At 71.2% G+C, this 57,671-nt stretch carries 27 protein-coding genes; 18 read left to right on the forward strand and 9 right to left on the reverse strand.

The window, feature by feature from the left end; all coding sequences use genetic code 11:
• The 3 genes from ABTY61_RS32250 to ABTY61_RS32260 all read left to right on the forward strand — a co-directional run.
• The coding region (locus tag ABTY61_RS32250) for a glycoside hydrolase family 15 protein (RefSeq protein WP_350508672.1) at window positions 1–402 on the forward strand (402 nt) is incomplete at its 5' end.
• 168 nt (window positions 403–570) lie between these two features.
• Window positions 571–1,200, forward strand: a complete 630-nt coding sequence (locus tag ABTY61_RS32255) for a DEAD/DEAH box helicase family protein (RefSeq protein ID WP_350508673.1) — start codon at window positions 571–573, stop codon at window positions 1,198–1,200.
• Between the two features lie 119 nt (window positions 1,201–1,319).
• Complete coding sequence (locus ABTY61_RS32260) at window positions 1,320–2,063, forward strand: aminoglycoside phosphotransferase family protein (protein ID WP_350508674.1); 744 nt, start codon at window positions 1,320–1,322, stop codon at window positions 2,061–2,063.
• Between the two features lie 44 nt (window positions 2,064–2,107).
• Here ABTY61_RS32260 and ABTY61_RS32265 read toward each other — a convergent pair whose 3' ends face one another.
• The 3 genes from ABTY61_RS32265 to ABTY61_RS32275 all read right to left on the reverse strand — a co-directional run bounded on the left by ABTY61_RS32265 (window position 2,108) and on the right by ABTY61_RS32275 (window position 4,643).
• Window positions 2,108–2,416: a hypothetical protein gene (locus ABTY61_RS32265; RefSeq protein WP_350508675.1), complete on the reverse strand. Its 309-nt coding sequence runs from the start codon at window positions 2,414–2,416 to the stop codon at window positions 2,108–2,110.
• Between the two features lie 126 nt (window positions 2,417–2,542).
• The gene (locus ABTY61_RS32270; protein ID WP_350508676.1) at window positions 2,543–3,163 is read right to left on the reverse strand and encodes a 2'-5' RNA ligase family protein; all 621 of its coding nucleotides are present in this window, start codon (window positions 3,161–3,163) and stop codon (window positions 2,543–2,545) included.
• Window positions 3,156–4,643, reverse strand: a complete 1,488-nt coding sequence (locus ABTY61_RS32275; RefSeq protein ID WP_350508677.1) for an NsdA family TPR-like regulatory protein — start codon at window positions 4,641–4,643, stop codon at window positions 3,156–3,158. Before ABTY61_RS32275 ends, ABTY61_RS32270 begins: the two co-directional genes overlap by 8 nt.
• A gap of 250 nt (window positions 4,644–4,893) precedes the next feature.
• Between ABTY61_RS32275 and ABTY61_RS32280 the strand changes: the two genes are divergently transcribed.
• The 8 genes from ABTY61_RS32280 (at window position 4,894) to ABTY61_RS32315 (ending at window position 10,678) form a co-directional block, all read left to right on the forward strand.
• Entirely contained in the window at window positions 4,894–5,412 is a 519-nt protein-coding gene (locus ABTY61_RS32280) for a hypothetical protein (RefSeq protein ID WP_350508678.1), read from the forward strand.
• Between the two features lie 305 nt (window positions 5,413–5,717).
• Window positions 5,718–6,653: a hypothetical protein gene (locus ABTY61_RS32285; RefSeq protein ID WP_350508679.1), complete on the forward strand. Its 936-nt coding sequence runs from the start codon at window positions 5,718–5,720 to the stop codon at window positions 6,651–6,653.
• A complete protein-coding gene (locus tag ABTY61_RS32290) occupies window positions 6,650–7,201 on the forward strand; it encodes a hypothetical protein (protein ID WP_350508680.1) in 552 nt (183 codons plus the stop codon). Before ABTY61_RS32285 ends, ABTY61_RS32290 begins: the two co-directional genes overlap by 4 nt.
• The gene (locus ABTY61_RS32295) at window positions 7,198–7,782 is read left to right on the forward strand and encodes a LuxR C-terminal-related transcriptional regulator (protein WP_350508681.1); all 585 of its coding nucleotides are present in this window, start codon (window positions 7,198–7,200) and stop codon (window positions 7,780–7,782) included. The genes ABTY61_RS32290 and ABTY61_RS32295 overlap by 4 nt, the downstream gene beginning before the upstream one ends.
• On the forward strand, window positions 7,779–8,888 hold the full coding sequence (locus tag ABTY61_RS32300) for a helix-turn-helix domain-containing protein (RefSeq protein ID WP_350508682.1): 1,110 nt from the start codon (window positions 7,779–7,781) through the stop codon (window positions 8,886–8,888). Before ABTY61_RS32295 ends, ABTY61_RS32300 begins: the two co-directional genes overlap by 4 nt.
• The gene (locus ABTY61_RS32305; RefSeq protein ID WP_350508683.1) at window positions 8,885–9,244 is read left to right on the forward strand and encodes a hypothetical protein; all 360 of its coding nucleotides are present in this window, start codon (window positions 8,885–8,887) and stop codon (window positions 9,242–9,244) included. Before ABTY61_RS32300 ends, ABTY61_RS32305 begins: the two co-directional genes overlap by 4 nt.
• The gene (locus ABTY61_RS32310) at window positions 9,241–9,765 is read left to right on the forward strand and encodes an NUDIX hydrolase (RefSeq protein WP_350508684.1); all 525 of its coding nucleotides are present in this window, start codon (window positions 9,241–9,243) and stop codon (window positions 9,763–9,765) included. The genes ABTY61_RS32305 and ABTY61_RS32310 overlap by 4 nt, the downstream gene beginning before the upstream one ends.
• An 82-nt stretch (window positions 9,766–9,847) precedes the next feature.
• On the forward strand, window positions 9,848–10,678 hold the full coding sequence (locus ABTY61_RS32315; protein ID WP_350508685.1) for a zinc-dependent metalloprotease: 831 nt from the start codon (window positions 9,848–9,850) through the stop codon (window positions 10,676–10,678).
• Window positions 10,679–10,758: 80 nt separating this feature from the next.
• Here the strand turns inward: ABTY61_RS32315 and ABTY61_RS32320 are convergent, their stop codons facing one another.
• Complete coding sequence (locus ABTY61_RS32320; protein ID WP_350508686.1) at window positions 10,759–11,553, reverse strand: GntR family transcriptional regulator; 795 nt, start codon at window positions 11,551–11,553, stop codon at window positions 10,759–10,761.
• A 204-nt stretch (window positions 11,554–11,757) separates the two neighbouring features.
• On the opposite strand from ABTY61_RS32320, the gene ABTY61_RS32325 reads away from it, so the two are divergent.
• The 5 genes from ABTY61_RS32325 (at window position 11,758) to ABTY61_RS32345 (ending at window position 16,249) form a co-directional block, all read left to right on the forward strand.
• Complete coding sequence (locus ABTY61_RS32325) at window positions 11,758–12,342, forward strand: type 2 periplasmic-binding domain-containing protein (RefSeq protein ID WP_350508687.1); 585 nt, start codon at window positions 11,758–11,760, stop codon at window positions 12,340–12,342.
• A gap of 87 nt (window positions 12,343–12,429) precedes the next feature.
• On the forward strand, window positions 12,430–13,425 hold the full coding sequence (galE, locus tag ABTY61_RS32330) for a UDP-glucose 4-epimerase GalE (protein WP_350508688.1): 996 nt from the start codon (window positions 12,430–12,432) through the stop codon (window positions 13,423–13,425).
• Window positions 13,425–14,309: an NAD(P)-binding domain-containing protein gene (locus ABTY61_RS32335; protein ID WP_350508689.1), complete on the forward strand. Its 885-nt coding sequence runs from the start codon at window positions 13,425–13,427 to the stop codon at window positions 14,307–14,309. Before galE ends, ABTY61_RS32335 begins: the two co-directional genes overlap by 1 nt.
• Complete coding sequence (locus ABTY61_RS32340; RefSeq protein WP_350508690.1) at window positions 14,306–15,034, forward strand: hypothetical protein; 729 nt, start codon at window positions 14,306–14,308, stop codon at window positions 15,032–15,034. Before ABTY61_RS32335 ends, ABTY61_RS32340 begins: the two co-directional genes overlap by 4 nt.
• Window positions 15,035–15,049: 15 nt before the next feature.
• A complete protein-coding gene (locus tag ABTY61_RS32345; protein WP_350508691.1) occupies window positions 15,050–16,249 on the forward strand; it encodes a radical SAM protein in 1,200 nt (399 codons plus the stop codon).
• Window positions 16,250–16,443: 194 nt separating this feature from the next.
• On the opposite strand, the gene ABTY61_RS32350 is transcribed toward ABTY61_RS32345, so the two are convergent.
• From ABTY61_RS32350 to ABTY61_RS32365, 4 genes are all read right to left on the reverse strand, one after another.
• The gene (locus ABTY61_RS32350; RefSeq protein ID WP_350508692.1) at window positions 16,444–16,785 is read right to left on the reverse strand and encodes a hypothetical protein; all 342 of its coding nucleotides are present in this window, start codon (window positions 16,783–16,785) and stop codon (window positions 16,444–16,446) included.
• A 23-nt stretch (window positions 16,786–16,808) separates the two neighbouring features.
• Window positions 16,809–51,707: a DUF6349 family protein gene (locus tag ABTY61_RS32355; protein ID WP_350508693.1), complete on the reverse strand. Its 34,899-nt coding sequence runs from the start codon at window positions 51,705–51,707 to the stop codon at window positions 16,809–16,811.
• Between the two features lie 49 nt (window positions 51,708–51,756).
• Window positions 51,757–52,278 (reverse strand): hypothetical protein, encoded by a 522-nt coding sequence (locus ABTY61_RS32360; protein WP_350508694.1) that lies wholly within the window; start codon window positions 52,276–52,278, stop codon window positions 51,757–51,759.
• Between the two features lie 402 nt (window positions 52,279–52,680).
• Window positions 52,681–52,938, reverse strand: coding sequence for a hypothetical protein (locus tag ABTY61_RS32365; protein ID WP_350508695.1), 258 nt, complete (start codon window positions 52,936–52,938; stop codon window positions 52,681–52,683).
• Between the two features lie 823 nt (window positions 52,939–53,761).
• Between ABTY61_RS32365 and ABTY61_RS32370 the strand changes: the two genes are divergently transcribed.
• Window positions 53,762–54,724 (forward strand): ATP-grasp domain-containing protein, encoded by a 963-nt coding sequence (locus ABTY61_RS32370; RefSeq protein ID WP_350508696.1) that lies wholly within the window; start codon window positions 53,762–53,764, stop codon window positions 54,722–54,724.
• 122 nt (window positions 54,725–54,846) lie between these two features.
• Here the strand turns inward: ABTY61_RS32370 and ABTY61_RS32375 are convergent, their stop codons facing one another.
• A complete protein-coding gene (locus ABTY61_RS32375; protein ID WP_350508697.1) occupies window positions 54,847–55,860 on the reverse strand; it encodes an MmyB family transcriptional regulator in 1,014 nt (337 codons plus the stop codon).
• Between the two features lie 468 nt (window positions 55,861–56,328).
• On the opposite strand from ABTY61_RS32375, the gene ABTY61_RS32380 reads away from it, so the two are divergent.
• Window positions 56,329–57,141: a helix-turn-helix domain-containing protein gene (locus tag ABTY61_RS32380; RefSeq protein ID WP_350508698.1), complete on the forward strand. Its 813-nt coding sequence runs from the start codon at window positions 56,329–56,331 to the stop codon at window positions 57,139–57,141.
• The last annotated feature ends 530 nt before the right edge of the window (window positions 57,142–57,671 follow it).

Genomic DNA, 57,671 nt, shown 5'->3' on the forward strand with positions numbered 1-57,671 from the left:
GAGGACGGCTTCGTGCTGCGCTACCCGACCCACGACGAGTCCGGCAACAACGTGGACGGGCTGTCCGGCCACGAAGGGGCCTTCCTGGCCTGCTCCTTCTGGCTGGCCGACGACCTCGCCATGATCGGCCGGGTGCAGGAGGCCCGGGACCTGTTCGACAGGCTGCTGTCGCTGCGCAACGACCTCGGGCTGCTCGCCGAGGAGTGGGACCCGCGGCTCAAGCGCCAGGTCGGCAACTTCCCGCAGGCGTTCAGCCACGTCCCGCTGATCGACACCGCGCTGCGGCTGACCGCCTGCGGCGCCGCCTACCTGTCGGCCCAGCCGGCCCAGCCTGCGCTGACGATCCTCGGCCAGCGCGTTCTCGCCGAACCCGCCGCCGTGCCTGGACTCAGCCGCCCGTGACCGCCGTCGGCAACCGATCGGCGTGCTGACCAGGCCATGGTAGCCACCGCCCACGAGCGCTGGCCGGCCTTCAGCATCTCCCACGGCCGCCGTCTGGCCGACTGGATCCCGCCGCAGGGTGATCAGCCATAACCGTCCTCCTCCACCTGGACTGCCATGCCCGCTGGTTTGACCAATCCACGCACGTACGCCGGCCTGACGCTGTGGCCGGAGCAGGACGAAGCCGTCACGAAGGCGTGCAAGATGCTGGCCCACGACCCGCGGGTGGTCACCCTCATGCCCTGCGGGTCCGGGAAGACCGTCACCGGCGGCGCGATCGCCCAGGAGCTGGTCGACCCGCACACGGGCAGCGTGCTGATCACCGTACCCACACTGCAACTGGTCGCCCAGACCCTCACCCAATGGCTGTGGGCCTTCGGCCCCGATGCACTCGGCGAGGTCGTCGCGCTCTGCTCCGACCCGCATGTACTCGACCAGTACAACCGCGGCACCAGCGGGATCCAGGCCCGCATCCTCAGCGACGCACGGGAACTGGCAGCGCTGAAGGCAACAGGGCGACGGATCACCGCCGTGTGCACCTACCAAAGCCTGCACGAAGTGATCGCGGCCCACCGCGCCGGGGCCGATGCGTGGGGCCTCGTCATCATCGACGAGCTCCACCGCGCCGACGGGAACACGCGCTCTTCGCGCTCAGCGTGTCTCATGAGACATGACGCCGGTCACGATTCAAGCGCTGGACCTGGGAAGCGCTGGTGCTCGCGAAGCCTCGGGGACCAGCACGTCTCGAAAGCTGCCTGACACAGCTGGAGCGAACGCTCAAGGCGCGGGTCAACATCTCGCGTGGGCGGCCTGCCGCGGGCAGCGGCCCGGTATGCCTGCCGCATCATGGACAGTGGCGAGGGAAAGGAACCAGTGGCATGTCCGAGACTGATGACGAGGCCGTCCCCCTGCTGGGAGGCCGGATCACCTCCGGCGTCGTCCGCATCGGTGACACGGTCCGGCGACCGGCCTCGGCCGCCTCACCGTTCGTCGCCTCCCTGCTTGATCTACTGGAGCGTCGAGGTTTCACGGGCGCCCCTCGATATTTCGGTCGTGACGAGGAAGGTCGGGACACCTTCAGCTATGTGCCGGGCTGGGTTCCGCCCAAGTTCCGGCCGTGGACCGACACGCAGGTTGCTGCGGCTGGCGCCCTGGCCCGGGCGATGCATGACGCCACCCGGGGCAGTGATCTTGCCGGTCAGCACCAGGTCGTGTGCCACCACGACCTGGGGCCGAACAACGCCGTTTTTCAGGACGAGATGCCCGTCGCCTTCATCGATTTCGACATGGCCGCGCCGGGCAGTCCACTGGAGGACATCGGATATATGTCCTGGCTGTGGTGTTCGTCCGCGAAGGCGGGGGCTCCTCCAGTGGATGTTCAGGCCACTCAGGTGCGTGTGCTGGCCGACGCCTATGGCCTGGCTGGTCCCGAGCGTGCTGTGCTGGTCGACGCGATGCTGGAACGGCAGGCCCGCAATGTCCGTTTCTGGGCAGAGGTGCAGGCCGGCTTCATGGCCGTTGAAGCCACTGACCAGCAGATCTCGGATCGCATCGCCTGGTCCCGGCGTGAGCACGAACACACGGCCGAGTACCGCAAGGTGTTTCAAGATGCCCTCAAGTGACGCCCCGAGCAGGGCCGTTGAGAATCCGCTGAGACGATAGTCGATCATCGGCCTTGCCGGGGCCCGCGAGCGCGGATGGGCGTGACCACGGTTGTGGCGCCCTGATGGAGGTGCTGCCGGAGCGCTTCGTTGTCGTGGAAGAGGGCGGCGATCGCGGCGACGACACGGATGGCCCGGTCGTGGTCGGCCTGGATCCGGGTGCGTTCGGTCTTGCGGGTGGTGCCGAGCTGGCCGATGAAGATCTGCCACCGCTGCCTCCCCCAGGCCGACGCCGAGACGGCGGCTCCGTATTGGTCGCGGCACCGCCAGCATCCGCCCGCCGCCGTTCCCGGCCTGGAGCTGCAGGCGTCCACGCTCAGATCCGGTCGATAGCCGCCGGGTTCCAGTGCGTGGCAATCCAGACCTCGCCCAGGACCGCGACGGCCCCGAGGTGCCAGCGATTCTCTCCGGTTGCCGAAACGGCCGTTTCGGCAACCCTGTCAGCCGAGAGGTACGCGAGCGGCGGTCTCCCATTCGTACATCTGCCGGTCGCGGCCGAGGACGATGAGCTCGGCCGAGGTGATGCGGGTGGTGGCGGGCTGGGCGGTGACGCTGGCGAGAGCGTCGGCGGCGGGCTGAGCGGGGCCGTCGGCGCGGGAGTAGGCGACGGAGACGTGGGGCCGGAAGCCGCCGGCCACTTCGGGGACGTTCGGCCAGACGTCGGCGATGGCGGCGCGGATGGCCGAACGGACGGCGTGGACGGGCTCGGCCGGGGTGACGGTGAGGAGCAGGGCCTCAGGACTGACAATCGCCGGTCCCAGCGCTAGGTCGAAGGCCGGGACGTTCGCGAGGCGGTTGCCGGCAGCGGACGCGATCGCGAGGGCGTCGGCTTCGCTCACCTCAGCGGTGGAGCCGAGGCCCTGCATCGTGAGGTGCAACCAGCGGTCGGGGACCAAGTCGATGCCGGGGACGTCGGCCAGGGCTTGGCGGTAGTCGGCGGCGAGGCGGTGAACGTCGTCGGCGCCGTCGAACACGAGGTGCCAGGTGTACCAGCGGGTGCCTGTGGTCCAGCCGGGCCGCCACCACCAGTGGTCGGCCATGTGCGAGGGGGTGTCAGTCATGGTTGTTGGTCCAATCGGTCGGTGTGGTGAGTGCGCGGGCGGCTTCGCGGACGGCGGTCTCGACGGCGTCCTGCAGCTGCCGGCCGGCGGCGCTGTCGCCCAGGGGGGAGGCGGCGGTGTCGCGGGCGAGGTCGCGCAGGCGCTGGCGGACGGGGGCGGTGCGATGTTCGGCCGGCAGTGCGAGAACGGGGGTGAGTGCGTCGAGAACGCCGTCGGGTTCGCGGGCGAGCAGGCGGGCGCCGGCACGGGTGATGTGCAGCTGGGCCTCGGTGCCGAGCGCGTGGACGCGCTGCTGGCGCAATGCGGTGAGTCCGCGGTCGGCGTGTTCGAGGGCCCGGTCCGCGGACCCTCCGCGCAGGTGGACGGCGGCGCCGTAGTTGGCGTGCCGGCCGGGGGCGCAGCTGAGCAGTCCGCCGACCTGGTCGTGGATCGCACCGGCGAGTTCGAGGGCGGCGGCCTCCTCGGCCTGGCCGAGTGCGGCCTGGGCCTCGCTACGCGCTCCGGCCTCGGCCCAGGCGTCCGCCTGCTGGCAGTGCAGCAGGATGTTGACGGTGCCGGGTGCCTGGTAGCTGAGGCCGCGGGTGGCGTGCTGGATGGCCTCGCGGTACTGGCCGTCCCAGAAGGCGATCTTGCTCCAGGTGGAGCAGGTCCATGCCTGCAGTCCCGGGTCAGCGGCCATGTCGGCGCAGAGCATGGCGGCGCGGATGTGGGTTTCGGCCTGCGGCTGGTGCCCGAGGTCGCTGGTCATCCAGGCGAGCAGGGCGGACAGGTAGCCGGCGCTCGTGAAGAGCTTCCGGCGGTGCTTGAGGTGCTGGTGGCCGTAGAGGAGCCCGAAGACGCGGTCGAGGGTGCGTTTGGTCTCGATGAAAATGCGCAGCGGGTCGGAGTCTACGAGGTAGTCGCCCGCGAACTTCCTTGTGTCTGCGGCGAGTTGGTCCAGGGAGATCGGGCCGACGTTGGTGACCTCGGCCCATTGGGTCCACGCCGCCGACTCGTTCGCGGCGGTGTCGATGAGCTCCGGGCCGGTGAGCGGCGCTGCGGGGGCGGGTAGGGCTGGCGCCGGGACGGCGGGGGCGTGGTCGTCGACGGGGTGGTGGCGCAGAAGCCTGAGGTCGGACTCGGGCAGGGCCCGGCGGTCCTCCAGGTCGAGCAGGTCCTCCATCGTGGCGCCGTAGAGGTCGGCGAGGATGGCGAGCACCCGCATGGTGACCCGCCGGCCCGACGGGTTGGGCCACTTCTCCCACTTTCCGAGGAGGCTGGCGTCCGTCATGGGGCCGGCGCCCCCGGCGGCGGTGTTGAAGTGGTCGGCGGCTTCCTGGAGGGTCCAGCCGTGGGCGTGGCGCCATGCCTCGCGGGGGCGGCATCCGAAGCGGGTGCGCATCTCGGAGGCGATCGACGCCGCGGGTGCGCCGGTGGCGAGGAGCTCTGTACGCAGGGCGTCGCGGTCGGCTTTGGAGCCGGGTTTGGGGTGAGGAGGCATAGGTGGCTCCCGAGCGGGGTTGTGGAGCGGCCTGACCACCTCACCGTAGCGACCCGACTACGCCACCTGGGTCACACTGCGCGAATCCTGGGCGGCGTCTTGTCCGGTAGGTGCCGAGATCACCGGTGTCCGGGCAGGTCAGCAGGGTGACGGGTTGTCCGGAACATTTGGTCGCCGCTGCCCGTGACCATGGTGGGTCGGGAGCGGGACTGTAGAGGGGCCGACGAACTCTCCCCTCAGGCAGGCCACCATGACGCCCTTTCCCGACGCCACCTTCCAGGCCCCCGCCCGGCGCAGACGGCGGCTCATGCTCTCGCCGGCGCTGTGGCTCGTCTCGGTCTTCGAGGACCCGGAGGAGCGCCACCGCCAGCTCGTACGGTGGGGCGACGAGCCGGGCGGGCTGCTGCTGCTGCCCTGCGGCCGCCTGTTCGATGCCCTGCGGATGCCCGAGGAGCTGGGTCTGTCCGTCGTGGAGGTCCTGCTGGAGGGGACGGACGTGGCCGGGCTGGGTCCCGTCCTTCACGACCAGCGCTCCGGGCTCGTGTACGCGCTGATCGCCCCCCGGTGCGACGTCGACTGGGTTGTGCGGCACCCGGACTTGCGGCTGCTGTCCACCGGCTCCCACCTCGCCGTGCCGTCTCCGGAGCTGGGGTGGCTGACGCTGTCCGTCGTGTGGACGCACATGCCGGCCTGCCCGGAGCCGTCCGACCCTGCGGCGCTGGCGGCCGCGCTCGACGCTGTGGCCGGCAGACGCCGGGGCGCTGCCTGAGGACCGCTTGTCCCGTTCGGGACCGGCTGCGGGTCAGCTCGGCCGGCCCGCGGCCGGGTCATCGGACCCCAACCCCCAAAGCACCCGCCCCCCACGGGACGGGCAGGCCGGGGGCCGGACGCCACACCCCCATGCGCCCGGCCCCCGGCCCACACCGGGCGACGGTGTTGACCAGGAGCAGCTGCACCCGTCGTCCGACCCGGCGCGCGCCACGCGGCGCGGGGCCGACCCGGTCCGGGACGGATCCGCTGGAGGGGCCGTCCCGGACCACCTTGCCCACCGACTTCGTACCCGAGGACTGCGCCGTGAGTGTCGGACCGCGCACCAGCACGCTGACCCAGATCACCAGCACGGCCCGCAGACGGGACGTCGCCGCGACCTACGCGGCCCTGACCCAGGCGTGTGTGATCACCGGCGACGACGCCCGGCGGGCCGAGCTCGTCGGCGAGCACCCGCAGCACGCATGGTGGCTGCCCGCCTCGAACGCGCTCGCCCTCGTCCACAGCGACCTGGAGGACGCGTCGGTGCTGCTGCGCGCGGCCCGGCTGCTGGAGCGGCACCGGGTGGCGGTCGTCCCCCCGTACTACGACGAGGTCCGGGCCTGCAGCGGGTTCGGCGTGACGTTCTGGTACCCGCCGGGGCGACGGCGGTTCGGCGATGAACCGGTGAGCGCGTGGGTGAGCGCCGCCGTGCACCGTATCCACCCGGACTCGGCGTCGTGGCTGGCGGACCACGACCCGTTCGACGGCCTACTGGACGGGCTGGACGATGCCCTGCTGGACGAAGCGGGCCGGTGGTTCCTGCGCGAGCGTGCCGCCGAGCTGCGGGAGCAGTGGGAGCGCATCGAGTGGCCGTCGCCGCCCACGGTCGTCCTCGGCGTGCGCCGGATGGTGGAGTGCCGCGACGCCGGGGCCGGCCCCCGGCTCGTGCTGCGGCGCCCGCTGTGGCGCGGGCACCGCGAATGGGACCTCACTGCGGCGCGCTGGCGCAGCGAGCTGCTGCGGGGGCGCCCGGCCGACCTGGCGGCCTTCACCGCGGCGTATGCCTCCCACGGCCGCCCGTTCGACGGCCTCGGTGCCTGGCCCGACTACCAGGTCGTGCGCGACGTCGTGGTGCTCGCCGAGGTGATGGACACCGTCCGGCGCGCCCACGTCGACGTCCACCTACGCCAGCAGGCCGCCCATCAGGTCGCGTGCCTGCGGGGCGCGCACCAGGGGCCGTGGAACTGGGGGCGGCGGTGACCGTGAACACCCAGCTGCGCCCTCCGGCCCGCTGGCAGGCTCAGGGGCTTCCGGTGGTCCAGGAGCCCACGGTGCGCCGGTGCGGGCACTACGCCGTCCTGAGCGGCCGGGAGGGCCAGGCGCTGGCCATGCTGGCCGGCGACCTGAACGCCAGCCAGATCGCTCAGCGCGCCCGCTGGTCGTACGGCTCGACGCTCGCCCGCCTGCGGGAGCTGCTGCGCAGCCTGGGGGCCGCGAGCTGGCCGCAGGCCGTCGACGTCGCCTGCCGCACGGGCGTGCTCGTGCCGCCCCCGGGCCGGCTGACGGCCCCGCTCCCGCCCTCGCCCCTGGCCTCCTTCCAGGCCATCGCCGAGGGAGAGCCGTTTCAGCAGGTCGCCGTACGGCGGGGGATCACGAAGGCGACCCTGGGCGCGCACCTGTCGGCGATCCGCTACCGGGCGCGCTCCGAGGGGAATCCGGCGGCGGTCTTCCGCCTGCACGGCGTGCCGGGCCTACTGAACGCCTCGGTGCCGCCCTGCCGGTTCTGCAGGACGGCGGCCTCGGTATGAGCATCTCCCCCCTGACCGCGGAGGCGCACAGGCCGGTCCGGCCCGGCTACCCGCCCACACACGTCCACCGCCCGGCCGCCGCCGGGGCGTCGGTTTCCGCGCCGCGCGCCTCCTGCCGGTTGTGCGGGCACCGTGTCGACCCGAGCGCCCGGCAGCGGACGCTGCTGGACATGCTGGCCGACGACCTGGACGCGAGCCGGATCGCCGCCGCCCTGCACGCGAGCGTGCACACGGTCCGGACCGAGCTCACGAGGCTGCAGTACGACCTGGGGGCAACCACCCGGGTGCAGGCCGTCGACGCCGCCTGCCGCACCGGCGTCCTCACCCCACCGCGAACCCCGCTCGCCAAGCCGCCGCCGGCCAAGGCCCTGGCTGTGTTCCAGGCGCACGCCCACGGCGCGAACCGTCAGGCCCTCATCGGCCGTGAACGCCTGACGGCCGACTCGATCGACCGCCACCTCGCGACGGTCCGGGCCCGCACCGGCACCACTGGCAACCCCGCGGCCGCCTTCCGCCTCCACGGCGCAGGCCTCCTGGACAGCACCGCTTGCTGCCCCGACTGCACGCGGAGGGCACGGTGAGCCGCAACCTGAGCTCCGACCCGGAGGGCACGATCGAAGAGGATCCGTGCCCCACCTGCGGTTGGCAGATCACCGTGCCCCGGCGCCAGCACGACGTGCTGGTGCTCACCGCCACCGGCAGCGACGCCCGCACCACCGCCCAGCGCCTGGGCTGCGGCGCGGGAACGGTGGAGCGGGACCTGGTGCGGCTGCGGGCGCTGACCGGTGCCCGCACCAACGGCCAGCTCGTCGTGATCGCCGCGCGCGCCGGGCTACTGCCGCCGCAGGTACCCCGCCGCCACCCCGGCCCGCTGACCGACCCCCAGCGCCAGCTCTTCGCCGTCCTCGCCGAAGGCCAGACCCTGCACGAGGCCGCCGACGCCGTCGGAATGGACCGCACCGACGTCGTACGCGTGCAACATGCCGTCCATCGGCGCCTCGGCGTCAAGCGCTTGCCCGCCGCCCTCGCGATGCTGTGCGCTCTGGGCGAGCTGGCACACCGTCACCCCTGCACCAGGCCGGAGTGCGAGCTGGCACGCCTGGACCGACAGCAGCACGCGGATGTGCGGCAGGACGCCGAGGAGGCGGCCCGCCAGTGGGCCGACGCCCTCGCCCAGGCCGCGGCGCAGCGTGCCGAGTTCCAGGGTGCCCGCGCCGAGCTCCAGCGTCTCACGGCCGAACTCGCGCTCACCCGGGCCCAGTTGGATGCCGTGCGGCACGAGATGGACCGGGCGCTGGAGTCCTGCCGGACGGCGGCCAAGCAGGCCCGGTCGGTGAGTGACCTGGCCGACGGCGCGGCCGAGGGCGCGGGCGCGGTCCGTGTCGAGGTCAACGAGCTCCGAGCCCAGGTGCGGGCTGCCGGCCGTGAGGCGCAGTGGGCGCGCAGCATCGCGCACGACCTGCGGCAGGACAGCGCGGTGGTGCGGGAGGGCATCGCCGAGGTGGACAAGGGCCGGGCCCAGCTCGCGGCCGGCTGGCTCGACCTGGCTGCCGCCCGCGAGAACGCCGCCAAGGCCCCGGACGCGACGCGGCCACCGCCCGTGCCGCGCACGCCGATCCCCCTGCAGCACCGGCCCTGGCACCGCAGCGGGCCGGTCACTCCTGAGCGAGACGAGAGCCGATCATGAGGATCGCCCTGCCCGTCTCCACCCGCACCGACCCCGGCGCCGGCCCGCTCACCACCAGCGACCTGCGCCCCGCCGTCACCACCACCGAACTGCCTGGCAGCTCCTGCACCCTGGGGCCCCTCCCTCGCGCATCAGGCGATCATGCGCCCGGACACCACCATCCTCATGCTCCGAGGCCCCTGCACCGCCACCGCCCACACAGCCAACGACCGCATCCCCCCGGTCTCGTCCTGCCCCGGCCCCTCGACGGCGCCCCGCCCCAGCCCTCCCGCCTCATGACCGACAGGGAGCACCTCGCCCTGTACGAGGCCCTCGCGGCGGCCGGCGTCATCGGCCTCCTGCCGCCCAGCCGGTGACCGCCTTCCCAACGACCGATCGGACCGACCACGTGCTGCTCCAGTGCCACTCCGACATCGACCCGCTGCTGCCGCCGGGCCGCTGCAGCTACGCCCAGGTCGTGATCCGCGACCCGGCCGGCAACGTCTTCCAGGTCACCGACAACGAGGACGACGACCTCGGATGGGAAGTCCCGACCTGGCGTGCCCGCAAGGACCAGGCGCCGCACGAAGCCGCGCAGGACGCCGCCAGGCACGATGTCGGCACGACCCTCGACACCGCCACCCTGCGGCTGCTCGTGGTGGACCACACGCCGGCCGGCGAGCTGTCGACGGAGGCCAGCTGGTTCGTCTTCGATGGCGGCGTCCTGCCCGCCGACCGCATCGCCGCCCTCATGCTCCCCAGCCCCCGCGCGATCGACGACGGCCGCTGCTTCACCGACCCCAAGGGCATCAGGACCGCACGAGTCCAGGCCGCCCTGACGCGCCTCACCGACCCGAGTGCCCCGGTGTACCTGGTCGACGGCGAGCCAGCCGCCTGACGTGCGCCACCGGCCCCGCCCGCCGCCCGACACCTGCGGGCCCGATCGACGACACCACCACCTGACCTACCGAGGGACCACGATGTTCACCATCCACAACGACGCCGATGCCAGCGCCGCCGACCTGCACCGCTACGAACGGCTGCTGGAGACCGCGGTCCCGCTGGCCACCGAACTGTCCCAGCTGCCGCTCCCCTCGCACATCACCGTGCGCATAGCCACCGCCAAGCAGTTCGTCGCCGGGCAGATCGAGCACAACCGGATCCTCTTCGGCAGGGCCATCGACTCCCTCGAACTGGGCCGCGTCAAGAGCACGATGCTCAAGGCGACGGCCAGGGCGGCCCAGGCCACGCGTCGGCCGATGGCGGCCATGTTCGCGCCAATGGTGCAGGGAGCGATCATCTGGAGCGCCGAGGGCCCGGAGCTGGTGGTCATGCCCGCCTCCCACGCCGAGTCCCACGGCACCGACCGGTTCCTGACCTGCGTTCTGGCCCACGAGATGACCCACCTCGCCCAGTTCGAACTGAACCCCGCCCTCGCCTGGGCCTACCCGCGCTGCAGCCTCCAGGACAAGAACGCCCGCCGGCCCCACGACGACCAGCGCGCTCCGTTCGCCGTCATCGAGGGCCACGCCGCCTGGGTCCAGGTCCGGGCCTCCATGCGGCTGTGCGGCGTCGCCACCCGCGAGCGACTGGACCATGAGCCCGAGCCGACGGAGCTGTTCACCCGGCTCAAGTCCGAGTCGCCCATCGCCGGCGCATACGACCTCGGCGAGCAGTTCATCGCCACGGTCCACAGCTACGGCGGGCACGCCCTGGTCGAGCGCCTCCTCAAGGACGAGGACCTGCTGCCGACCAACCGGGAGCTCCGGGACCCGCAGGCCTGGCTGAACCGCCACCAGCCCGCCGACTGAACCAGCGCCGACGCCGCTTCGAACCTGACCCGCCACGGGTTTCCGAGCGGCCGGGCGCGGAGCGCGGCCCGGCCGGCCGCCTACAGCTCGGGGCCGGCCGGGCTCTGCTCGTGCCAGGCGGCGCTGGCGTCGCGGGTGATCGGGTAGCCGATCTCGAACTCGTCGGCCCGCATGCGGGTGTCGTTGACCTCCACGACCGTGCCGTCCGGGCCGGTGCTGGTGCGGATGATGCGCAGCAGCGGGGTGCCCTTGGGGGCTTGGAGGTCGGCGGCTTCGGCGGGGGTGGGCATGCGGGAGGTGATGGTCTCGTGCCAGGTCAGCGGGCCGTGGCCGAGGTCGCGTTCGAGGCGGTCGTAGATGCCGCCGGGGCCGGTGTCGGCTTCGGTGAGGCGGGTGCCGCGGGCGGTGGCGGCCGGCAGGTAGCTGGTGGCGAGCTGGGTGGGCTTGCGGGTGTCGGGGTCGCCCATGAGGCGGTCGCGCTGGAGGACGTCGGCTGTGGGGTCGACGCCGAGGAGGGAGGCGATGTCGTGGGGTGCGGGTGCCCAGCTGATGGTGGGCTTGCGCAGGGCGACCCAGGGCTGGGCGGTGGGGTCGAAGTAGTAGCCGCGCTCGTCCCGGAGCACCTGGCGGGCGCGGGAGAGCTTCTGGCGCTGGGGCAGGGCGCGCACGATCGTGCCGCGGCGGCGGACGACTTCGACCAGGCCTTCGGCTTCGAGGAGGGCGATGGCCTGGCGGGCGGTCTGCTTGGAGATGCCGTACTGGGTGGCGAGGCTGGTGATTCTCGGCAGCGCCGTGCCGGCCGGGTAGCGGCCGCTGAGGATGGCGGCGCGCAGGTCGTCGGCGAGCTGGCGGTAGTGGGCGGTCGGGGTCTCCATGGTGCTCTCTTTCGGTCGGTGGCGTGGGCGGGTCGTCGGGTTAGTCCTAGCCCTATTGACAGGGGTTTGAACCAGGCCGATATTAGAGCTAGGCCTAACTGTGTGTTACGTCTCCGACACGGTAGATCCGATCGTCCGGCGTGCAGCTCATCACCGCCGGGACGACCATCCGAACAGTCCTCACACGGCCCTGGAGGCCAGATCGTGACGACCCCTCACCCACTCCTGCGCGACACCGTCGGCCCGCACGACGCCGTGGTCACCCTGGGCCCGGAGGGAACCGACGCCCACCACGAGGCCAGCCGCCACTTCGCGACGGTCCTGCTCGCCGACACCTTCGAGCTCGCCGTCCAGCAGGCTCTCGCGCGCGACTGCCACGCCATGGTGGCCGCCGGGTTCGTGGAGCGCCGCGGCCCCGGCGGCGAAGTGTCCGACCTCTGGGTAGACGTGCACTTCCGCCACCACGGCGCGGTCGAGCTCGCGGCCGTCTGGGAGGCGCCGACCAAGGCGATGTGCCTTGCCGCCCTTCCCGGGATCCCGAGCCCGCGCACCATCGCGCTCCACCCGGCCACCGGGGCCTTCGCCGAGCGCTACGCCCCGGCCGCCGGCCGCCGCTACGTCGACGCCAAGCCCCTGGCGGTGCGCCAGGTGCTCGACGGCCTGACCGAGGGCTGCATCGGCTCGGTCGACGTCGTCCAGCGCGCCGGGCTCACCGTCCTGCAGGAGTTCCGGCCCACGATGGTCTGGTGCCTCTACCGGGCCGTCAACCGGGATACACCGGGCAGGTAGGGCAAACGCCGCGACTTGCCCAAATCGCTGCTAGGCTGCGCGCCGATTCCCCAACTCGCGGGAATCCCAATCGACTTGGGAGAGGCCATGAAGGTTCTCATCACCGGCGGCGCCGGATTCATCGGATCCACCATCGCCAGCGCCTGCCAGGACGAAGGCATCGAGCCCATCCTGCTGGACAACCTGTCCACCGGACGTCCCGAGTTCACCGCCGGCCGCACCCTCTACCAGGGCGACATCGCCGACGGCGACCTGATCGACCGGATCTTCCACGACCACCCCGACATCCACGCCGTCATCAACTGCGCAGCCCGCATCGTCGTCCCCGAGTCGGTCGCCGACCCGCTCGGCTACTACGACGCCAACGTCACCAAGGGCCTGGCCCTGGTCACCCACCTGCTGCGCAACGGCTGCCACCGCCTCGTCTTCTCCGGCTCCGCCGCGATCTACGACTCCGGCCAGGCCATCACCGAGGACGCCCCCCTCAAGCCGCTGTCCCCGTACGCCCGCACCAAGGCCGCCTTCGAAGGCGCCCTGGAGGACATCACCGGCGGCACCGACCTGCGCGTCGTCACCCTGCGCTACTTCAACCCGATCGGCGCCGACCCCAAGCTGCGCACCGGCCTGCAGACCACCAAGCCCACCCACGCGCTCGGCGTCATGATCGACCGCTACGGCGCGGGCGAACCGTTCCCGGTCACCGGCACCGACTGGCCCACCCGCGACGGCTCCGGCATCCGCGACTACGTCCACGTCTGGGACCTGGCCGCCGCCCACATCGCCGCGGTGCGCCACTTCGACACCGTCGTCAGCGGCGACCAGCCCCACTACCTGCCGATCAACCTCGGCTCCGGCAACGGCACCACCGTCTTCGAGCTGATCAAGGCCTTCGAGGACGTCACCGGCGAGCCGCTCGCCCACCACCTCACCAGCGCCCGGCCCGGCGACAACGCCGGCGCCTACCCCGCCATCGACCGCGCCCACGCCCTGCTGGGCTGGACCCCGGCCCACACCCTCCAGGAGGGCATCGCCGCCGCCCTGGAATGGAACGCCAAGCGGAACACGATCCTCAAGGACGAGTGATGACACCTGCCCCACCCGGGGCGCCCCGGCCGGCGACGACGATCGTCGTCGCCGGCTACGGGGCGCTCACCTCCGGCATCCTGCCCCGCCTCGCGGCCCTGCCCGACACGCGCGTCGCCCTCACCAGCCGCCACCTCACCCGCTCCCCCGACGCTGCGGTCCCCCTCATCGGCCCGGACGAACTCAGCGACCAGCACCCCGACGTGCTCATCGGCTGCTTCGAGAACGACGCCCGCAGCCGCAACTTCTGGACCCACCAGCACGTCACCGCCGCCATCGCCGCGCACCGCCCGGCGTGCATCGAGCTGTCGACCATCAGCCCCGACCGCGCCGAGCAGTGGCACCAGGAGACCGCAGCCCTCGGCGCAATCCCCTGGGAATGCCCCGTCACCGGCTCCCGCCCCGGCGCGAAGGCCGGAACCCTGTCCGCGTTCCTCTACACCGCCGCGCCCCACACCGCCGCCGACCACGCCCTGGCCGCCTTCACCCGCAACCGTTACCGGTTCACGGCCCCCGGCAACCCGGCCCGCTTCAAACTCATTTTCAACGCCTGGGGCGCAGCTCTCCTGCACGCCGCCGGCGCGTTCGCCCGCCGCCTGCCCGAGCACCTCGGCGAGGACTACCCGGTGGCCGCCCGGATCGTGACCACCGACGGCTGGATGGCCGCCCTCGCCGCCCAGAAGCTCCCCCGGTTCGAAGGACGCGCCTACGACGACCCGGACTTCGCCGTGCACCACATGATCAAGGACCTGCGCTACGCCCGCGACCTGCTGGGCGACGAGGTCCTGCTCACCGCCGCGCTGGACGCGTTCACCGCCGCCGAACAGGACCACGGCCCCTACGCCGACTTCACCGCCGTCGCCGACACCCGAGGAGCGCTGTGAACTCCCACGACCTGCCCCTGCTCCTCAAACAGCTCACCCACGAGTTCGCCGACGTCACCGGCATGTCGGTGGCCCTGTCCGGCTCCCTCGCGCGCGGCGACCACCGCACCGGGCGCAGCGGGCACATCACCTCCGACCTCGACCTGATCCCCGTCGTCGCCACCCCCGCCGACGCCCCCACCGCCCGCGCCGTGCTGCAGCCGATCCTCCAGCGCCTCGCCGACACCTGGCAGATCGAGGCCACCGCCGCCATCACCACGCTGCGCGCCTTCCGGCTGGCCGGCCACGCCCCCTACCGCACCAGCATGCGCCCCCAGTGGCTCTGCGACGCCCTCCGCCTGGGACCGGACGCCATCACCCACCCCGGAGACGAGGCCAAGGGCACCGCGCTGGCCTGGGCCCTGCAACCGGTCACCTACTACCTGGCCAAGGCCACCACCCACGAGCCGGTCACCAACCTGCTCAAAGCCCGCACCGCCGCCGCCCGGGCCGCCGCCGCCTTTCACCTCCACACCCTCACCGCAGGCCTCGACGACCTCCCCCGCGCCCTGCGCAGCCTCATCGCCGAACGGCGCCTCAGCCCGCTCGACTCCACGGCCCGCTACCTCGACACCCCCACCCGGCCCACCATCGCCGAAGCCGTCCGCAACTCGGTGTTCTTCGAGAACCAGGGCCTGCCCTACGCCGTCTCGGCCGTGGCCGCACTGCCGTCCCCGCCGAACTGACCAGGAGCACACCGCATGCCCACTCGACAGCACGTCGAGATCCTGCCCCCGCACCCGCTGCGCGCCGGTTACGACCGCACGCTGGAACGCGGCTCGATCGCCGACCAGTTCCAGCAGCGCCTGGAGCCCGCCCACTTCAACCCGGCCTACCTCACCGCCCTGACCGAACGCGTCGAGGCCGTCCTGCGCCGCGACCCCGCCGACGAGGTCATGCGCTGGCGCCTGGCCTTCCTCCTGCTGCAGAACAACGCCGACGCGGCCGCCGTCGAACGCGCCGGGGACCTGCTCACCGGTAACGCCGCCCCCGAGGCCCGCCGCCTGGCCGACCTCGTCACCGCGATCCGCAGCCGAGCCGGCCAGCCGCGCACCGGCCGCCGCGTCACCCGGGTCAACTGGTCGATCAACAACCGCTGCCCCATGTCCTGCCAGGGCTGCTACAACCCGTTCGCCGCCGAGCAGATCAGCCTCGACCAGGCCAAGCGGATCCTCGACAAACTCGCCGCGCACGGGACCACCGACCTGATCCTGGCCGGCGGTGACCCACTGCTGTGGCCCCCGATCTTCGACGTGATCGACCACGCCACCGCCCACGGGATCAACACCGCCCTCGACACCACCGGCTACACCCTCGACGCCGCCAAGCTCGCCCGCCTTGGGCCCCTCTCCACCCTGCGCCTGCCCCTGGACGCCGTCACCCCCGACGTCCAGCGCGCCTTCCGCCGCAGCGCGGACCCCAACCTCCTCCAAGCACTGCTCGACTCCCTCGCCTTGTGCGACCGCGAGGGCTTCCACCGGGTCCGCGTCCATACCGTCGCCAGCGCCAAGAACCTCCACCAGCTCCAGGACATCGCCGCCGAGGCCGTCTCCCACCCCTGCGTCGTCCAGTGGGTCGTCTTCCAGTGGTGGGGCCGGCGCGCCTCACCCGCCACGACCCGCGCGCTCAGCGTGGACACCGAAGCCGTCCGCAACGCCGTCGAGGCGATCCGGCACGACCACCCCGGCCGGAACGTCATCCTCGCCGAGAGCGCCGACCGGGAGCTGCTGAACTGGATGATCCAGTCCTCCGGGCAGGTCGTCACCTTCGGCTCCGGCCCCCAGGAGGAGTTCGTCCTCGGCAACCTCCTCACCGACCAGGTCGAGGACATCCTCACCCACCCGATCCTCGACCTCGACGCCATGGCCCGCGGAGTCCCCGTCACCCCCGGCCCCCGGTAAGCCCCGGACCGGCCAGCGCGGCTCCTCGCCCGCGGCAGACCGTTGTCGGCGGCACCTGGTACGTTGCCGAGCGGTCCCGAGAAGACCGGCCCGGGGGCTCCGGCAGGCCTACCCGCCTACCGGAGCCCCCGGCGTAGGCGCCGCCCCGGGTTCACACAGGGCGAGCCGAGCGATGACAGTTATGCCGGATATGGTCACCGCATCGACCATCCGGTGTCGCTGACTGTGCGCAGCGATGCTGGCCGGTGTCGCCAGGTCTGCTGCTGCTGGGCCTCGGCCAAGGGTCTGGTGCTCGGCTCGGCGCGCGCCCGGGCCGGACGCAGCAGTACAGGATGGGTGTTGATGGCCTCGGTGACCTCACGCAGTCTGGTGGCCAGGACGGCGAGCAGTTGCGCGTCGGCCTGATGCCGCGCTGGGTCACGCGTGGCCTCCGGTGCGGTCGCGTCCTCGGCCATCGTGCGTTGGATGCTGAGCATCATCCTGACGAGGAGTGCGCGCACTCTGCTGAGCCAGTCCAGGCTTGGGGGCTCTGCCATGGATCGTCCTCCCTCTCGCGGGATTACGCCGGCCCGCGGCGCGGGCTCTCGGGCCGGCGCTGGCGCTGCGCGGCTTGCTGGTTGGGGTTCGGTCCGCGCTGGGTGCGGTGCTGGCCCCCGGCAGCGGGCCGGGGGGCTGTAGGTACTTCGCCGTTGAGCACGGTTGCCAGGACCTTCGCGTCGGTGTGTGCGGTGGACGGGCTCGCGGCGATGGCTTTCAGGCCTTGGAGGGTCTGCGGTACGGGAACCTTCCGCAGCTGGGTGTTCCGTTGGGTGGTGCCAGCGTTCTGGAAGGCTCCGGACTTGAGCGTTTCCAGCATCTGCTGTGCGCTGCGGCCCTGGTCGGTGTCCGGCCCCACCCGCCGGTACTGCTCCTGCCCCAGGTATGTGAGGTGCTGCTGGAGTTCGTCGCCGGACATCTGCGAGTACTGCCGGGCGGATGCCGGCGCCTGCTCCGGTTCGCTGGCCTCGTTCAACAGCCGACCGAGGTCCTCCGGGGTGGCGAGCGTGCGCCTGACGGGCTCCTTGAGGTCGTTGGTGTCAGGTAGCGGGCCGACGATTCCGGCGCGTTCGAGGATCCGGAGTGCCTGGTCTGCTTCCATGTAGCTGGTGCTGAGCCGTTCGCGCAGTGCCAGGGGCGAGGCCGGGGTGCCGTCGACGATGGCCCTCCAAGCTGCGCCGACGGTCTCGAGGGCGGGGGCTGGCCCGGTTTCAAGGACACTGTCGCGGCCGCGGACCTCGAGGCGTAGCGCGCGGGCGGAGTCGCTGAGGATGCGTGATTTCTCGGGTTCGTCGCCGAGGGTCTGCTCCGCACGTGCGTCGAGGTAGGCGGCGAGTGCCAGTCGTTCCGTGATGGGGTCGCGAAGTGGCATGGCGCCGGCGACGAGGACGCTGGGTTCCCGCAGTCCTGCGGTGTGGGGGTCCGGGGCGGGGCTGACGAGGTGGTCGGAGAGGAGCGACTCCTGGTGGGCGTTGAGCAGCCACGCCTCCTGGAGGACGAGTCGGTCGGGTATGTGCATGGTCTGCTCGAGCTTCGCCGTGATCGTGCGGCGTTCGGCGCGCAGGTTCTGGGACTGGTCGGACCGTGCGAGGAAGAGCTCGCTGTCGTCGTAGTAGCCCTCGGGGCGGTTCTCCTCCGGGGGGAGGGTGCCGCGCAGGTGCTCGCGGTGCTCCTTGATTCGGTGGCTGGCCGCGCGGGCGAGGTCGTCGACGCGCTGGTTGTGCTTGGTGCCGCCTGCCTTCGGTTTGCGGAAGGCGTCGATGCGGTTGCCCAGTGCCTCGACGGCGTTGAGCCACAGGGCCTTGAAGAAGCCGAACTGCTGGGCGTTCGTGCCGAATCGGCGGCCTGCGGCGGCGGTTGCTTCGAGGTACTTCGACATGGCCGTCCACAGGCGCATGACGCGGTTCCAGGCCGGTGCGGTGGCTGCGGCAATTCGCTTGTCGATTCCGTTGAGCCATGTGCCGACGGTTGCTGCGGCCTTCTGCCAGAGGGAGAGGTCCGGGGCTTCGGGTTGTGATCCGTTGCGTGGGTTGGTTGGGGGCTGCTGGGTTTCGGTGGGTACGCCGGGAACGGGATCGTTGCCGCTTGGTGCCTTGGGTTTGGTGCCGGCCTGCTGTGTTGCCTGGTGGAGTTGGGCCTCGACTCCGTCCCTGCCGGCGCTGTCGTCGTGGGGCAGTGCTCGGCCGAGGAGCCGGTTCTTGAGGGCGTCGGCCTTGCGGTAGAGGGTGCGGAGCGCCTCGTGGGCGGGGGTGTCGGCTTGCCCGCGGGCTTCCAGGCTGCTGGCGAAGTGGAAGGCTGCCTTGGAGATGCCCTGAGCGGCGGTGGCGGTGACGGCTCGCAGTGCGCGGGCGATGGCCGGGTTGTCGGGTTGGGCTTGGTAGTGCTGGTTGAGGGCGTTCCACGCTCCGATGGCGGCGGTGCGCAGGCTCTGGATCCTGCTCCATTCGCGGCCCGTGAGGAGCCATGGGGCGCTGTCCTCGACGGCGGCGATGTCGTTGTCGAGGACCGTGATGGGCTCGGGGGTGGCTGGGGAGTCGAGGGAGGCCGCGTCCTCGCTTGGGAAGATCTCGTTGAGGACGAGGTAGTACTCGTCGATCGCTTCGCGGACGGCGGCCTTGGCGGCCGCGGCGTCCTGGGGGGTGGGCATCGCCTCTTGTACGGCCTGTGCGGCTTCCTCGGCGAGGCGCTGGAACGGGTTGGGGGCGGGTTCGGCGGCTGCCGGTGCCTGCTGGGGAGTAGCGGGACCGCCGCTGGGGGTGGCTGTGGCGGGGTTGTGGCGGGGTTGCTGGGGCTGGCGCGGGGCGGTGGCCTGCGGGAGTGCCTGCCCGGTCGCCGTCTCGGGTTGCCGGGCTGTCCCGGGTGCGGGTGCGGGGCTGGTCACGGGAGTGGCCTCCTTGGTGTCGGGCATCGGCTCGGCCGACGGATCGTGCGACGGCTCGCTCTGTACGGGGGCCGGGATGCCCAGGCGGTCGGCGGCGGCGTTGAGGTAGGTGTGGCTGGGGTGGCGCCCTGCTGTGGTGCACAGGTGCCGAAGCGCGCGGGTGGCGTCCCCGTTCAGGCAGAGCTGCAGGGCCTCGTCGATGGCCGCCTCGAGGCCGGGCAGGAAGTCGGGGCCGGGCGCCAGGCGGGGTGCCGTGTCCGTGATGATGGTGAGGAACTCCTGCCGGGTGATCGGGCCGGCGTCCGTGTCGAGCCGCTCTGGCAGTGTCTGGCTCCAGTGGGTCAGCCAGGTTGTGGTGCCGACGGGCCCGACCGGTTGGATGGGCTCCGTGTCCCGCTCTGCGGGTAGAGCGGGCTGCGCCCCGGGCGCGGGGGGTGTGCTTGTCGCCGTCGTGGACGCGGGTTGGTTGTGCTGGGAGGAGAGCGCTTCGGCAGGGGGCTCGTCGGTGGGAACGGCCGGTTCCTCCCTGGTGGTGGGTGTGGGGGTGTGGTCGGCCATGACTGCCCGCAGTTCGCGCATGTAGGCGGTGCTCGCCTGCACGTCGGCGAGGTGCGAGAGCTCCCGTTCGATCTCGTCGGCGACCTGCCGCGTGTCGACGCTGGCTGCCAGGCGCGGGAGCTGTCGGCGGATCTGCTCGGGCTGTCCGGTGGACAGGATCAGCCGGGCGATCTCCTCTGGCAGCGCGTGCGTACGGTTCGCATACAGGGTGACCGTGGCGTCGAGGACGGCGTCGAAGGCGGGCTGGACACGTTGCCGCAGGAGTTGCTGGAGCTGCCACGGCCCTTGGGTCTTGTGGATGTGGGCGGGGTCGTTCTTGGGCTTGCCCTTCTCGGAGGCAGGCAGTCGGACCGCCCAGATCTGGCCTTGCCAGTTCTGGCTCCGGAACTTCTCCCAGGCGGCCCGAAGGGCTTTGTCCCCGGCGTCGTCGGGGTCGAAGACGAGGACGACTCGGCGTGTGTCGTCGATGCCGGCGAGTAGTTGGACTTGTTCCTCGGTCAGGGCGGTGCCGCAGGGTGCGACGGGGATGGCCGGGCGGTCGCCGCGGGTGATGCCGGCGGCAGTGAGCGCTGCGAGGTCGAATCCGCCTTCGCAGATGATGACGGATCCCTCAGTGGCCAGGAGTTGGCGGTGGTGGCCGAGTCCGAGAAGGGAGGTCTTCTTGGTGAAGATCTCGGTGTTACGGGTGTTCAGCCACTTTGGGGTCTTCTCCCTTTCGGCGAGTGCGCGGCCGGTGAAGGCGATGACGGCGCCGTCCGGGTCGAGGATGGGGAAGGTGATGCGGTTGCGCAGGGTGTCGAGGAGGCTGTGCTGGCCTTCGTAGCTGACGCCGGAGGCGAGCAGTTCGGTGTCAGTGAAGCCGCGGGCGCGCAGGGCCTCGGTGAGGCGGGCTTCCCCCGGGGCGAAGCCGAGTCCCCAGAACTGGGCGGTCTCGCTGTCGGCGGGCAGTCCGCGGCCGGCGAGGTACCTGCGGGCGGGCTCCGAGCGCGGGCCATCGGCGAGGTGTCCGGTGAGGAGTTCCTGGGTCGCAGCGAGGACCTGCAGGAGCCTGTCGGGGTCGGGAGCGGACAGGTCTGCCGTGGTGTGCGTGTGGATCTGAGCCCAGACGTCCTGCGGGTCGCGCGCCTGAAGGTCGGTGAGGCCCCATCGTGGGGCGTTCAGGTCGGGTTCCTGGTCGAAGGATGCCGCCACGACCGGTCCGGCTGGGCTGTCGAGCAAGGTGGTGTGGAGGATCCGGCCGTCGATCTCGGGCCCGGTCTGGGGGGCGAACAGCCAGCGGGCCGTCGAGAGTTCGACGCTGCCCACCATGTCCTGGTATTCGGTGAGCCGGACGGTGAGCGCGTGGTGCAACAGCTCTTGGGGGCTGCTGGCCTGGTGTACGCCGTCGGGCGCATCGCCTCCCGTGGGTGGGGTGTCGGTGTCCGTCGGGCCGCTCGGCTGGTGCGTGGCGGTGGGCGCGGCGGGTTCAGGGTGTGTTGTCGCGAGGGTCTGCTCCTGGGTGGGGGCAGTGGGGTGGTGGGTGGTGGAGGCGATGTGGGTGGCGGTCGGCTCTTCCTGGACGGTGGCGGACTCGGGTGCGCTCTCGTGGTGCGGGGCGGGCTCCGGCGCCGGTTTCGCGTCGGGGGCGGACTGGGCGGCTGTGGGCTCGTCGGCGAAGGCCCGACGGGGTTCGGCCGGCTGCTGAGCCTGGTCGGGGCTCTCTTCGGCAGGAGCAGGTGGTGCCGCCGGCGCGGGTTCGGCAATCGGAGCAGGGGCAGCTGCCTCGACAGCCGTTTCCGCTCGGCTCTGAGACAGCACCGTCTCGGCGGCGGGGGCCGGTTGGGCCGCTGCCGCGGCCTGTTCTTCGGCGGCGGGCACGGCGGTCGGGGCCAGGGCGAGGGGCTTGTTGCGGGGGAAGACCCGGTGCTGCGTCCCGTTCTCGGTCTCCAGGGTGAGGAGCACTGCGCCGAGGGCGTCGACGTGGGTGCCGGTCACCGTCACGTCCTGGCGGTTGGTGGTCGGGTCGGCGATCGAGATGCGGTCACCGTCCCGCAGCTGGTCGGCGTAGGCCAGGCCTTCCGGCGCTTCGCCTCGCCCAGGGGACGGTTCGTACTCTTTCCATTGTGTGACGAAGCGTGAGGAGGGGTGGTTGTGGGCGCTGTCGAACTCGGCTCGGGCCTTGACCAGGAGACGGTCCAGGGTTCCGGGGATCTCGCCCAGCGCTTCAAGGCGTTGCGCGGCGCTCTCGGCGAGGAGCGGGTCTGTCCAGTCGAGCCGGGGTACGGCGCCGGACAGCGGCGGTTGGTGGAGCAGGAGCGCCGCCGTGGCCGCGAACTCGCGTGCGTCCGCTTTTGTATCGAAGCGCCCCATGGCCGGCGGCAGGTGGTCGAATCCGCCGCCTGTGGGCAGGAGGTCCCACTTGTTGTCGATGCGAGTGGCGTAGAAGAGGCCGTCGAGGACGACGTCGACGTCGCGGGCCTGGAGCGCGCGCTGGAGGGTCTCGCGCCGGGGGCCGCTCGCCGCTTCGGCCAGCCGTTGAAGGCTGGCCCGCGCGTCCTGCTGGGTGGGGCGTGGCCGTTGGGGTGCCGCAGGGTAGGTGAGCCTGCCTTGGCCGGGCCGGACGCGGACGACGTCGATGTGCGGGAGGTCGCTGGTCGCCACCTCGTAGCGTCCGCCGCGCTGCGGCTGCGCGGTGATCCCGGGAGCGGTGCGGTGGACACGGAGGGGTCCGCCGGTCGCGATGTACGCGGGTTGCAGCACCTCGGCCACCGCACTTGACCATGCCTTGATGTCCCGCTGCAGGCGGCTCGGGTCGATGGCGTGGTGCCAGAACGGCTCGGCGAAGACCGGGGTGTTGCGCCAGCCGGGGTGGGTGTGGTCGAAGGCGTCGGCGGCGGCGAGGTTCTGTTCGGTGTGCTCGGGCCCGCGTGCCGCGCAGCACAGGCATGCGCCGCGGTGGGAGGTTCCGTCGGTCTCGACTGTCGCCCAGTGGGCCACGCCGTCGGGGGCGTCGTCGGGGATGGCTGCGGGGTGGCCGTCGGCGATGCGCCACAGCGGCGGCACCGCGACGGCTGGGCGTTCGGCGCTGACCGGCCTGGTGGGAGCTGTGGTCCCGGCCGGGGCGGATACGAGGTCCGGCTCAAGGGCCGGCCGGATCGGGTCGGCGGTGTCGAAGGCAAGCGGCGCCTGCCCGTTGTCGTTCGGCCCAGCTGAAGGGTTGCTGGTGTGGTGGTCCGTGTCCTTGTCGGCGCTTGTCGGCGCCTGTCCTTCGGGGGGAACCGGGCCGGTGTGGCCTGCGGCCAGCGGCTGCGGTTCAGGGGTCGCCATGGGCTGCGCGTCGGAGGTGGCCTGTGCCTGCTCTTGTTCGACGGCCTCGGGGGTATCCGGCAGGGGGACGGATGCGCCGTTCTCGTCGAGGCCCGGGACGGCGGACAGCGCGCTCGCCATGGCCGTCGGAAGATCGCGGCCCCTGCTGTCCCTGAACTCGCGCCACAGCTCGCCGAAGTTCTGGGCGTCCCAGGACACCGGCCTGCCCTGGTGGTCGACGAGCGACTCGAGGACCTCGGCGATCTGCTCCGCGTGTTCGTGGGAGGCTGCCCGGGCCAGGTTGGGGATCTTGCGGAGGAACCATGGCGCGTAGATCTCCCAGCTGCGGGCGCCACCGGTTCGGCGCGGGGCGGCGGGAGCCGGGGCGATGACCAGGCGTCCGCCCATGGAGAGCGAGAAGCCCTCGGCCGCGGCGCGGCGGACCCGGGCCTCGAGCTCTTGCCGGGCCGCTCGCTGATCCCTGATGTGCCCGGGGATGCGCATCGCCGCGTAGTGGCGGCGCAGGTGCTCGACGGTGCGGAACCACGGCTCGTCGATGGTGGTGGTCATGGGCGCCCCCAGGCTGTCGTCGGGTGCTGGTGCGGTGGCGGCGTGCGCGGCGATCGCCGGGGGCACTGCGGCGCCCATGTCGCTCAGGTGCGCAGCCGTCACACGCAGGGCCTGTGCTGCGCGGGCGGGGTCCTCGGCGTGGTCGCGTGTGCCGGGGACGAGGGCGGCGATGGTGCGTCCCCATGCTCCGGAGGCGGCGCGGCGTAGGACGTCGGCCGGGTCGGTGTCGTCGCCGGCCTGGCCCGGCTGGGGCGGTGCCTGGTCCGCGGGCACGGCGAGGACCGCCGTTCGTTCGACCGATACGGGCAGGCCGGTGAAGACGTCGATGCCGTGCCAGGGCCCGGTGCCGCCGTTCTGGAGGCGGATCGTCGTGTAGCGTCCGCCGTCGGCGGCGATGCGTACTTCGTGTCCGGCGGCGAGGTTCGCTCCGGGGTCGGTGACGAACGACCATCCTTCGGGGACCTCGAGGTCGCGCGTGTGTGCCCAGTTCAGGGCCTGGTCGATGAGAGCGCCGATCCGGTCCGCGGGGGTGGCGGCGAGCCTGGCCTGGTGGCTGTCGAGCAGCTGGGCGAAGCGTTGTGCCGTGCGGCGCACGGCTTGGATCGGGTGGCCGGCATCGTCCTGTGCGTCGAGGCGCAGCCGGTTGTCCGTGGGGTGCGTCAGGTTCTGCTGGGCCCTGTGGCGGGTCTCGGAATCGGGGTGCCCGGCAAGGACGCGGGCAGCCTCGGCAACTTGGGCCAGCGTGCGAAGGTTCGCGGCCGTCAGCGCGGTGCCGGCGATGCTGGACAGGGCCGTCTCCCCGGCCTTGAGAATGGTCTTGGTGGCGCGCTCGGTGGTGGCCCGGTGCTGTCGGATGACGGCGGCCAGGTGTGCCCAGGCCTGCTGAACGTTCTCGTGGGTGTGCAGAAGGTCGGCGCCGCTGGTGTAGGGCCCGGTCGGGCTCGGCTGTTGGTCGGGTTGCCCGGCGCTTGGCTGGCCTGCCAGAGCGCGGGCGCGGTCCTCCACGGTGGTGAGCTGTGTGGCGCTGCGGTGCGCGTACACGGTGGTGGGGTCGACGTACTGGCCGGTCGCCAGGCCGAGGGAGTGCGCGCCTGGGGTCTTGACACCCTGCCAGTCGGCGGCGGCGACCAGCATCTCGTTGTTCCCGGCCAGCAGCACCTCGTCGCCCGGCTGGACGGGGAAGCCGCGCCAGGCTGCGGAACGCTGCTGGTAGGGCATGGCGAGCAGTGCAGCGTGGAGGCGGCGCCGCTCATCGGGCGACAGATCCGCCCGGGTCGCGGCCGGTGTTTGCACGGCGGACGGTTGCGACGGGACCGGCGGTGCGACGGGCTGGAGGGCGGGCAGCGGATTCGGCTGGGGCGTCGTCTTCGGTGTGGTGGGCAGGGCGGGGACCGCCTCGATGCTGGAAGCGCTGAACTCGCGTATGCGTCCGTCGGGGGTCCTGCCAGCGTAGCGGTCCCCGGCCGGGTCCTGTTCGACGTGTTCGATGGTGACGGTGCTGTAGACGCGTGTCGCGGGCCGGACCAGTGAGGGCGTGTACCGGGTCACCTTGAGCGGGCTGTTGGGCCTGGCGAACGGGCTGTCGAGGTCGATGACGCGCGCCAGGTCCCCGACGGCGAGGGGCGGCGGTGCCTCGTCGTGCCTGATCTTCCGCCATCCCGCCGGAGCGGGCTGGCGCGCGTTGGCACGCTCGTGAGCGTCCGCGACCAGTTCCACGGTGGATGAGCGCAGTTCGCTCTCGCCCCGGTCCGTGTTGTGTTTGGCGACCACACCGCTGACGTAGACCAGGTCGCCTGGCGCGACGGCGGCCCCGCGAGGGTTCCAGGCCACCACGCGGGCGCCGGAGGCGGTCTCCAGCCGCACCAGGAGGGAGGCCCGGGCGGTGTCCGGCTTGCGGACCTCCCTGGTCTCGACGACGGCGGCCCGCACGGGCATCAGCTGCTGGCCGACCGAGCCGAGGTACTGCCCCCGGCCGGGTGCTGGCGGCAGCTCGGGCGTGTGCTGCGCCTCGGACTTGGGCTCGTCCGCTGCCGGGAGCGGGTCGCCGCTGCCGCTCGCGGTGGCGACGGACTGGGGTAGCAGGTTCACGGCTTCCGGTGCCGTCTGGTTCGCCGCTGCCGGCTCCTCCGCGGCCAGGCCGCCCGTTCCGGCCGCCCCAGGGGCGGTGTCGTGGCCCTCCCGCTCCTCGGATGCCTGCGCCGCGGGGGCGCAGTCCTGGGGCGGCGTCTGGCCGGCGGGGGCCGCGGACGGCTCCGTAGCGGCCTCAATGGTGTGCTGCCGGTCCTGGCTCGGGGTGTAGGGCATGGCCCAGGGATCCGGTTCCCCTGGGTAGGGCAGGGTGACACGCCGGGCCTCGGTTTCAAAGGCCTGTTTGTCCAGCTTGGCGACGACCCGTTCGAGGATCCCCCTCCTTCGCCTGTCCTCGGTGGTGTCGGTGCCGGTGGCGGAAGCGGTGGTGCGCGCGGTGTGCGCGTAGGCCCGCATCTGGACGGGCGTCAGAACGTAGCGCCGGTAGGTGCCTGGCCTGAACGTGACGGGCTCGGCCGTGACCGGGCCGGACCGGTCGAGTTCGAGCCGGTCGAGCTCCCGGACCTGCGCCTCGGTGAACTCCACCTCCTCGCTGACCGCTCCGGGCAGGCTGGGGCCCTCGGGCCCGTCGCCGTAGGAGTGGTCGAGGGCCGCTCCTTCCGCGGCGCGTACCGGGGCGATTCCCGCCTTGCGCGGCATCCCCTCGGCGAACGGCATGCCGTCGGGCTTGCCGCCGCGCGCGTCCTGCCCCCACCAGTAGGTCCGGCCGTCCGTGCCTTCGCGCCTTCGGATCCAGCCGATCACTGCGCCGGTCGCGTCCTTGACGAGGCCGGTACCGGCTTCTTCGTCGAGGTCGCTCAGCCGGCTGCCGCGACGGATCGCAACGCCTTCCGGCGTCGCGGCCTGAGCGAGGATCTGCTGCTGGTCACCCGTGTCCGCCCTCTGGGCAGGTGTGTCTCCGGGGCGCCACACTTCGTCGGCGGGGCATGCCTCGATCCCGTCGTCGGTGCGGACGTGGACTGTACCGCTGCTGTCGATGCCCATGAAGGTGCCGGTGAGGCCGTCGTGGCCGAGGACCTGCTCCCCGTAGGCGAAGCGCGGGTACTCGGTGCCGGCGCTGATGCCGGTCTCGGCAGTCGACTCGTCCTGCCCGCCGAGGGGTTCGTCCTCGGTCGTCCGGACGGGGCCTGCGGACTCCGGACTCGTGGTGCTGCCGACGGCGGCCGCGACGCCTGTGGGTTCCAGGACGGGTCCGGGCCGCTCCTGGTCCTCGCGGGCTCGATCCTCAGCCGGCCGACCGAGGGGCTCGGGTGCGCGCTGTTGGGCAATGGCCTCGCTGATCTGGGCCCACTGGGTCGAGACAGCGAGCGGGGAGCCGCCTGGTCCGGCAAGGACGAACGGGTCGCCGTCGGAGAGGGGGTCACGCACGACGTAAAAGGCTGTGTTGTCCGCGCGGGTGACGGTCCACGCCTGGTGACCGTGGTCGGCCATGGTCCACCCGGGCGGGAGGGGCATGGCGTCACCGAGTCCGGGCAGGTCGAGGACATCCTGCGCGGCTTCGGCGGGACGGGTGGAGTCCGCCTGTGCCCTGGCGGTGCCGCTTGTGTCTCGCGCTGTGGAGGTCTGGGGCTGATCGACGACGCGCTCCACGTCCCGGACAGGCGTCTCGGCAGCCCCCTCAACGACCGAGGGCCCGGCCCCCGGAACGCCGGTCGAACCGTTGCCCGCCGGGCTGCCAAGGTCTTCGATCGCCAACTGGCCATGCGTAGGCTCTGCGGTCCCTCGGGCTCGACCAGTCGTGCCGCCGACCGTGTCGCGCAGCCTCCCTACCAGGTCCCTCAGCCCCTGCGCAACACGGTCACGGATGATGTCCTGCGTCCCTCCGGACGCGACACTCCTCCAGATCAGCGGGCGGACGTGATCGTCCTCGAACCGTGCCCAGTTGCGTCGCTCGATTCCCGCGGCATCGTTCGCCGCGAGCAGTTCGTCGCGCGACAGGACCCGACCGACGAAGTGCTGGACACACAGGGGGTACTCGGCGTCGGAGCCGACGGCACGGACCAGGATCTTGCCTGCCTTGTGCCGGCCGAATCCGGGGCCGGGGTCGCACCGGAGGCAGTCGACGTCCGTGTGCTCGTGGTGGCCGACGACCTCCAGCGGGAACGGGCTGGCCGAAGCGACACGGATGATCGCGTGCAGGGCCTTTTCTCGACGGGTGCCGGTGAAATCGCCGGCGATGGCCTGCTCAAGTCCGGGCATGAAAGCGCGGACCCTGTCGGCGCGGTGGGTCAGCAGGCGGAACTCCCGACCGAGCACGGTGACACGTTCGTATCCCGGTTCCAGCTCCTCCAGGATCGGTTCGGTCACCATCGGGTGCGGTCCGAGCAGGGGCGGGTAGCGGCGGGCCAGGTCCTCACCGAGCTTGCGGCACTCAGCCTCGGCCGTGGCCAGTTCCACGGCCTTCTCATAGGACGGCAGGGACTCGCCGCCGTTGGAGTCGAACACGTTGCTCGTGGGCAGGTAGGGCAGGCGGGTCCAGCCCCAGCTGCCCCCGACCGGCGGTCCCCAGTTGTGCCCGTGGACGTCGTAGGAGTAGCCGTGGATGGTCACAATCTTGCCGCGCAGGCGCTGGTATGAGGGCGGGTCAGGCTGGGCCGCGGGCGGGTTCACCGGCGCAGGGCCTTCGGGGCCGTCCGGGAGGCCGCCGACGGGGCCCGGGTCAGTATCAGGCGCGGTTGCGGGTTCGGCGGCCGTAGCGGGCCTTGCTGAGGCAGCGGGCGCGTCGGCGTCCTGGCGTCCCGGCCCGGGCTCCGGCGCCGTGGTCATCGGCAGAGTGCCGTAGTCGTCTGGGTGTGGACCGTCGGCCTGCGGAACGGTTGCCTGGTCCGGCGCCGGATGTCCGAAGTCGCCCGGACCCATCTGCAGCCAACTGCGTCCGGAAGGGGCGGCAGCCGCGGTGGCGGGCTGTTCCTCGGCGGCGATCGCTTCCGCGATGATGGCATGCGGGTTCTGGGCGAGTGCGCTGGCGCCCGCATGGGTCGGGACGCAGATGCCCAGCCGGGCGATGTGCGGGGGCACGGTCTCGTTGACGGGGTCCTGGCCCAGCTGCCCATGGACCGTGAGGCCTCCGTCGTCGCCGCGCTCAAAGCCTTCCAGGACGAATGGGGCAGACCATGTCGTGGCGTCGACGGAGGCCTCGCCCCGCGTGGTCATTCCTGGACGGGGCAGGCGCACAAGAGTTCCGGGCTCTACCCGGGACCACGGCGAGTACGACCAGTCCTCGGGCGTCCGCGCCTGATAGCGGCGGCGCAGTTCCCGACAGCCTTCGGCTGCTGCGACGGCGGACCCGAAGATCATGTCCGTCGGCGAGTACCCATCGACATCGACGGCGAGGAAATCGCCGCGGTCGAACACCACACCGCCGATGACCTCGCCTTCCTCAAGGACCGTCTCCCAGCCGCTGCGTACCGATCCGCGGGGGGCCATCCACGTCCGCAGGTCGGCGGCCCGCTTCTCCTGGCGCCGGTTTCGCTCGCGAAGCTCGTTGACCCGCGTGTTCAGTGCTGCCCGGCGCTGCCGAACAAATGCGGCGTGAGCCGGGTCGGCCAGCGGCTGGTCCAGGCCTGACAGCTCCGCAAAAAGCTCGGCCTCGCTCATGCGGCCCGCATCGAGCGATCCGGGGCGCGCGTACCCATCGGGTGCGGGCGAGGCCGCGGTCGTGATCCGCCCGGCGCGGCGGCGGGCGAGTACCGCCGCCGTCGGGACGGGCTGGCTGTGGCCGAGGTCCAGGGAGCTGGCCTGCACGGACTGTACGGCGCACCACCACCCGTGGACGGTAAGCACCTCGTCCCCTGGCAGGAAGTCAGCCGGAGACCATCGCCGCGCGCGGTCGTCCGTTCGGCGGTGGGTGAGACTGTCTCGCTCGCGAGCCGTCAGCTGCTCCAACGGATGATCGTGCCGGCCACCAGGGGCGCGCGCTCCGTCCCGGTCAGCCTCCGAAAGGTAGACGGGGACCTCCCGGCCCAGGTCCGAGAGCCGCTCGGTCAGCCAGGTCACGCGTTCGTCGCGCTTGACTTGCTGCTTCCATGTCGGGGACAGTTCCCAGTACTTCACCTGTCCGTTGGCACTCACGCGTTTGAATCCGCGGACCGCCTTGAGGACCTCGTGGAACTCCTTGTCCTTGGGATCCAGTCCGTGGATCCGGGTGACCGATCGGTTGTGCTCGATCCACGGCCCTGCCTCGACGCTGAGCGCGGCGCGGTGTGAGCCGTGGCGCTGTTTGGAGTCCGCCCGCAGGGCGGCCAGCATCGAGGGCCACTGCTTTTCGTAGTGCTCGGTCGAGCGGCCCACCACGACGCCGTCGAGCTTGATCACCAGGTCGGCGCCCCGGCCGCCTGCGCGGCGGCGATGCTCGCGGGCGACGTTGTAGGCGATGCCCTCACGGCTGGTGATCGTCCATGAGCGATCTGGGTGATAGGTAATCGTCTCGCCGTCACCGACCTCCGGCATCAGCCACAGTCCGGACGCGTAGTAGAAGAGATCGGCAACCTGCCGCGGATCGTTGCCCTGCGACTGCACCCAGTGCGCAGTGATGAACTCGGCGACGTCGTCAAGGGTCTTGACCTGGCACAGTCCCCAGACCTCGAGGTCCTCGCCCTCACCGTCGACCCAGCTGCAGCGGTAGGACCTGTGCTCCGGCACACCCTTGCGGACCTTGCCCTGGCAGTCCCCCCTGACCCTGTAGCCGCCCATGTCGCCGATCGTCGCGGTCCAGGTGTAGGAGAAGGACCCTGGGTCGGCGGGCTCCTGAGTGAAAACGACTTCCGGGGTGACATCATCCACCGTGGTGGTAGGGGCTTGGCCGGGGTGGAGGGTGTCGTCAGTGGCGCTGTCGGCCTGCTTCTCGGCTTGCAACTTGTCCTGGAGCCAGATCCGCTCGCTGTCCGTCATCCCGCGCCACAGGTGCGTGGATTCCCGGCGGGCCACCCCGTGATCGGCCCACGCTCTCAGGTACTCGCGAGCCACCACATCCGCCGCCTGGGAGGACGCACGGCCGACATGCACGCCGTCGGGGTTGAAGACAACCCAGCGGTCCTCGTGCGTGCTGAGCTCGTGCGGGAACCGTCGAATTGCGAAGACCGATCTACCGAGTTGCAGGTGCCACAGGTCATCAGCGACCTGCTTGTAGGCAGCTTCGGCAACGGAATCCTGGTAGGCAGAACGAACTTCCGCCCAAGGCGTCTTGCCATGGCCACGGGCGCCCCCAAGAACGCGGCCAACATGACTGAAGTAGACGCTGTGGGCAGCCCCGAGGGTCGCGAATGTGCCGAGGTCCGCAATCTCACCGGCATGCGGGCAGACACACAGCGCAGTGGCTGTGCCGTCGGCCTGCGGCACGATTCGACCTTCGTGGGAGTGCCCGAACACTCGACTGGTTGTGTCAGGGCCTGAAACCTCGTAGGCAGGGAGGGATGTCAGCGCTCGCTCGTGCCGCGCGAGTGCTTTGACATCCAGCCTGGTCAGCGGATCGTCGAGTACGTTGGCGGGCTGTGCGGTGGAAGCTCCGGGCGTGGCGGACCCATGGCGCGCGGGCCGCTCGGCCGCGTTTCGTTCCTCCACGTCGGTCAGAATCGAACGCTCCATCTCCCGACGCTTCGTGGTGTCTCCGAGCTGTATGGGCAGTCCCCACTCGGATCCGTCGGCGTAGTAGACGAAGTATCGGCCGGATTGCCTGCTGACCCAGTAGGAGTGTCCTCGGATGTCTGCTCGTTGCTGGTCCCCGTCCCCGCTGAAGGTGATGTCTGATCTCTGGGGCTTGACTTGGGGCCCGGCCAGATCTCCTTGGCTGATCACGGAGTGATGCGGCAAGGGGTCGGGCTGGGGTGCCGCACCGACCGGGCCTGGGTGGGGCTCCGGTCCGGTGCCCTTGACGTCGTCCGAGCGCGGAGATTCACGAGCGATCTGGCCCGGCGGCAGATCCTGGGCGGGCTTGTGCGGCGCGTCGGCAGCCCGGCCTGGTATGGCCGGAACGGGATCGAGATCGAGTCCCAGCTCTTGCTGGTCGGCAGGCCCGGTAAGGGCCTTTCGAGCGGCCGCATTCGCGGATGCGCTGCCTGCCCGGTACGGGGCCTCGCCAGGGGGCATGGCGATGACGTTCGATGCCGTGAGAACGACGGGGAGGTCGGGGTCCAGGCTCTGGTGGTAGTCGCTGCCGGTGAGCGAGCCGACGACGGTGGTGAGCACCTGGCCGTTAGCAGCGACTCGGACGATCTCGCCTCCTTGGAGGTCAAGGTCGGGCGCTGACGGCCCGGATGGGGCCTGCGCGACGGCGGGGGCTTCCGCAGCCATGGAACCGGTCTGTTCCTTGGCCTCGGGCCCAGGGAGGACGGCCTCGCCGGCGTCGTGAACCGGTGCTGGCGGTGCGGCCTCCAGGCGCCGCAGCCGGCGGTAGGCGTCGGGTGTGGCCTGGTCCAGGACGGCCTGCTGGTAGGTCCGGCGTTGGTGCTCGGTCCCTCCGTCCATCAGCCGGTCGGCCGCCTGGGCCAGGGCGATGGCGAAGCGCGCTCGGTCTCCGGTCCTGGCGATCTCGATGAGCGCGGGGTCCTGGGCGGCGGCTTCGACGATCCATGCCGCCAGGTCGTCAGCGGAGGGGGCGAGTGTGTCGTTCATGGCCTCCGCGACGGCGGCGATGAGGGCGCTACGGAGGGTGCCGGTGCTCCATGGGGTGTCGGCGAGTGGGCCTCCGGCCAGTTCCGCTTCGAGCCAGTCGGCGGCTTCTCCTGCGCCCACGAGGGTGCCCTTGAACACGGTGGGCCGTGCCAGCGCCGGGAGGGTCGTTGCCAACGGCAGGAGTGCGGCGGATCGGTCGTCGCTCGGCGGGGCGGCGGACAGGGTCCGGGTCGCGGGTGCGGCGCCCTCGGGGGTGAGGGTGAGGACGCTCTGCCCGCTGTCCGTGGTGGAGAGGGTGAGGCCGATGCGAGGTTCGGTCGTCCGCGGGTGCGCGTCGGGCGCCTTGCCGGGGTCGTCCTCAACGCCGGGGGACGGTGCTTGATCGGCGGCGGCCGGTGCCTGGGCGTTGACCATGGTGCCGGTGTCCAGGCGGCGCACGGGCCCGTTGAGGCCGAGGATGTAGTTGAGGGAGCCGAGTTCGAGGCGCTGCTTGGCCCGGGTGACGGTGACGTAGGCCAGGCGCAGGTCTTCATCCGGTGGGAGGGTCAGCTCACCGGACTCGCTGTCATCCTTCGGCTGCGGGAAGTCGGGGCCGACGCGGACGTTGTCCCATTCCCGGCCCTTGGCCTTGTGGGCGGTGGAGACGGTCAGCTCAGGTCGGCGGTCGGCGGCCTTGGCGTCCTCGGGGACCAGCTGCCTGATCATGTCGATGACGTCGTCGGGGCTGTAGCGGTCGAGCAGGCGTACGAAGGTCTGCAGTGACCTGGCCTCCTCGTTGGATTCGGCGTAGTCGCGGACCTCTTCCCAGTCCTTGAAGTCCTTGAGTTCGGGGTGCGTGGTGCGGCGCCCGGCTTTGAGGTCCTTGGCTGCCTTGGCGACGGCCTCGATGTCGGCGCCGCCTCCCACCATGGCGACGCGTTTGCCGGCTTCCAGCCCTTCGAGGACGGCTTGGACGGCCCCGATGTTCGTCCTCGTCAGGACGGCATCGGGCTCGCCGACCGGGCCAATCTGGGTGTCCAGGGCGGGGTTGCCGCGCAGGGTGAGATCGGCCTCGAGGAGCGTGAGGTAGCTGTTGCCGATCGCGGCGACCCGCTGGCCGAAGCGCCAGCTCTGGGTCAACGGCAGCACGGTGTCCGTCGGCCAGTCCTTGAGGGCGTCGACCGCACCGCGGAAGGAATAGATCGACTGGTGGCTGTCGCCGACGACGATGGTCTGGCCCGGCTGGTCCTGGATGACCTTCATCAGCACCGGGTTGATGTCCTGGGCCTCGTCGAAGAGGATCATGTCGTAGGGCAGCCGGGGCCGGCGCAGGGCCCAGATCTTGATGTAGTCGTCCCCGGTGAAGCGGATCCTGTCGCTGTCGGGGTCGGTGATGTCGTCCCAGACCCGCTGTGCCACGCTCAGAAGCCCCGCGGCGGCGGAGGTGCTGCCCCAGGGGCCCAGGTGCTGCGGCCCGAGTTCGTCGTCGGCGCTCTCGCGATAGCGCTTGATGGCCTGCATGGCGACCTTCGCGGCGTCCTTGGGATCGATCTCGCCACCTGGGTGGCGCACCGCTCGGATGGCCAGCGCCTTCGCCACCCCCTCGGGCAGGTACGCGCCGGGATGGCGCTGGGCAAGGGCCACCTTGCGCTCGATCGGACTGCCGCGCAGGCCGGCGCTGGCGAAAGAGTGGCTGGTGTTCGCGGTGACGTTGCGCGACATCCTGCGCTGCGCCTCGTCGGCGACGGAGCGGTTGAACGCGATGTAGGCGATCCGCTTGTCGGGCAGGTGCCGGGTGAGCATCAGCAGCGTCGAGGTTTTGCCGGTGCCGGCCAGGGCCTGGACGACGACGTCCTGGCCTGTGAGGCAGGCGTCGATGATCTTCTGCTGCTGCTCTGTGGGCGGATACTCCTTCTGCGGTTCGGCCGCGGCAGCCGCCAGTTCGGCAGCCTGCCGGTCCGCCTCCACCTCGTCCATGTCCGCCAGGTAGGCGCGGATCTCCGCGAGAGCGCCTGCCAGCTGGTCCCTGCGGCCCTTGTACCGCCAGCACTTCGGCTCCTTCTTCGACTCGAACCTGAAGTTTCGGTTCTTATTCAGCAGCTCCCTCAAGTCGGATTCGGCTTCGAACCAGCCCTCCTCCCCTGTGCCGAGAATGCGGGCCGAGCCACCGGTCGTCTCGATACGGATCCGGCTGCTCCAGGCCGCCGGGTCCGGCAACGGTGTGTCAGCGGTTGCCGCGAGGGCCGGGGTACCCGGCTGCTCGCTGGGTGGGGGCGATGCGGGCCGCGCTGTGGTTGGTTCGGGTGCCGCATCTGGCGCGACCTGGCCGTCAGCTGACGGCACCCGCTCGGGCTCCCCCGTGGGCGTCACGGCCGCGTCGACATCGGGCGCGGCCCCGTAGTACTCGGGTGGGTGGTGGGCCCAGAGCCTGCCGACGACGTAGTCGATGGCCTCCCGTACATGCTGGGCCTGACGGCCGACACGTCCGTAGCCGACGGGCACACGGGTCAGGGAGTCACGAAGGGCAACCAGCGCATTCGGGTGCTGAGGCGCGATCTCGTGACGCCGCAGCAGCAGCGCTTGCGTGGAGAGCACGGTGATCGTGTGGTGATCCACCGTTGTGGCGTCGGCCTGGTGCAGGGCCCGTACCAGTGCGTCGACTTGCGAGCTTGCCCATGCCCACAGCCGTACGCGCTCCGATCGGCCCTCGGGTGTCTCGGCGACAGGCCGGCGGGCGACGGCCTTGTCCATGGCCTGGGGCGCGTCCGACCTGAGCGCAGCAGCTGCTTCGGACACGGTCCGCGCGCTGGCCGGTAGGCCTTGGACGAGTGGGGCGTTGATCTTGCGGTGGGTGCGTTGCCCGGTGGCCAGGTCGAGCAGGTGAACAGTCGCGCCGAACGTCCTGGTGGTGGCTTCCAGAACAAGGCTGCCGCGGCGTCCCTCCTCGACGAGGATGCTGCCTGGCTGCAGGGCGGCAACCCGCAGTGCCTCGGCGTTCAAGTCCGGCTGGCGAAGCTGCCGTCCCTCTGATGTCCGTTCCAGGACCACCACCTGGGAGGGGGGCTTGGCAAAGGCGATGTGGTCGACGTGGTCAATGCGCCCGTCGGGGTGCTGCACTTTGATGCCGGTCAGGGGCCAGAAGGGCACTCCGGGTTCCCTGGTGGCGTCGACGGTCGCCTCGACTCGCAGCCAGCTGGGACGGTCGCTGTCGTCATCGTGGGTGAAGTCGCCTGGGAGGAACTCGCGGCCGGCGTAGTGGATGTCCAGGGCCCGCCAGCTGGCGGTGAAGGCGATCCGGTCACCGGGCCGGACGTCGTCCAGCCGCGTGATGGCGCCCAGCCGGGTTCCGTCCGGTGCGTAGACGCAGGTGCTGGCGTCCGTAGCGGGAACCAGGCGCATGTCGGGGGTGGTGTACAGGTGCTTGCCGTCGCTGGTGGAGAGAATAAGGCTGCCGGCTGTCCGGTCGTGGAGGCCGGTGATCGTTGTGAGGATCCCGGAGGGATTGACGATCACCGTGCCGACGCCCAGCTCACCGGCGGGGACCCCTCCCGCGCCTGCCGACTGGGACCACAGGAGGTCCTCGGGCTCAGGGTCGCCTTCGGCGGCCTTGGTCCGGGCCACGCCCGCGGCAAGGCGCTCTCCGAGGACCTGGATCCGCCCGAGCAGTTCCCCCAGTTCGGCCTCGACCGGAGACCTGGTGTAAGCGAAGGGCAGGGCGGTCGCGTGCTGCAGGGCCAGCCTGGCCGCCTCAGTGATCTTCTCGCAGGCGTCCGCCAGCGAGGCTGCTCCCTCCCGGGGATCGTCAGGGAAGTGACCGTCGGGGTCCGAAAGGCCGCGCAGCCGCGCCAAGTCCCCGGCCAGTTCCTCTGCCGCTGCGCTTCCGGGAGGCAGCAGGCCCTGCAGGCCGTCAGTGGCCCAGGTGACATGGAGCCACAGGGCCCCGCGGGCGAACTCCAGGCTGGGGAGAACCGCCGGCACGCCCGGTGCCGGACGGTAGCGCAGGGGCCTCCAGGTGAAGTCGACGATGCCCGTGCTGTCAGGGCCCGCCTTGGCAACGTCCGGGGCGTCGCGGTCCGGTGACACGAGGCCGGCAGCGTCCGGTGGTTCGTCGGCCGCGGTCACAGCAGGAGCATCGTCGTGGGCGGCGGACAGCGAGGAGGGTGCCTGGGGTGGTGCGACGGCTGCCTGGCCTGAGTCGGCCCGATGGCTGTTCAGGGCCTGCGGATCAGTGGTCGCTGCGACTACTGCTGCGGCTGCGCCGGCCCGCCGGTGGAACGAGGCGATCTCCAGAGGTGTGTTGTTGGTGCTGCGCATCTCCCAGACGCCTTCGCTCTGGCGACGGACCGAACCCAGATCGGTGCCGTCCTTCAGCACGGGGATCCAGCGTTGCGTATCCGCAGGCCCGAACGTGATGAGTTCGGCGATCTGGTCGATGTAGCCGTGCGTTGTGAAGCGGGCCGCGTCGGCCGCGGTCCACTCCCGGATCGTGCGGTCGCGATGGTCGGCGGTGGCGCGCAGTCGGGGCTGGTGGTTGCCGACTTCCTGCAGGATGCGGATGGTGGGGAACGCGAGCCATTCGCGCGCCTCGCCGGTGAGCCGGTCCCGGAGTGCCTGAGCCGGGGCGAGGAAGGCGTCGAGAGCGTCCGCCTCGGCCCGCAGGCCTGCGGTGTAGTCGCCTCGCATCTTGTTCCAGGCCGAGAAGGCGGCCTCGATCGCCTGATACTCGGGCTGCCTGCCGTAGTCGAAGAGGAACGCCCGGGCGGCCGCGTTGACGAAGTCGGTGCGCAGCGTGGCGAGTCGGTGGCGCGCCTCGCCGAGGTCGGTGCTGGTGGTGTAGGGCTCGTCTTCGGCTGGACCGAGGCGGATGCCGTGGGTGTAGGCCCATAGTTGGGCGCTGTGGTGGGCGGCGGTTTGCTGGCTGCTGACTGCTGGGGTCGTGTCGCCGCCGGTGTCCCCGTGCCAGGAGTGGCTGAGGGAGGAGTAGTGGAGGGTGGCGGCGATCGCGCCGTCGGGGCTGATGAGTTGGTGGCGTTCGTCGGTGCCGCTGCCGGTGGTGGTGATGGTGAATCCGGGCAGGCCTTCGACGGGGAGGGGCGTGCTCGTGCCGGGTGCCTCGAGTACGGGGTCGCCAGCAGTGGGGTTGGCGCTCTGGGGGCGAGTGCCGGGGCTGTCGATGGGTTCTTGGGGGTCCGTGGGGTCGGAGGGTGTGGTGGGGTGGGGGTCGGTGGCGTGGGGCTGCGTGTTGTCGGGGGCTTGGTTGGGGGCGGGCTGGTCGTGCGGCTTCCTGGCCTCGTGGACGGCGGCGATGTCGGCGCTGGTGAGGCTGTACATGGCCTGGACCTTCGCCAGGGCTTCTGCCGCGTTGGTCTGTACTTCCGGGTCGGGATTTGTTTCGGCGACGTCGAGCCATGCCTCGTACTGCTTGGGGCTGTCGGTGATCTCGGGGGCCCGCATTTCGGCGGCCCTGCGCCGGTGCTCGTCGCCTCCTGGGAGCGGTCGTAGGAGGCGCTGCTCGGGGTGGTTGCGTGACCTTTCTCGCAGGTACTCGGCGGCTGCCGCATCGTCGAGGAGCAGGTCCGGGCGCAGTTCGGTCAGGGCGAGTGCCCGGTGGCCGTCGGCGGTGGTCGCGATGGCCGAGTCGGTGGTGGTGAGGAATCCTGCGCCTTCGAGGGCGCGGACGTATTGGGCCCGCACGATGGTGCGCCCGTTTCGGCGGTAGTACGTGCCGTCGAAGGTCACCTCGCCGGCTGCCGCCCAGCGCATGATGTCGGCCAGGCGCCGGGACCAGTTGAGTTGGGGGACGGTGGACTCTGCGGCCCGTTGCTCGCGCAGGGCGTTGACTGGCTCCGCTTCGGGGGTGGGGTGGTCGTCTTCCGGTGTCGCGGCAGGAGCGTCGGGCTGCGATTCGAGCGTGACCTGGCCGGGCTGGTTCCCGGCGAGGTGCTCGACTGCGGCGTCGAGGTCGGTCTGGGTGGCGCGGCTGAGGGGTAGGTTGCGGGGCAGGTCCCAGCTGACGGTTCGGTCGGTGTCGGGGATGGTGGTGCCGTTGTCGGCGCTGACGGTCAGTGGGGCGAGGGTGAGGGTGATCAGGCCGGCCGGGCCTTCGTGGGGCTGGGCGGTGACCCGGTAGGGCAGGAGTGCGTCGTCGGCTTCGAACCAGATGTCGTCCCCCTCTGTGAGGGAGTCGGGGTAGGCGTCGGTGTCGTTCGGTGTCGGCCGGTTGGCGACGGGGTTGACCAGGTCCCACGCCAGGCAGGCGGTGGAGTGGCTCTCGTGTCCGGTGGCGCGGTCGTGCTCGGCGCGCTCGCGCAGGACGAGGCGGTCCAGTTCGTGGCGGAACGCCCCGAGTGTGCTGGGCATGGCCGGGTCGTCCCAGCCTATGGGCTGGCCGAGGTGGTCGGACAGCGCTGCCAGGCGGTCGGACAGGGCGATGGCGTCGGCTTCGGTGGGCAGGCCGCGCATGATGTCGAGGGCGCGGTCGAGGCCGGAGCCCAGCAGGTAGGCGTACTCGTCTACACGTCCGTAGTCGGTGGCGCTGCCTGCGGCGAGCAGTGACCAGGTCCCGTCGCTGTCCTGGAAGAGCGCGAACTGGCCGTTCGGGGTGAGGGCGAAGGTGTCCAGCTCCGCGAGGCGCCGCATCTCCTTGCGCAGGGCGGCGCCGAGGGTGTCGGGCAGGGCCGTGAAGTGGGTGACGAGCTGGCCGGTGCTGGCGAAGCGATGTTCGGTCGTGTCGGTCGTGGTCGGGCCGGGCTGTTGTGCCGGCACCGGTTCGGCGGCCGCGACGGCGTCGGGCGCAGCGGTCTCCGGTCGGCTGTCGGTGGGTGCGGGTGCGGTCCGGGGGTCGCGGAGGTGGTGTGCCCAGGCTGCGGCGTCGCGGACGAGGTCGTTGTAGTGGGTGGTGAACTCTTCGTCGCCGCCCGTGTCGGTGGCCTGCGTCACCGCGGTCGCGGCAGCGGCCACGGCTTCGAGGCGTTCTGCCAGGTCCGGGCTGTTGAGCGGCCGCTGTAGCGCGGCGGACATGGCTTCACGGACGGCGTTGGTCAGGTCCATGTTCCGTCGGGTGAGCCAGTGAGAGCCTCGGGTGCCCCGGCGGGCGCGCAGGAAGGCACGGGCTGCGCGGCGGGCCATCTCGTCAGGGGTGTGGGCGTGGTCGCCTACTGCTGCCCGCAGGGCTCCACGCCGCAGGAGGGGTCCCGGGACGGTGGCCGTCAGGGTGGAGCCGTCGCGGCTTGCCTCGATGGTGAGTTCGCCGCTTTCGCTGCGGCGCAGCTCGGTCAGGGTCATCGGTTCGGACCAGGCGACGGTGTCTTGGGGTTCGCTGGCTGCCGTTGGGGGTGTGACGGGAAGGCGCAGGACGGCGCCGGGTTCGAGGTCGTCGAACGCGGCGGGTCGCCAGCCTTCCGGTGCCTGGTCACTCGCTTGGTCGTGGCGCGTGTAGGTGGTGGCGCGAGCTTCCTTGCGGGTGGTGTGGCGGCTTCTTTCGTTGCCGTCGCGGTCGAGGGAGAGGAAGTCCTTGCCGTCCTTGGTGGTGGCGCCGGTGATGGTGCCGTCCTCGTCGATGACGAGGTCCTTGCGGCCGGCCTTGGTGCGCTGGTGGGCGGAGCGCTGGATGCGCAGTTGTTCCTTCTCGCACCGTCGCTGGTGGCGGCGTTCGAGGGTGCTGGTCAGTTTGGTCCTGCGGGCGTTGACGAACTCGGCGTGCGCGGGGTCTGCCATGGGTAGGTCGAGCTGGGCGAGCTCCTGGGTGATGGCCTCGTCCGGGCCGAGGTCTGTGGTCGTGCGCGGCCGGGCGGTCCCGGCCTGGGGGTCGGGTGCGTCGGCGATGGTCATCAGGTGCTTGCCGCGGCGCACCGCCCACAGGGATTGGTAGGAGTCCGGGTCCTGGCCGAACGTCGCGAAGCTCTCGCCGTCGATCGTGGTGACCGTGCGCCACCAGGGGGTCGAGCCGGCGAGGACTTCGTCGCCGATCTGGAGGTCGATGGGCGACCAGCGTGTCCGGCGCTGTTCCGTGTCGGTCTCGCGGAGGGTCTTGCGCTGCGCGGGCCACAGTTCGGGAGCGGTGGTGTCGGCCGGGCCGGGTGCGGTGGCGGGATCCTCCCGGACGGCGATGGTGCGTCCGTGTTGCAGCATTCGTTCCACGAACTGCGCGGTCTTGGAAAGGCTGGTCGGCCGGCTGGTGTTGCTGGTCTGGACGTGGAGGCGCCGGCTGTGGGCCCACTGGAACTGGGTCTCCTCGCGGGCGGCCTGGGCGACCTCGTCGCCATCCTTCGGGACACCGTGGAGATCTGCGGTGGGTCCGGTGTGGTCGATCCAGACCGTCTCGGCCGGGCGCGGGCCGGTGGAGTCCACGGCTGCCGACAGCGCCTTGTGGCGCCGCGCCATCTTGGCCGCGGTGGCACCGGGTCCGCGTTCGCCGCGTACGCTGCTGGACAGTCCCGTCAGGCTGCCCATCCACAGCTTGCCGTTGCTGTAACGGTCGGGTTCGTGGGCTCGGCCGATGATGCTGTCTCCGTACCCGAGGGTGATGGAGGCGCGCCGCACCGGCTGGTAGTCGGCGTAGGGGTCACTGGGGCGCTCGGAGTCGAAACGCCACCAGTACCCGGGCTGGTCTCTTAGGGGTGTAGCTCCTTCCGGGACGGCCGGGGGCTCGTCGGAGCGGACAGCCTGCGGGTCACCGTCGCTCCGAGGCTGCGGTGTCAGCGTCTCGGTGCCCGCCTGATCGCCTCCTCGTTCAGCAGCCGGGGCTGCCGTGGTGCTGAGCCCCGCGCCAGTTTGATCGCTGGCGGAGAGCGGGCCCGCTACCGTCGCCTTGGCCGGAGCTGCGGACTCGGCGGCTCCGGTGTTGGCGGTGTCGGCAGCGGGGCTGGCCCGCTCGGCGGTCCCCCGTGCCCTGCCGGAGACCGGCTCCTGCCGAGCGCCGGCGGCTTGGTCCGGGCCGGGGCCGGTCTCAGGCTGGCTCGAGCTCGTCGGCGAGGCCGCGGCCGGTTCCTCGACAGGACGTTCCGGGTCAGGCGTGGCCCGCTCGTTGGCTGCCGCCTCCTCCAAGGCCGGCCCGCTCTGGCGGGCTCTCAGGCGTTCCACGTTCAAGTAGAGCAGGTGGCGCATGGCCAGGCGGAAGGCTTCGCCATCCGCAGGCGAGGTGAGGATGGCCGCGAGTCGGCTCCTGCCTGCGCTCGTCCGCTCGACGAGCCAGTCGTCCAGGCGTCCGGGCATGCCGAGGTCCTGGTCAACGTCCTTGCCGAACCGCTGCACGGCTTCAAGAAGGACCTCCAGCACGTCATCCTCGTGGTCCGCCACGACTGCGGGCAGGGCGTCGGGCAGCAGCCGCGCGACCACCTGGCCCTTGGGTCCCGTGGTGATCACGGAGCCGTCGTCGGTAAACGTCACCTGGACAGCGGGAGAGACACGCTGTGTCTCAGCAACCAGGACGGCCATCTCCTGACTGGTGACGTCCCGGGCCGTGCCGTCGACGCTGAGGTAGCTGTACCAGCGGCCGGGTTCGAATACGCCCGACTGCCCTGGCGCTTCCTCGGCCAGCGTGCCGTTCTCGGCGCTGCTGACCGGGCTGCCGCCCGCTTCTTGCGTGGCTGGGGCGTCGAGGTCTCCGGTCACATCGGGTTGGACCTCGGCGGGTACTTCCGGCTGCGCGCCCGTTGTCGCGAGGGTGGTGGCCGTGGTGATGTGTTTGATGGCCAGGAGAGCTGCTTCGTAAAGGTCGGGGTGTGTGCCGACGGTGTCACTGCCCACTTCGGCGCGCCAGCGCGCCTGGGGGAGTGGGGTGTGGACAAGAACGGCTACCGGGGTGAAGTCGTCCGCTTTGAGAACCTCTCGCACTGACAGCTCGTCGGCGGTGAAGGGTGCAAGGAGGAACTCCGTCTGGCCGGGGACCGGTTCTCCGGTGGAGAGGAAGCGGGCGCCGGCCTGGGCCAGGGACATGGGCTGGCCGTCGACGAGGTAGGAGACCGTGCCAGCTGCGGCGGGAACGGACTCGACTGTATGGCCCGCGGCGCTGAGCGCGCTGGCGATGCTCTGCCGGACCCGCGTCATCGGAAGGGGGCCCTCGTGGGCCACGGTCGGTTCCGGAACGCTCAGTGCGTGCGAGGCCGGCATGTCGGCCGGGACCGCTCGGCGATCGCTGGACTGCTTCTGGGCGTGGACGGTGAGCTGGAGCCGGACGCTGTGATGTTCGAGTGTGTCGATCAGCTCCTGGGCCAGCGCGAGAACGAGCTGGGCGTCAGAGCCTGCCTGATGAAGCGACCGGACGAGATCGGCTGTGACCTTGAGGCGGGCCACGGTCATGGTCAGGGCGGAGTCGAGGTTCTGGAGCTCGTCGGGCGTCTGCGGCTGTGCGCCGGGCCAGCCTTCGGTGTAGGCCGTCAGGGAGCCCGCGGCCTCCAGGACTCGGCGGGTGTGGGCGGGGATGGCGTCGAGCGTCTGGGTATGGAGACTGTCGATGCGTCCGGTGGTGCGCTGGATCCCGGCGGGGGTGTAGGGGTCGTCGACGAGTGGGTCCTGGGTGGTGAGGACCTCGGCTGCGCTTGCGGGGCTAGCGCCGGGAGCGGCGGCCTGGTCGGCCTTCTGTTCCTCGACCTTAGGGTGCTGGGAGGCATTGAAGATCTGCTCCCACGCGCCAGCCGTGCCGGCGGTGGCTGTGATCCGTGACGCGAGCAGGGTGGCGTACTGGGTCATGGTGCGCAGATGCCTCAGGGCGATCGGGGCCCTGTAGCGTTCCTCGTCCAGGTTGCGGGAGAGCTGGATGGCCGCGCGGGCCAGGGCGGTGCAGCGCTCGACGACGTCTGAGGCGGGGTGGACGAAGGGATCCAGACTGCTGCCGACCGCTCCCTGGCGCAGGTCCCCCACTGCCTGCCACAGTGCTTCACCGTCAGGCCGCGCCCCCTGGCCACGCGCGACCAGGGCCCTCCCAGCAGGCGTCTCCCTCATTCGCCACAGAGCGCCGAACATCGCTTCGAAGTCGTCGGTGGCCTCGTGCCGGGATGTGTAGGGCTGTCCGTCCGGGATCTGGATCTCCGTGTCAGTTCCCACTGGTGGCGGGTCAGTGATGATCTTTACGGCGCGCTTGTGATCGGGGAGGGCAAGTTGCAGGTTGCGGACGGGAGTGTCGCGGTTGCGGTAGTTCATGCGAGTCGGCAGCGCCCAGGTGCCAGGCGTTGTCGTCTGCTTGAAGCCGTGCTTCTCCAGGAGGGCACGGATCGGGGCGTCGCGGTCGTCGCTCCCTACCCCGCGTACCAGGCTGGCGCGGTAGTGGTGCTCGACCTCGATGACGCTCTCGGGGCCGAGGCCGTGCGGGGCCTGCTCCGCAACGGCCGCGATCGGCGCCGTCGCGGGCTCGTGCGCGGCTTCGGCGAGGACGGTCACCACGGCTGACGCCAGGTCCGGATCCTGAGCGGTGGCGCGGCTGCGGGCCGCGTGGATGTAGGCCGCGCGCACGACGCGCTCCAGGGTCTTCTGGTCCTCTCGCTGTCGGTAGGCCGACTCGGGAAGGGACAGGACCATGGCGTAGGCGGCGTGGGCCAGGCCGGTGCTCTGGCGTATGAGGTCGTCCAGCGTCCCGTCGGCCGAGGTGGCCGACCGTACCCGGTCCACGGCGTGATGCAGTTCACCGTGGGCGGTCGCGGCCGGGGGCCCGCCGAGGGCCACGTCGTCGGCCCCTGCTTCCAGGCGCTGCGCGGTCGCGCAGGCCTGCCAGGTTTCCCACAGCGTTGTGAGATTTCGCAGGCCTTCGGTGTAGGGCTGCTCGGGGTTGTAGGGGGTGGTGTCGGCTGCGAGTTGGTGGGCGGCGAGACTCCTGTGGTGGTCGTAGGCGCGGCGCGCGACGTCGCGCAGGATCACGGCGTCGGCGGGCTTCGTTGTCTCCTGGGCCTCTTCCAGTGCGAGCGAGGCGACCCGCAGCCACTGTTCGAGGGCCCGACCGAGCAGGGCGTCACTGCTCTGGCGCATGTCCCACATGAGACTGTGCAGCCCGGCCGCGGGGGTGTTGGTGTCGCGTGAACGGCGGTCGTAGGTCTCGAAGATGATGGATCGGGCGAAGTGGAGGTGACCGCTGTCGCGATACGGGGTCGGCCTCTCCTTGAAGGGGTCGTTACGTGCCTGTACGGCCCAGGAGTCAGGGTCGAGGTTGGCGGCGTCCGCCAGGAGGTTGTACAGGTCGTCGCCTGCGGCGTGCAGTCGGGCGAGGTGACGGTGCGTACGCTCAGCCAGTTGCTGCGCGGGGACGGCGGTTGCGAGACGGTCGTCCTCGGCGAGGAGGTCGGCGGCTTGGGCGAGGCGGTCGTACAGGGTGAAGACGTCGTCGGGCACCTGCTGGTCACCGCTTCGAACAGCGTCGATCGCTGCGGTGACTGCGGTGATGGCAGCGGTGGTATGCGCGGGCAGGCCGGAGGTGTCAATGGCCTCGAGGGCGCTCTGCATCCGTGCGGCGGTAGCCAGGATCAGCTCGCGGCCGGCCACCAGCTCGCCGGCTTCGCCGTAGTGGCCGAGCAGTACCGCAAGATTCCGTGCCCGTGCCACGGTCGTACCGGCCGTCCCCTCTGCGACGGGACGGAGTCGGGCGCCGGCGTGGGCGCTCGGTTCGACGGTGGCCACGCCGCCATCCGGTCCTGCGGGGCCGGGTTGGCCCAATGGTGCGGGGGTGATGTCGTAGCGGGCCCCATCGGTCCAGGTCAGCGTGAGGCCGTGCGGCGTCAGTTCGGGAGTCGCTCCGTCCGCGACCAGTTCGCCGAGGATCGCGGGCAGGTCCGCGCCCTCAACCGGTTCGCCGGGTACTCCGTCGCCGCCGGTGACGGTGTAGCGGGTGAACGCCGCCAGGTCGGGTAGCGGGCGGAGGTCTGCCTCCTGGCTGGCGGCGGGTTCCGGGGTGGCGCGCCAGCTCTGGAAGTCGGGGAAGGGCATGTCGAGGGTCGCGGCGTAGCGGGCGGCGTGCAGGCGAACGGCCTTGGCCATCGCCCAGGTGGCCGACACGGTCCGGGGCTCACGGGCCTGACGGTCCCAGATCTCGGCGACGCTCTTGGCCCGGTCTGCCAGATCCGTGAGCAGTGCCGGGTCGACGAGGAGGAACTGGTGCAGGAGTCGGGAGCGCCGGGCGCGGGCGCTCTCCTCGGTGACGGTACGACCGGCTTCCACGAGCGCCTGCTCGGCGGTCCCGGTCGCGAGTGAGGGGGCGAACCGGCCAGCCCAGTCCCGGTAGGTGTCGATCGCGGCCTTCTCCGCCGCCCAGCACTCGGCTATGTCGGCGTACGGGGCGCTCGCGTCGCGGGAACTGTCGACGGAGGCCACGCCTTCGGATCGGCGCGCAACGAGTGGCACGGCCACGGATGCCGGTGACGTGGTCTCGCGGGCGGGGTCCGCGGCAGGACCGTGTGCGAGGTGGTCGCTCGCGGCGAGGGCCACGTCCCTGACCATGCTGAGGATGTGGTCCACCTGCGGCCTGCCCTCGAGGACGGCCGTGTAGGCGGCTGCGGCGTCCCTGAGCGCTTGGGTCTGGCTGGTCGCCCTGAAGTCAGCGCGGCCTCCCGCCCGGACGGTGTCGAGATGGCGTGTGTTCTCCGCGGCGTAGGCGTCTCCCGCCAGTCGCAGAGCCCAGCTCGCCTCGTCCTCGGGAGTCTTGAACTTCGCCGGCGGCTGATCATTTGGGAGATGCTCTGAGCTGCGGAACCATTCGAAGTAGGCGCGGCGCAGTTCGGCCGCACTCGCCGCTACCGGGTCGTCCTCACTGTCGGGGGCCCCGGTCCGGGTACCGGTCGCTTCCGGCTGTGCGCTCATCTCCGCGTCGATCTGTGCCTGGGCCGTGCGGGCGAGGATCAGCGCGTCCATCTTGGCGAACGGCTGGTCGACGAGCTTCATCGCGCGCTCGATCTCGAGCTTGAGGTCGCCGACGACCGTGAGGTGCTGGGCGTGGATGCGGTCGAGCTTCTCGAGGTGGTTCTCGAGTCGGGTGATCAGGCCGAGCGGGGGTTTGGGATCGGTGACGAAGTCCTCGACGTCGCCGATGGCGAAGGTCGCCGCGGGTATGTGGCTGAGGCCTTCGATGGTGAACTCGATGTAGTCGTCGAAGGTGTTGATCCGCGCCTGGATACCGTGCCCTGCGAGGGTCGCCACGCGCTGGTAGGGGCAGGTGTAGGCGCCTCCCATGTGGCGGTGCATCAGGGCGATCTGGGCGCGCAGGGCCGTGGCGGCCTCGCCGCGCTTGGTGTGGAGCGTGCCGTCGGGGGTCGTGAGGCTGAACAGCTCGCCCTTGGTGCTGGTGCGTGCACCGGCCGCCTGTTCGACCATGGCGGCGAGCTTCTCGGCTGCGGCCACGGTGGCGTCGCGGGTGTCGACGACGTTGCGCAGGTGGCGGTTGGTTCGCTGCCAGCTCTTGTAGGCGGCCTCGAGCTGGCGCACTTCCTCGTCGGCTGCCATCTTCTTGAGCAGCAGTGGGTTGCCGGTGGTGATGGCCTTGATGTCGGCGTAGTCGAGGTAGTCCTTGCCGAGGTCGCCGTCGAGGGAGACGCGGTCCTGGTCTTCGAGCTCCTGGCCGGTTCGGATCTGGTCGATGAAACGCGCTTTTCTCTCCACGGTTTGCCACATGAAGGCGTCGAAGGAGCCTTCTTTGACCCAGCGGTAGATCTGGACCGGGATGTCCTGGTCGAGGTGCTGGTTGAACTGGCGGATGATGCGGCCTTCACGCTGGGTCACATCTGCTGGGCGCCACGGGCAGTCCAGGTGGTGGAGTGCGATGGCGCGGTCCTGGACGTTGACGCCGATGCCCATCGTCTCGGTGCTGCCGATCAGGACCGCGATCCTGCCGTTGCGGGCGTCGGCGAACAGTTGCTCTCTCTGTTCTGCGGTCTTGGCCTCCTGGGCGTAGCGGATGAGGTCGCCGGGGACGCCGCGTCGCCGGAGTTCCTCGCGCAGGTAGTCGTAGGCGATGAACTTGCCGCCCTTGCGGTTGTCGTCTGAGGCGGTGCCGCGGTCGGCGAAGACGAGCTGGAGCGCGCCCAGTAGGACGTTGGGGTTGCCGACGCGGTCGGTGTAGCGGTTGTGCTTGTTCTGGTGGTAGATCTCGGCGATCTTGTCGGCTACCAGGTCGAGTTTGCCGGGGCCGGTGGGCTTGTAGTCGACCATGCGCAGGTCCATGGCGGCCATGCGGCCGTCGTTGGAGATCTTGAGGAGGTTGTCGTCCCTCGGGTCGACTTCACCGCTGCGCACGGCCTCGGCCCGTTCGTCGATCCAGTCCATGAAGTCGCGGTCGACGTCAGTGGGCTGGACGACGATGGTCTCGCGGTCCGCCTTGGGCACCGGCAGGTTGAGGTCTTTTCGGGTCTTGACGTCGGCTGCCGCACGCCACAGGGCCGAGAAGGCCTTCGCGTTCATGAAGGCGCCGATGCGCTGCTTGATGCGCGGGGTGCCTTCCGGTGAGACCTCCGGCTTCATCGTCGCGCGCAGGTGCTGCGCCTGGTAGGAGGAGAACGCCTGGAGTTCGGCGCGTGCCAGCAGGTCGGGCCTGAACATGTCGAGCATGACGAAGGCCTGGGCCATGGCGTTGGGCCACGGGGTTCCGGTCGAGGCGAGGCCGATCTTGGGGCCGTGCCGGCGGGCAAGCGTGCGCAGCTTCGTGTGGAGGTCGCTGGACCTGGAGGAGACGGGGAGGGCAAGCTCGCTGTTGTTGGCGCCGATGTTGCCGTTGGCGAAGTCCTGGACCTCGTCGACGGCGATGAAGTCGATGCCCGTCTGCTCGAAGCTGACGCCGCTGGTGGTGATCTTGCTCAGTCCGCGCAGGGCCCGCTGGGTGTGCCGCTTGAGCTCGCCTTGCAGTTCCTTGACTGTCGCGCGGGTCTTGGCGGTGGGCCGGCTGGCGGCCTCGGCCCGGGCCGCGACGGTTTCCAGCGCGTCGCTGTCGAGCGGGTCCTGGCCGGGGTTGATAGCCGCTTGGTGGGCGGTGTCCGTCCCGGTGATGGCCTGGTGGATGAGGGCCCGGTACTCGGCGGTGCTCTCGGCGACGTACTGGTCCTGGCCGCGCGCGGACAGGGGGATCCGCTTGAAGAGGCTCTGAGGGAGAATGACCGCGTCCCAGTCGCCATTGGCAATCTGGGCGATGTAGGCGGCGGCGGTTTCCCTGTCGAAGTCCGCGCTGTCGATCGCGAGGACACGTGCCTTGGGATAGGCCTTGAGGAACTCGTTGCGGAAGTCGTTGACGGTCGCGTTCTTGACCACGATGCACGGCTTGCGGATCAGGCGCAGCCGACGCATCTCCATGAGGGTCATGGCGATGGTGAGGGTCTTTCCGGCCCCGACCTCGTAGTCGAGAAACGGGCAGCCCGGCTCCGCTAGCGCGCGCGCGACACCGGCCCGCTGATGGGGATGCGGGGTCACCACATCGGACAGGCCGGGGAACCGAAGGTGGCTGCCGTCCCCTGTATAGGAGACGGTGGAGTTGAAGAGGCGGTTGTAGGTGGCCAGGACCTCCCGGGTCCGGGCAGGGTCCTGCCACAGCCAGTCGACGAAGAGTCGTTCGAGTTCGTCGGCCTTGGCAACGACTTCCTCGGTCTGCTTGCCCGCCAGGCGTTTCGCAGCCTGGATGTCCTGGATACCGTCGCCGTCCTTGGCCTTCGGAGGGTCGACAACGAGGGAGGCACGGCGCAGCACGCGCTCGAACAGCTCGACCGCTTCGCGCTTGGCAGTCCCGTAGACCTTGGTGGCGGCCCTGGACTTGCGCACGCTTGTGGGGGCTTCGACGCGCCAGTCCGCGCCGGAGGTGCGGGTGACGGTCACGTCCTTGCTCTGCAGGAGCTCCTGCAGGAAGTCCTGGTAGTGCTTCGGGTCGATCCAGGTGGCGCCGATGTTGATGTCGTCGATGTCCCCGGGCTGCTTGTCCGGGGGCACGACGGGGCGCAGTGCGGTGACGTTGGCCTGGAGCGGGTGCTGTTCCCGGATGTCCTCGGCGACCATGTCGAGGACGGCCTGGGCCGCTTCGAGCTTCTCCCGGACGTCGCCGCTCAGGTAGGTGGGGGCGTGGATGAGCCGCTGGGTGCCGGGTTCGTTGAAGACGAGGTCGCCGAGGGCTTCGCGGGCCTGTTCGAGAGAGTCCAGAGACAGCAGCTGGGCGATCTCGGGCAGACGGACCTCGCCGTGCTTGTTGAGGCTGATGGCCAGCGCGTCCTCGGGACCGTCCGCGACGGTGTCGTCGTCCTCCGGCTTCGTGACGGCGCGGGTGAAGATCTCGTCCTTGCGGGCTGTGCCGGTGTCGCGGTCGTAGATCTCCAGGGCGTACACACCGGCGGCGTAGGGGTCGGTGCGAAACGCGCCGTGCGCGGTCCGGCGGTCCCGGCGGCCCTGTCGCTGGTTGAGCGTCCCGAACTGACGGGTGTGGGCGTCGTAGCGGTAGTTGAGCTGGGCACGCAGGTCGGCGGCTTGATCGGCGTCGCCGGTGGATTCGGCGCTGAGCAGCGCTACATAGGTGTCGCGCAGGCGCAGCAGCGAGTCGAGCTCCTCTACGGCGTTCTTGAAGACCGTGCGGGGCGCGATCTCGCCGCCGGCCACCTGCAGGTAGGTTCCGTCGCCTTCGCTGATGAGGGTGCCCTCGAAGCGCTGCAGGTCCTCGCCGAACATCTCCTGGGCCCGGCGCATACGTTCGGCCCTGGCCTCGACTGCTGCGCGCTGGCGGGCGCTGGGGCTCGCGCTCATGGTCAGGCCGCTGTCACGGGCGCGGCGGGTAAGCGCGGTCAGGGCCTGGGTGAGCTCGTCCGTCAGGTTGGTGTCCGGGCGGGGCCGGACGGTGACCTCCTCGCCGGAGAAGCGCCCCCGTGCCAGCTCGTGCGTGCCGAGGACCATCTCGGGATGTGTGGCGAAGTAGTGGTTGACGAGGACCTCGCCGCCGTTGGCCGTCGGCGCGTGCGCCAGTTTGATCCAGTCCGGCGGGGTGTCGGGTGCCTGGCCGTCGCGCCGTCGGAGGATGAGCAGGTCCGTCACGACGTCGGTGCCGGCGGCCCTGCGGTGGGCGCCTGCGGGCAGGCGGATGGCGCCGAGGAGGTCGGCGCGGTCGGCGATCTCCAGTCGGCCGGTCTTGCCCATTTTGTCGAGGGTGTAACGGCTGGTGAGCAGCGCGACAAGGCCCCCGGGGCGCACGAGGTCGAGCGACTTGACGATGAAGTGGTCGTGGGTGGCCAGGTGCAGCGGGTTGTGGAGGGGGTCGGTGAGGGCGATCTCGTCGAAGGGTACGTTGCCGACCGCGGCGTCGTAGTAGCCGTCCGGGACGCGGGTGTCGACGAAGGACTGGGCGCGGATGTCGGCGTCGGGGTAGAGCGCTGCGGCGATCTCCGCGGTGACGGGGTCGAGTTCGACGCCGGTCATCTGCACGGCGGGCGGTGCGAAAGCGATGAAGTTGCCGCTGCCGCAGCCGGGTTCGATGGCCCGCAGGCGTGCTTCGGCGTCGACGTCACCGTCGAGCAGGGGGGCCGGGGCGGGATCGAAGCCCAGGTCGATCAGAGCCTGCCAGATCGGTCGGACGATCGCGGCGTCGGTGAAGTGGGCGTTGCGGGTGGTGGCTTCGGCGGCGTTCCACTCGTCCTCGGTCAGCAGGGCGCGCAGCTCGGCCCGCAGGCCGGCGAAGTCACGCTGGCGGGGGTCGAAGATGCCGGGGACGGCGCCCCACGAGCTCCACCGGGCCAGGACGGCCTGCTCCTCAGGAGTGGCGGCCCTCTGCCCGGGGCGTAGGCGCAGGAGGACCCGGATGGCGGCGATGTTGGCGCGGATGCGGGTCAGGGGGCCGGTCGGTGCGAGGTCGTCCTGCGTGGCCGGCCGGAAGCGCGGCGCAGGCGGCGGGGGCGCGAGTCGGTAGCCGGCCACGATGTCGGCGCGGTCGACGGAGTACTGCTCGTCGTCGTGGTCGAGGTCCCGGACGAGGGCCTCGTCGCCGTCGAAGCCGAGGAGGACCACGTCAAGGGTGTCGCCCGAGATCGTGGTCCGGTACTCGACGATGTCGTCGGGCAGCAGGTCCTCAAGGGCGACTGGAACAAGCGACGGATTGTGGAACGTACCTGGTTCGGGCAGAGGGCCGGCTGCCGCGGGGGCGGGTGTGTCGCGGATCGCGGCGCGGTGGCGCTCTTCCGCGGCGAGGAGTTCGGGGTCGGTCCCACCGTCCTCGGCAGTGCCGGCGATGAACGGCAGCCGGCCGGTGCGCTGGCCCTCCCACAGGCGGTCGAAGAGAGCTTCGGCCTGCCAGCCATGCCCCAGCTGACGTGGGGTGGAGACTTCGTGGACGATGTCGTCCTCGGTCACCCGCAGGAGCAGGTATCCGCCCTGCTCGGCCGGGTCGGCGGTGGGCAGGTCCGGGGCAATGCCGTAGAGCCGGTACTGGTAGGTCGCATCGGCCCAGCTCGTCTCCGCGACGGGCATCAGCGCCCCGGCGGCGACCTCGGCTTCGAGGGATTCGAGGGTACGGGGCGTCTGGTACATGCGATCTCCTCCTGGTCGCGGACGGCGGGCCGGGGCGTGGGGTGGGGCGCTACACGTCGCGGCCCTGCGCGCGCAGGTCCTGCCGGGTGGTGCCGAGGAGGTGCAGGAAGGACGGGGTCATGTAGTCGATCAGCGCTCGGACCTGCTGGTCGCCGAGGTCGGCCAGGGTCGTCGTGCCGTCGAGGAGGGCGTCGGCGGTGCTGCTGATGGCCTCGAGGTCGGCGTACAGGGCGTTGATGCGGGCCTGGAACTGCGCGTCGCTTTCGAGGCCGTCGTCCTCGCCATGGGGGGTGGCGTCGGGTTCGGGCTCCAGGTGCACGAGCTCCTGCAGAACCTCGAACTCGGCCCTCGTTTTGAGCCCCCGCAGGCGGGCGACGCGCTCGAGGTGGGTCTCCTCCGGGGGTGCGACGTCGGCGATGATCAGCCGGTCCCACAGCTCTCCGACCTGGGTCTCGACCGATTCACCGAGTGCGGTGAAATAGGCGATCGGGTCGGGCAGAGCGGCGTAGCGCTCGGGAAGGAAGTGGCGCCAGTGGCTTCGGGCCTGCTGGCCGTACTGGTTGATGACCATCTCGTCACTTCCCTTGAGGGTGGGCTGGCGCCGTCGAGGCGGGAGAGCCGGTGGATGGTGCGGCCGCGCCGCTGTCCTGGGTTCACGCACCTGGTCTCGTCGGGGTGCACCGGCGTCCCAGCGTTGCCTTGGGTGTTGCCGGCCACGACGGGCGTTGGGTCCGACTCCCGGCTCACGGGATCTGGTGCGGGCGCGAGCGGGGTGTTTCCCGCTGCGCGGGAGCTCGCATCGGTGTGGGCCCCGTGGTGGAGCGGGCTTGTGCCGGGCCGTCCGCACGCAGATTCGTGAGCGGGCAGCCCCGATGGGGAGACGTGGCGTGGGTCCCCTGGCCAACGCCCGGCTGGTGCACCCGCCGGTCCTGCCCGGCTTCGACGCCGGGCGGTGCCAGCGGCCCGGGGCGGATCAGCGATCGGCCTCGTGGGGGTTGAGGAGGTAGGCCACGGCCGCCTCAAGCACCGCAACGTATCTGCGCAGATGGGCGATCTCGCCGCCGTCGTCCGTCGCAGGGTCGGCCGCAAGGATGGGCGCCGGGCTCTGGCGTGCCGCGCGCTGACGGGCCAGCTGTTCAAGCAGGCGCAGGTGCTCGGGGGCCAGTTCGGCGAGTTCGTCGTTGGGCGGCGCTTCTGTCGTCTCAGCACCCGCCCCGGCTTCGGCAGCCATGTCAGCCCGCCGCGGTGCGATGGTCGAGGGCTGCGCATCGGGGTGGTGTGGGGCGGGCGGGTCGGTGGCGGGCGTGCGGTACCGCTGCCGACACGAGCACCATGAGGACTCCCCCGAGGTACACCGTGGTAAGTGCGACCGCCAACAGCTGTGACACGATTCCTCCCGCAGGCGTGCAAGCCGGGCTCTGGGCTCCCCCAGGGCACCTCGGCGGGGGCGCGCAGGGCAACCCGACCGGCGCCGGTTCCCGCAGGGCGGGATATCGCCGCACTCGCGTGGGTCCGCTTCCCGCCGAGGGGAATGCGGCCGTGCTGGGGGCCCGGCTGCACCCAGGGACCGGACACTCTGGGCACTGCGCGGTGGCGCACGTCCCGCAGCTGCGGCTGGCGGCCCGGCGCGGCTTCGGGCATCATCCGAGCCGACGGTGTTTCCCCGACGGCATTCCTGCAGGACCCCGGTGCGGCGGCTGGCCCGCGGTAGAGCTCCAGTGCGGCCGTCGGGGAACAACGGGCGCGGGCCAGCCGTCCTTTCGGGCAGCACACCCAATCCGCAGCAGGGAAGACCTCACGCACTCCCCCGGCTCCCCTCGTCATCGAAGGCGACATCACGCATGTCTGACACTTCTGCAGTCCTCGTAGCCGGCGCCGTTGCGGACCACGAGCGGGCGCTTGGCACGATCAGCCAGGCCATACCGCTGCGCCGCACTGACGATGACGGCCAACCGGGCCCTGGACCCAGCCCCGTTGGGGCGTCTGCGGGCGGAACCACGCCCGCCGCGGGCGTGATCGCCCTTTCACCTGCCGCGCTGCCCCAGGCGGCGCGGTTGGCCAGGCAGCTGGGCATCAACGGCCCCTCGGAGCGCTCAGCCCAGGCCAGCACGCAATGGCCCACGGCACGCCAGCTCCTGCTGGCCGCCGGCATCGGTGACCCGCGCCTGGCCCATGTCGAAACGCTGCCCGAGGCGGTCGTGGCCGCCGCCGGAATCGGCTACCCGGTGCTGCTGCGCCCCGCTGTCAACCTGGGCTACCACGGCCAGGTCTGCGTACTCGATCGCTCGGGCCTGCAGACGGCCTGGGCCGCGGCCTCACAGGCGGCACGCGAAGTCCCCGGCCGCCCGGGCGGAATCGTGGTCGAGCCTTACCATCCCGGCTCCCGGATCTCTCTCCAGACCATGACCACGGACGGCCGGAGCACCGTCGTCGCGGCGGTCCACACCAGCGTCGGCACCTTCCCGCCGCTCGTCCCGCAGCGTCACACCGTCGGCCCCGAACCGGTGGAGCCCGAACTCGCCGCCCTCGCCACGCAGGCCATGGCCGCCATCGGCGCGGCCGACGGCGCCGGCCACGTCGACGTCGTCCTCACACCATCCGGGCCGGAGGTCGTCGACATCGCGGCCACCGTCCCCTCCGCCCGCTTGACCGAACTGGTACGCCTGGCCACCGGCATCGACCTCGTCCTCGCGGCCGTCACCATCGCCGCCGGTCACCGAGCACTGCTGACTCCCGCTCACACCCGCAGCGCGTGCGAGGAACTCGTCCACGCCGAGACGGTCGGCCGGCTCGAACGCCGACAGATCGATCTCACCGCCGTCGAGGCCGACTGGTTCGTCGCCTGGGCGTGGGAGCAGCCGCTGGGAACCGACGTCGCGCCGCCGCCCGCGCACTCCTCGCTGCTGGCGCGCTGCACCGTCACCGGCCCCACCCTCCAGGCGTGCCGGGCCAACGCCCGGCACGCCCGCGAGGCCCTCGCGGTCACCATCGCACCGCAGGCGCCGGCCGGCCGGTGACCGGGGGCGGCTCCGCTCACAGCCGCGGCGGGACGGCCGGGCACCCGGGGGCGTCTCTGCCCGACCGCTGCGCCCGGCCCGGTCATGGGCGGGAGAGACGAGGTCCCTCGGTCGCACGGTGGTCAGCCGGTGCCCGGCCCACCCGGGTCCGCCCGTTCACCTGCGGCCTCCTGGTCGGGCCTCGGCGACGCTGCGGCGTCCGGCTCCACCGGCCTGTTCCCGGTGTCCGGAGCCAGCTCCGGACACCGGGTCCCGACGGGCCCGGCCGGCTCCCGCATCTCCGACTGCGCCGAACCCGCGACAAGGCGCTGGTAGTCCGCGAGCGGGAGCAGGACGGCCGGGGGTTCACCGTTGCCTCCCACGAGCAGATGCCGTGGTCCACCGCTCGTCACCTGCTCGGCCAGGAGACGCAGAGACGTCAGCATCGACGACACGTCGTTGTGCCAGTCCGCGCCCGGTGGAACAATCCACACGATGCGGTGCCCTGACTCTGGATCCAGGCCCCTGAGCATCATGAGGGTGATCTCGCAAGGGCCCCATTCGGCATGGTCGAGCAGGCGGGTGTCGCCGCTGCCGTGGATGTACTCCTCGTTCCAGGCTTCCCTGCACAGGTCTGCGAGCACCGGGTCCTGGGCCGCGGCGGTTTCGACTTCCTGCTGCAGCCGCTTGAGGCCGTCGTCGGCCGGCCAGGTGAGCAGGGCCGCGCGGACCTGGCGCAAGATCGGCAGGGCCCAGCCGCTGGCCCAGTTCCGCAGCACGGTGTCGCGGACGCGGTGCTCGGTGAGCACGTAGAGCACGACGTTGCTCGGTACGGGCCCGTCGCCCCAGACCCGCATCCATGCCTCGTTGTACTGCTCGATATCCCACCGTTTGTTCGAAACATAGGCGGGATAGGGACTGGTGTTGAGCACCGCTTGGACGATGGCGGCGGAGGGGAAGTCGAGGGATCCCGACGGCGGCTCCTTGCCGGTGTTGAGCAGGAAGAGTGTGTGCCGGTCGTGGGCATTCATCCTCAGGACCCCGGCCAGGCGTTCCAGCACCTCGGTGTCGAGGGCCATGTCGTGGCCATTGCGCTCGAGAATGCCGTACCAACGCGCGGAGAAACCGAGTTCGGCTGCCGCAACCTCCTGCGACATTCCCTCGCCGCGGCGCCCGCGTGTAGTAACGGCCATCTGCGCCTGACCGCACTTGACCGCTCTACGGCATCGGACCAGCAGAGCCTGCCACTGCTTACCGCGGCCGGAGCCGACTGCTGGCCGCGGAGCAAGTTCCCTCGGCCGCTCGGCGTCACGCTCGGTCGGCATGGCCATCCCCCCTACGTTTCAGCGATTCACTGCTGCACTGCGTCCGCCCCGTACCCCGCCCGTGCCGCCCCGCTGCCCAGGCTCCCCGTCCTGGCCGGCGGCAGCTCCAACGGTGATCCGCTCTCCGTGCACGGAGTTGGGCCCGAAACGATACCGCGATCTACGGCTGTGGCCGAACTTCCGGAAGTCCGCCTTCCTGGCCAGACTGCCCAGGCGTGGGCTACACCTTGTCCTACGGGGGCGTCGTGGCATTTCTCGGCCCCCGGCCGACGTCACTTCGCTCACAGAACTGGGGGACTGATGACCCGCCATACTCCGGCGGCGGAACCGACCCACGAGACCAGTCCGGACCGCAGCAGCTCGGCTGAGCGAGCCTTCCTGGTACTGCAGGCCATGGTGGGACTCGGCCCGGGAGCCCACTCCCTGGCCGTGGTGGTGGCCCGCACCGGGCTGTCCCGCAGTACCGCGCACCGCATGCTGCAGTCCGGGGTACGCGCCGGGACTTTCCTGCAGTCGACCTACGGCTACTACTCGATCGCGCAGGGCTCATCGCCCGGGAACATGGGGCCGGACCCCGTCACCGCCCTCGCGTGCGGCTCTCCCGCGGTCACGGAGGAACTGCGCCATCTCCAGATGCGCACGAACCAGGTCGTCGCCCTACACAGTCAGCTGCTGCTGGCCACGCCGTCGCGGGTGTGCGTGGGCCTCACTCACGGCAACCGGGCGGACTTCGTGACGGCTATGGCAGCAGGGCAGGCGGCCGCGGCCCTCCACGCCGCCCCGCTGCACAAGGACGCGGCCGGGCTGGTGATCCTGGCCAACCTGGAGGAGCCGGGGCCGAGGCCGGCGAACCCGGTCCTGCGCAAGGTCAAGATCCTCGGGCACGCCCGGACCCAGTCGCCCGTGCCGGGCTGGGAGATGCTCGCGGTGCCGCTGTGGCGCGGGAGGGTGATCGTGGGGTCGGTGAGCCTACTTGCGCCTGAGGCGTACCTGCACCGCCGCTCGCAGCGGCTGGTCGATGTCACGATGGACGCGGCAGCGGCTATCTCGCGGCGTCTGGACCACGCGGGGGTCCAGCGGCAGGTCCTGCCGCCTCTTGCTCAGGCGAGCTGAGTACCTGTCGCTGGCTGGCCTCACGAGCCGGAAGAATCCTGTGCTGCTCTTGCACGACCCCTGGCGCCTTCTCCGCGCGGGCTTGGCTGCCCGCTGTGGTTGCGGAGTGAGGAGCGTCTCGAACTGATTTGCTGCGGGCCCAGTCTTGCCTCTGGGCCTTAGAACGGCCGCTCGCCCCGGTGTTGGAGCACCGGGAGCAACGGCTGCCCCATGTCGCGGATGGTCGAGTTGGAGCTCGACCGTCCGTGGCTTGGGCGCTGGAGTTCCCATAGGGACCTCCGGTCGCAGAAGCGCCCCCGTCACAGGGCGATCCCGCTGGTTGTGCTGAGCCCTTGGGTCTTGCCAGGCCGGGCTTTGTGCTGCCCCCACATCCCGTAGAGACATTCTGATGATGCCTGACGACACACCGATCTGTCACGCAGCAAGTGAGCGCTGCCCCGGTCCCGCCCACAGGAACGCGGTCCGTCCCCGGCTCTGCCGAACGCCGCCGAATCATGGCACGCCCGTCCTTTGTCTTTGCCCCGGTGCCG

This window comes from Kitasatospora sp. NPDC096128 (assembly GCF_040303105.1).
GTDB lineage: Bacteria > Actinomycetota > Actinomycetes > Streptomycetales > Streptomycetaceae > Kitasatospora.

Bases quoted from the DNA above. Each gene is read 5' to 3' on its own strand.
- ABTY61_RS32345 (WP_350508691.1), top strand. From the start codon at position 15,050: ATGCCCACTCGACAGCACGTCGAGATCCTGCCCCCGCACCCGCTGCGC.
- ABTY61_RS32320 (WP_350508686.1), bottom strand. From the start codon at position 11,553: ATGGAGACCCCGACCGCCCACTACCGCCAGCTCGCCGACGACCTGCGC.
- ABTY61_RS32350 (WP_350508692.1), bottom strand. From the start codon at position 16,785: ATGGCAGAGCCCCCAAGCCTGGACTGGCTCAGCAGAGTGCGCGCACTC.
- ABTY61_RS32375 (WP_350508697.1), bottom strand. From the start codon at position 55,860: ATGTCGCAGGAGGTTGCGGCAGCCGAACTCGGTTTCTCCGCGCGTTGG.
- galE (WP_350508688.1), top strand. From the start codon at position 12,430: ATGAAGGTTCTCATCACCGGCGGCGCCGGATTCATCGGATCCACCATC.
- ABTY61_RS32335 (WP_350508689.1), top strand. From the start codon at position 13,425: ATGACACCTGCCCCACCCGGGGCGCCCCGGCCGGCGACGACGATCGTC.
- ABTY61_RS32380 (WP_350508698.1), top strand. From the start codon at position 56,329: ATGACCCGCCATACTCCGGCGGCGGAACCGACCCACGAGACCAGTCCG.
- ABTY61_RS32355 (WP_350508693.1), bottom strand. From the start codon at position 51,707: ATGTACCAGACGCCCCGTACCCTCGAATCCCTCGAAGCCGAGGTCGCC.
- ABTY61_RS32360 (WP_350508694.1), bottom strand. From the start codon at position 52,278: ATGGTCATCAACCAGTACGGCCAGCAGGCCCGAAGCCACTGGCGCCAC.
- ABTY61_RS32280 (WP_350508678.1), top strand. From the start codon at position 4,894: ATGACGCCCTTTCCCGACGCCACCTTCCAGGCCCCCGCCCGGCGCAGA.
- ABTY61_RS32305 (WP_350508683.1), top strand. From the start codon at position 8,885: ATGAGGATCGCCCTGCCCGTCTCCACCCGCACCGACCCCGGCGCCGGC.
- ABTY61_RS32315 (WP_350508685.1), top strand. From the start codon at position 9,848: ATGTTCACCATCCACAACGACGCCGATGCCAGCGCCGCCGACCTGCAC.
- ABTY61_RS32295 (WP_350508681.1), top strand. From the start codon at position 7,198: ATGAGCATCTCCCCCCTGACCGCGGAGGCGCACAGGCCGGTCCGGCCC.
- ABTY61_RS32275 (WP_350508677.1), bottom strand. From the start codon at position 4,643: ATGCCTCCTCACCCCAAACCCGGCTCCAAAGCCGACCGCGACGCCCTG.
- ABTY61_RS32260 (WP_350508674.1), top strand. From the start codon at position 1,320: ATGTCCGAGACTGATGACGAGGCCGTCCCCCTGCTGGGAGGCCGGATC.
- ABTY61_RS32270 (WP_350508676.1), bottom strand. From the start codon at position 3,163: ATGACTGACACCCCCTCGCACATGGCCGACCACTGGTGGTGGCGGCCC.
- ABTY61_RS32365 (WP_350508695.1), bottom strand. From the start codon at position 52,938: ATGGCTGCCGAAGCCGGGGCGGGTGCTGAGACGACAGAAGCGCCGCCC.